Here is a 53663-nt window from a genome sequence, read left to right on the forward strand (position 1 = left end):
TACCAACTGAGCTAGTGCCGCTTTCTTTATCTTGGGGGCTATGCCCTCTCAACACGGACGCATTCTACAGAGATTATTAAACGCGTCAATATAAAAAATGCTAGTTTTGAACTGTTTGCTTATTTTTTATCTAAAACGGTGTGTAATTAAACGTTTAGGATCAATTTTTGGTCAATTCTGACCATGCCGCTATTAAATACTGCAACATAGAACTAAGCGTTAACAATGTTGCGACGTACAAAAGGCCATAACTTAAGTAGATCATCCATGTATCAAACTGCCAGATCAAACCAATAATGGCTAGCATTTGTGCCGCAGTTTTAAACTTACCCATGTTTGATACAGCTACGTTGTCACGTTTACCCTGCTCTGCCATCCATTCGCGTAAGGCAGAGATAACAATTTCACGGCTAATAATCACTAATGCCGGAATAGTCATATACAAGCTTTGGTAGTGGCTTGATAATGCAACCAGTGCTGCACATACCATTACTTTGTCGGCAACCGGATCTAAGAACGCACCAAAAGGCGTTGACTGATTTAAACGACGCGCTAGATAGCCATCAAGGATATCTGTGATTGACGCAAGCCAGAAAACAAATGCAGCTGCGAAAAACGCCCATGAGAAAGGCAAATAAAATATCACCAAAAAAATGGGGATAAGAAAAAGTCTAAAGGTTGTGAGTGTGTTTGGAATATTCCACATAACTACTTGGAGATGTCTTTTTTTACTATATTCGCACGAAGGCTAAGCCTTGTCATGCAAATGATTAAATATCTTTTCAGCCATTTCAGGGCTGATCCCAGGAACTTGTTTTAATTGGTCTATATTAGCAGCTTTTACCCCTTGCATGCCCCCTAAATATTTTAATAATGCTTGTCGGCGTTTTTGTCCTACGCCGGTAATTTCTTCTAACAATGATTGTGTGCGTTGTTTTTGTCGTTTATTACGATGCCCTGCAATAGCAAAACGGTGCGACTCATCACGAATATGCTGAATTAAATGCAGCGCTGGCGCATCTGAATCAAGTGGTATTGTTTTACGTCCGCCATCAATTAATAGCGTTTCTAAACCTGGTTTTCGACTAGTACCTTTTGCAACACCTACCAACAATGGCATTTTATTATGCGGCCAGTTTTCAAAATATTGCTCAGCACGAGATAATTGACCTTTACCACCATCGATAAAGATGACATCTGGAATTTTTTCTTCATCGACAACTTTGTTGTAGCGTTTATTAAGTGCAAATTCCATCGCAGCATAATCATCACCACCTGTGATGCCAGTAACATTAAATCGGCGATATTCTTTATTATTTGGCCCTTGCGAATCAAACACCACACAACTTGCTACCGTGTTTTCACCCATTGTATGGCTGATATCAAAACATTCCATGCGATTAATATCATCTAGACGTAATGTTTCTTTTAATTGTGCGTAACGTTTATTAATGGAGTCTTGGGTACTTTGCTTAACACTAATGCTATTAAGGGCATTTTTATTAGCAAGCTTTAAATACTGTGCCCGCTCACCGCGACTAGCAACTTTTAAACCCACTTTACGTTCAGAGATAGCCGTAAGCGCTTCACTTAATGGCTCACTTTCTTCAATACTGAACGGTAAGATAATTTCTTTGGCAATACGCCCCGTTGCACCGGGTGCTAAATAATATTGACCTAAAAACGAGGTTAGAATTTCTTCTTCACCGGAGTCTTTTGGTACTTTAGGGAAATAAGTTTTACTGCCTAGCACTTTGTGGTCGCGGATCATTAATAAGTGAACCGCATTTAAACCATTTAAATGCGCAAAACCCACTACATCCATTTCGGCATGATTACCTGAAATAGATTGTTGCTCCTGCATTTTTCGAAGCAACATGATTTGGTCACGCACTTTGGCCGCAAGCTCAAATTTAAGTTCTTTACTTGCTTGCTCCATTTTAGTGACTAAATCGGCAATGACTTCATGAGATTTACCCAGCAAAAACTTGCGAACAAAATCAACTTCTTGTTGATATTCTTCATCGGAGATTTTATTTACACACGGTGCTGAACAGCGTTTTAACTGATATTGTAAACAGGGACGGCTTCTCGCTCGATAATAGGCATCTTCACATTGGCGAACCGGAAAAATTTTTTGCATTAAACGCAAACTTTCAGAAACCGCTCCCGCACTTGGGAATGGACCAAAATATTCGCCTTTAATTTTTCTGCTACCACGATGAAAAGCAAGTCGCGGGTGCTTATGATCTGTTAACAGAATATATGGATATGACTTATCATCTCGCAGCAAAATATTATAACGAGGTTGATATTTTTTTATTAGATTGTTTTCGAGTAATAAGGCTTCGGTTTCGGTGTTAGTCAGGGTGACTTCAATACCGCAAATATTACTGACTAAGACACGCGTTTTACTATCAGTTACATTGCTACGGAAGTAACTACTGACACGCTTTTTTAGATTTTTTGCCTTACCGACATAGATAACTTGCCCTTCACTATCAAGCATTCGGTAGACACCGGGCTCACTTGATAGTGTTTTTAAAAAACGGGCTGGTTCGAAATCAGACATTGAGCAAATTAATGCGAGCTATCAATGTCGATCATTTTATGACGAATTGCTAAATGGGTAAGTTCAACATCCCCCCCTACATTTAGCTTTTCAAACATGCGATAGCGATAGCTATTCACCGTTTTTGAACTGAGGTTCAAACGCTCTGCGATGTCTTGCGCTTTCTCACCTTTAGTGATCATCAGCATGATTTGCAGCTCACGCTCGGACAAACTCTGGAAAGGGTTTTCATCTGTCCGCCCACTTACCTGGGCAAGCGCAATTTGCTGCGCAATTTCAGGCGCAATATAACGTTGTCCTGCATTCACTGCACGAATGGCGTTAACCATTTCATCAGAACCGGCACCTTTAGTCAGATAACCGTGTGCACCGATTTGCATTACTTTACTTGGGAATGGGTCTTCACAATGCACAGTAAGCACAATAATTTTTACATCTGGGCAATAACGACAGATTTTCTTTGTCGCTTCTAAACCGCCAATACCTGGCATATTCATGTCCATCAACACGATATCTGGTGAATGTTGACGGCAAAATTGCACCGCTTCTTCACCGGTTTTAGCTTCACCCACCACTTTAAAACCGCGAACATCATCAAGTATACGTCTGATCCCTGTCCGTACAAGTTCATGGTCATCAACTAAAAGTACATTAATCAATGGAACACCCTCAAATAACCAAATAGCTGCTTTCGCACAATTTAATGTGCCACATTAGCACAGAAAAAGTGAAACGATAAATCAAAATATCGTTTCACTAATTAAATTTAAGCTGATGCTTTCTCGCTGAAACGATCAACCCATAGGGCAATGATACCATCACCTGTTACATTACAGGCAGTACCAAAGCTATCTTGTGCTAAATAAAGTGCAATCATTAATGCAACTGCACCTTCATTAAAACCAAGCATACTTGTTAAAAGACCCAATGCCGACATAACTGCCCCACCTGGTGCGCCAGGAGCAGCAATCATTACAACGCCTAGCATCATAATAAATGGCAACATACCAAATAACGATGGTACATCCATATTCGGTGATAAGAACATGACAGCCATTGCACATGTCACAATCGTAATTGTTGAGCCCGATAAATGGATAGTTGCACATAAAGGTACTGTAAAGTTAGCAACATCTTCTTTTACGTTATTTGCTTTGCTTGAGCGAAGTGAAACTGGAATTGTTGCTGCACTCGACATTGTACCTAAAGCAGTAAAATAAGCGGGTAGCATATTTTTTACAAGCTCTAAAGGATTACGCTTTAGTAAAAGGCCTGTAGATACATATAAAACAGTAAGCCATAGCCAATGCATAATTAATGCAGCTAGCAAAACAATACCAAATGTTTGCAGCGTATCAACCACGGTGCCAGCAACTGTCATTTCCGCGAAAACACCTGCAATGTAGAAAGGTAACGCAGGAATAATTACTTTTGCTAACAAGCCATCAATCACATCACGGCCCTGATCAGATACTTTCTTTAACGTATCAAGCTGTAACTGGCTCATACCAATACCAAAAATGAATGCCGCAGCAAGTGCTGTCATTACACTCATAAGAGGTGGGATTTCTAAATCAATAAAGCTGCCCACTTCGGTAGCAACTTCTGCTTCAAACGTTAAACCGCCATCAAACAATGGGATCATAGCGCTGACAAGTAAAAAAGCTAAGGTTCCAGCAATAACGGTTGAACCATATGCAAAGCCAACTGTTTTTCCTAACAAGTGGCCTGACCCTTTTGGTAAACCAGCAATACCTGATGCGATAAAAAATAAAATAATTAACGGGATGGTAAAGGTGATCAACTGACCTATTATTTCTTTTACTGTGTAAAGGAGTTCAACACCTGTTAGTGGCACATATAAGCCCACTAAAATACCGGCAACAATACCAGCAATTAATTTTAGAATTAAATTCATAACGATCACTTCAATTTTTAGGTGGTAATCTTTTACCACGTTTTAGTTTACTTTTGTTATAAAACAGCCAAATTAACGTTTAACTGCGCAAATTACCACCACAGCTTGTTAGAATCTAATTTGAACGTAAATATATGCGCCCTGTCGCGTTGCATTTGTTAACAAAGTTGCAAATTAATAACATGCTCGCAGTTTTGAATACCCGTATAGTGCTTATGTATAAATCAATGTTAAGTGCCGCTCTATTGAGCGTGCCTTTTACTACCTTGGCCACCAGCCAACCTGTCACCCTCCCTTTTATTGCGGAGCAAGCAACAATCGACGGCCAGCTCAATGAGCCAAGTTGGCAACGTGCCAAAAAAATTACCATAGACAACGTTACTTGGCCTTACGAAAACAGTAAAAGCCCAGTTACCACCCACGCTTATGTTTATGAGGATGGCGAAACACTTTTTATTGGCTTTGAAGCGAATGATCCAAACCCAGAACTTATTCGTGCTTTTTACCGTGACCGTGACGCAGCCTGGGATGATGACCTAGTCGGGCTAAAAATAGATTCATACAATAACTCTCAATTAGCTTATCAATTTTTTATTAACCCACTTGGCGTACAACAAGATTCAATAGAAAATGAACTAACCAAGCAAGAAAGCTCATCATGGGACGGTATTTGGGATAGCGTCGGTGTTATTCATGATAAAGGCTACACAGTTGAAGTTGCCATTCCATTACGCGTATTGAATTTTGACGACAGCGTAGCAAGTAAGACTATGGCGATGGAGTTTTTACGCTTTTTACCGCGCAGTGAGCGGTTACGTATCTCAAATATGCAAATTGACCATGGTAACAACTGTTGGATTTGCCAAATGCCAAGTTACCAAGGCTTTGAACAAGCAAAGCAAGGCAATAACGTGGCGATTATTCCATCTGTGGTGCTTGGCAAAAATGAGACACGTGATATTGATGGCGCACAAGTGGCTGATTGGGAAACAGAAAACAATACTGAAGCCAGCCTCGATGTTAAATGGGGGATCACCCCAGATATCACCTTAAATGCGACGATTAATCCTGATTTTTCTCAGGTTGAAGCGGATGTAGCACAATTGAGTGTGAACAATAATTTCAGTTTATTCTTCCCAGAAAAGCGTGCCTTCTTTTTAGATAACGCTGACTACTTTGCCTCAACACTTAACCTTATTCATACCCGTAATATTGCCCAGCCAGATTACGGCACGAAAATCACCGGCAGTAAAAATGGCCATACATTTGCCGGCTTCATTGCCAATGATACACAAACCAATGTGTTGATCCCGGGCAATTTAGGCTCATCTCTTGTTGCCCTTGACGAGAAAAGTGAAAACGGTGCCCTGCGTTATCGCTACGATTTTGAATCAGGCTTATCACTTGGGTCAACGGCAACACACAGACAAAGTGATGACTATAAAAACACAGTATATAGTTTGGATAGTAAATACAAACCAACAGTAAACGATGTGTTCTTAGTGCAAGTATTAAAGTCACAAACGCAATACAGCCAAGATTTTATCGACGAATTATGTGATGGGGATAACTGCTCACAGCCAGAGCAAGTGAGTTGTGAATTAAATAGTGACTGCGACTACAACGAAGGTGTACTTCGTGTTTTAAGTAAAGAACAGCAATCAGGTACTGGTTACTACATTAAGTATCAACACGACGAGAAGTACTGGCGCGCATTTGCCGATTATAATTACCGCGATGCTGATTTGAGAGCTGACTTAGGCTTTATCTCACAAGTTGATTTTAAAAAGTTTACGACTGGTGGCGAATACCGCTGGTATGGCGATAAAGGCAATTGGTGGAATCGCGCTAACCTATATGCTGATTGGGATATTACTCACAACGAAAATAATGAACTTCTCGAAAAAGAAGCACAAACCAGCTTTTCAGTCAGCGGCCCGTTACAAAGCTTTTTTGAGGTCTCTGTTGAGCATCGTAATCGCACTGGCCTTCGCCACGACAAATCACGTTTAGATATCGACGGCAACACCGACTTGTTTAGCGAAAATGGCGTTGGCTTGTACAGTGACTTTAAACCCACCGCTGGGATATTTGCTTCTTTATATATGTACACAGGTAATGCCGTTGATTTAGCTAATAACCGCGTTGGTGATAAGTTCCATATACGCCCTGTGCTGAATATGAACCTTGGTAAGCATTTTGAAGTGCGTTTACGTCATACTTATGAGCAACTTGAAGCCGATGGCAGTGAAGTATTTACCGCCAATTTAAGTGATGTGCGTTTAACTTACCAATTCAACGTGAATAGCTTTTTACGCCTTGCAGTCATTTATACCGATTTAGAACGCAATCAGGCTAATTACATAGATGATGTTGATAGCCAATATAAAAAGTTAGCCACTCAGCTACTGTATTCTTACAAGCTGAACCCGCAAACTGTATTCTTTGCTGGTTACTCTGATAATGGCTATCAAGATGATGAGCTGTCATCAATGACTAAAGAGCAGCGTACGTTATTTGCCAAGTTTAGCTACGCTTGGCTGCTTTAAGACCCTATTAGCGCACCTTTTGGTGCGCCCTCCCCTTACTTTGCTTGCTTGTTCCTAAACTATATTAATTCCAACTGAAACTCGCACCTTGAGATGGTTTGGGTATCTAAGCCTATTCGCTATATGTTATAGCCAAACTTTACTTTCGTTTTTTATTCACCACAGTAAAGTGTGACTATTACAGATCAATAGCCTAAGCTCATTGATCACGATTGAATAAATTGCTTCCAAGGGAACAGTATGTCTAACATTTTTGAAGATAATTCATTAACGATTGGTAATACACCAATTGTAAAGCTTAACCGCGTAACATCAGGTAATGTTTTTGCTAAAGTAGAATCACGTAACCCAAGCTTCAGTGTTAAATGCCGTATTGGTGCTTCAATGATCTGGGAAGCAGAAAAGTCAGGTGTCTTAACTAAAGACAAAGAGTTAATCGAGCCGACTTCAGGCAACACAGGTATTGCACTAGCATTTGTAGCGGCTTCTCGTGGCTACAAACTAACTCTAACTATGCCTAACACAATGAGCCTTGAGCGTCGTAAATTATTAAAAGCGTTAGGTGCTAACCTAGTTTTAACTGATGGCGCTAAAGGCATGAATGGCGCAATTCAAAAAGCAAAAGAAATTCAAGCAAGTGAGCCTGAAAAGTACATTCTTTTACAACAGTTCGAAAACCCAGCTAACCCAAAAATTCACTTTGAAACAACAGGTCCTGAAATCTTTGAAGCAATGGACGGAAAAATCGACATTTTCGTAGCAGGTGTTGGTACTGGTGGTACTATTACAGGTGTTAGCCGTTACCTTAAACTAGAGAAAGGCTTAAATGTACAATCGGTTGCTGTTGAACCAACTAACTCGCCAGTTATTAGCCAAACTTTAGCTGGTGAAGAAATTAAACCGGGCCCTCATAAAATCCAAGGTATCGGTGCAGGCTTTATCCCAGGCAACCTTGATTTAGAAGTTGTAGATGCTGCAGAGCAAGTATCAAATGAAGATGCCATTGCCATGGCTCATGAACTGATGAAAAACGAAGGCATTTTAGTGGGTATTTCTTCAGGTGCCGCAGTAGTTGCTGCAAAGCGCCTTGCTGAAAAACCTGAAAACGCAGACAAAAACATTGTGGTAATTTTACCAAGTGCAACTGAGCGTTACTTATCAAGCCCATTATTTGCTGAAGAGTTCAGCGATAAAGAGCTTGTTCAGTAATCACCAAGAATCTCTTAGTTTTTAAAAAGGATGCAAACATGCATCCTTTTTTATTATCCAAAATAAATAAAACTATTAATTTTACCGAGTTAACTTTACATCATGCTCATTTAGTCACACACTTTATTTTAAGTTCACTCGAAAAACTACAACAATGAAAAATATACTTTTAATTTTTATCCTTTTAAGTAGCAGCATTCTTTCCGGTTGCGGCTCTGAAGATGCACCAAAAGGTGAAAAAAACACTCCTGGTAACGTAGCGACCCTCTATTTTGATGCTTTGTATAACCAAAACGATTTAAATAAAGCGATGGAATACGCCACGCCGAAAATGGCGCGAATTATGAAATCTTATGGTACCGCTGGGCAGTTCGCTCGCAACTTAGTCAATATGCAATACGATGAAGTGGTGATTGAAGTCGATATGACTAACATGAGCTTGCGCGAACAGTATGGCGATAAAGCCAACATCAATTTGATTTTTACGGGTTATTTTAATGGTAAGAAAATTGATGATATGCGCAGTGTGAAAATGATGCGTAAAAAAGGCAATTGGTACATAGAAAAAATAAATGCCGATCCGTTTGCGCGATAATTGATTACTAAAACTAAAAAGGGCCTGATGGCCCTTTTTTGTTTTAGAGTATTACTGCGAACTGATATTCGTATTACTCTTCGTCAAACTCTTGATGTTGACGCTGTGCAGGACGCGCTAAGATTTCAACATAAAACGATGTAAGCTCTTTTGCTTCAATATCGCTAATACATTTATTAATCTCTGCCACGTGAACGACATTGGCCTCATCCGCTGATTCACCAAACTTACAGTCAAACGCCCAATAGTCGGCACCTGCTGGGAGTGTTTTATTACGCTCACGTTTCAAGTATTTTTTTACTTCGTGCTTGGCTGCATCAACCATACGAGGGTATTTAATTTTCTCGTGGTTTAGCGTGAATGTTTTCTTCATTATAGTCCTAGTAACTTGGTTCAATGACAATGGCATTAAGCCATAGACTGCTATTATAACAAGCGCATCTTAATTTAGCTGTACTTTTTATTAAGTTTATTCATAGTCTATGACAATTCGATTAAGCCTCGAATGCTAAGCTGTCGCCAAATGCAGAGGTTGATGTATCGCCTCATTAGTAAGACTATCATAAAATGCGGCAGCGTCGATTTGTGGGCGCTCAACGGGTTTGTTTTTTTCATAAAAGCGTTTTCTAACTGCTGGCTCACAGTTATCAATCACTTCTAGCGGCACATGTTGCTTATCATCACGAACATTCAAAGGCTCTGGATTTAAGCAATGACGTAATTTTATATCTGATAAACCACCTTGCAATAGTCTAAATGCATTTTCTTGCCCAATTAGCATATCAAACTGTTCGGGAGCTAATGGTTGTGTAGGACCAGCACCTAATTCAGTACGCAGAGCAGACTCAGATACTTCAGGATTGCTTAATTCAGTTTTTGGTAGGTGGAACTGGCTAAAATCGAGCGCATCATGAGAAAGCATTGCGAGTAATAAAGCAAACTCTCCAGAGCGGTGCTCGTGAACACTTTTATTAAGACGATTATCGAGTTGACTCTCTGTGAGCAACAAACCATCAATTTGCATAGTCTTTAGCCAAATAGTTTCTTGATTAACCAGTTATCGGCATTTATGCATTTTTCTTTAGTTTTTTTCTTTACTTAAATAATCAGTTTGCTATTATCAGCGCCGTTGCATTGGAGGGGTTCCCGAGCGGCCAAAGGGATCAGACTGTAAATCTGACGGCTCAGCCTTCGCTGGTTCGAATCCAGCTCCCTCCACCACTTTTCTTCTCAGTGAAGTGGGGCCAAATGCAATAGTAAAAATTTGTGTGGAGGGGTTCCCGAGCGGCCAAAGGGATCAGACTGTAAATCTGACGGCTCAGCCTTCGCTGGTTCGAATCCAGCTCCCTCCACCACTCTTACTCTTTCTAGCTTTACTCTTTCTAGCTTTACTCTTTCTAGCTTTATTCTTTCTAGCTTTATTCTTTCTAGCTTTACTCTCGCTAACTTAATCTACCAACTCAAACTGCTCCCATTCGCTTTTAACCATTGCTCTGCTTTTTTATAGTCTGGATAAAACTGGCTCACACGTTGCCAAAACTTAGCGCTATGATTCATATGTAAAAGATGCGCAAGCTCATGGACAACTACATAATCAATCACCCAGGTTGGCGCACTTGCTAAATGTAAATTAAAAGTCAGCTCACGGCGTTTGTTACAACTGCCCCAGCGACGTTTATAATGTTGAATTTTAAGCTTTGTAGGCAACGTCTCAGACATTTGCAAGCAGTAATCATGCACTCGCATTTCGATATAGCTCTCAAGCTTTTCATGCATAAACTGCTCAAGCAAAGCGAGGTAGTTAGCCTCTTGATGTTTGACACGTGATGATATTAGTAAGGTAAGCTGAGGCCGCGCATCTTGTTGCCAAGTGTTTTTCGGGCCTTTGCCGAATACTATTGGGACGTTTTGCCCAAACAACTTAATAGTGGCGTTTACTAATGGCAATTGGCGACGCTCAGCTTGCATAGATTGCTTTGCTATTTGTTCAGCGACCCAATCTTGCTTAGTGTTTAGCCAGGCATCTATTTCAGTTTGTGGAACATAAAAAGGCGCATACACAGTGAGTTTCTGCTCAGCAACTTTAATTGCCACGGTTGTTCTGCGTTTACTGCGCTTTAGGGTGTAATCCAACAAAAGTAAGCCAATTCAATTAATAAAAAAATGAGAGATTCCATTTTACCCTGCTAAATAGCTGCTAATCTATAAAGATGACTCACAAATAAGTTTTCATCCTTATGCCTGACAAACCATGTTGTAGTTATACCTCACCAACAGGTAACAAGTGCCAAGAAACAGATATGGGCTCTGGATTTTGCTTTTGGCATGATAGTAAATTTGATAAATCAGGGCTAGATCTAACCCAAAAATTAGAACGCTATGCCAAAAAAGGAGGCTTACTAGAAGGGTTACAATTAAAGCGAGCAAATCTTTCTGGGCTTAACTTAATCAAACAGGATGATGAAGAGGGCTATAACCTTTCGTACTGCAACTTCTATCGAGCAAATTTAACGGGCGCTCATTTATTTAATAATAAGATTGCTAATGCCTCACTAATGAAAGCTAACCTTCACAGTGCTAGTTTGCATTACTGTGACTTAAGAAATACCAACTTATTAGGTATCAAACTCAACGACAGCAGAATTGATAATATCGAGCTAGGCGACCAATTACTGCAAGAAACGGCGGCCATTAAAGCCCGCAAGAATAAGCACAACTCAGAAGCACGAGACTTATTCGAACAATCTGAAGAAATATACCGTAATTTAAGAAAAGCTTCTGAAAATCAAGGACTATTTGAGCTTGCCGGTAACTTTACTTATAAAGAATTGCGCATGCGTCATGCGCAATACCCTAAAGGTTCAAGTAAACAAATAACTTCAAGCTTTATCGATATGTTATGCGGCTATGGCGAAAAGCCTGAGAATGTCATTCGTTTTAGTTTGTCGCTTATTATTTGTTGTGCACTCTGTTATTTTTTATTTGGTGTGAATTATCAAGATACGCTAATAAGATTAGATTTTTCTAACTCTATTGAAGACAATTTATTTGCATTTCTAAATAGCATTTATTTTAGTGTTGTTACCTTTACGACTCTAGGTTACGGTGACATAACACCTATTGGTTTCTCTCGATTTATTGCAGCAGTTGAAGCATTTTGTGGGAGCTTTTCACTCGCTTTATTCGTTGTTGTATTCGTCAAACGCATGACGCGTTAACAGTATCTAGTGATAAAAAGTGATGGATAAAAAACATGAATTTAAAACTAAGCATTTATAGCTAATATAAAATAATTAAATTCATTAATTTCACATCTTTTACTCTTAATAAATTTTAAATTGTATTAGACTGAAAGCACATGCAGCCTTTAACTTATTCTATGCTAGCAGAATTTTTTCTTACTGATCAAAGTTCAGATTTATTAATAAACGGTACCTACGACCCGACTCTAGTCCTTTTGTCGATTACCACGGCCGTCTTTGCCGCTTATTTTTCTTTACACCTTATTGATCTTGCAAATAAAACTAACTTTAATTCTTACCGTCAACTCGCCAATGGTACTGGCGCACTGGTTTTATCTGGTGGTATTTGGAGTATGCACTTCATTGGCATGCTGGCATTTTCACTATGCACAACAATTAACTACGATCCGACTTTAACATTCTTTTCGTTTGTACCGGCATTTTTCGCGTGTTTAACAGCATTTTCTTTTCTTCGGCGCAAGGGTAATACCCAGATCCCAAAAACGTTAAAGCTTCTAGTCAGTTCTGTATTATTAGGTGCAGGTATTGGCACCATGCATTATACAGGCATGGCTGCGATGCAAATGAGTCCATTGTTACGTTATGACCCTTGGTGGTTCGCTGCATCTATTGTTGTCGCTGTTGGCCTGTCATTCATAGGCTTATACACTCGCTTTCATTTGAGTGACCATTTTAAGCGTTTATCTAACTTTCAAAGTAGAATAATTTGCAGCATTATTCTCGGTTTTGCCGTTGCCGGTATGCATTACATGGGAATGGCTGCGACTCGCTTTGTTGCGACTTCGCCCCTCTTATCCGATAACGTTGATACATCACATATTGAACTTATTGCTATTTGCGTCGCGTTTGCCACCGTTTTATTAACTGCACTCGTAGGCATTATCAATGGAATGGTTCGCTATCGTATGCTGTTGGTGGAGAAATCTGCCGAAGAATCTCGTTTAGATGCTATTTTAAGTACAGCTATTGATGGCATTGTGACTATTAACATTAAAGGAAAAATTTTAAGCTTTAATAAATCTGCAGAAGCTATTTTTGGCTGGCAGCAACAGGAAGTTCTCGGACAAAACGTTAAAATTTTAATGAATGACGAAATTGCTGCACATCATGATGATTACTTATTAAATAGTGGCAATCATGAGCTTAAAAAAGTAATTGGCATCAACAGAGATGTTTGCGCAAAACATAAAGATGGCCATTTATTTCCTATTCGTCTTGGCCTTGGAGAAGTGAAACAACCAGGTGAAGAGACTCTATTTGTAGGGTTTATTACTGATTTAACTCAGCAACGCGCCCTGCAACAGAGTCTAGAAGAAAAAGAACTACAATATCGTACCTTGATGAATAATACACCCGGTGCTGTATTTCGTTGTTTACTTGATAAAAACTGGACGATGCTGTTTATTAGCCCACGAGTCTTTGAATTAACCGGTTACACAGCACAGGAGTTCACATCAAACGAAGTAGCATTTGCAGATATCATAAATTCCAAGGATGAGCAGCACATAGCAGATGCCCTAGACGACGCCATCTCAAATTCTAACCAATACGCTGTTGAATATAGAATTAAACACCGTAATGGCCAAACAGTTTGGGTACTAGATCAAGGCACAGTTAACCATAATCCAGATACCAACGACAAATGGATAGATGGCGTGCTAGTCGACATAACCTCACGTCATGAATATGAGGAGTCATTAAAGACAGCCAAGCAAGAAGCTGAAGCCGCTGCACAAGCCAAACAAGCATTTATGGCGAATATGAGTCATGAAATCCGCACACCAATGAACGCTATAATTGGCTTTAGTGATATTTTGATGGATAGCCCGCTTAGCAAAGAACAACAAAAGCATATAATTACTGTGAATAGTTCGGCCAGGTCATTATTGCATTTATTAAATGATGTACTCGACTCCGCAAAGCTAGAAAAAGGTAAATTAGATATCACGCTTGAACACTTTAATTTGCAGGCTCTACTAGATAATATCGTTTCAACCTTTTGGCTTGAAGCGAAACGAAAAAACTTACTTCTCGATTTAAAAATAGCCGAAAATGTTGCGCCAATATACATTGGAGATGATTCGCGTATTCGCCAAGTATTAAACAACCTAATTGGTAATGCGATTAAATTTACTGAAACAGGCTCTGTGACAATTAGTATCAGTAAAACGCAAAACAACCAGTTGTTTTTTGAAGTGCAAGATACAGGCATTGGTATCGCAAAACATAGACTAAAAGCAATTTTCCAGCCATTTGAGCAAGCTGATGGAACTATGACTCGCCGTTTTGGTGGCACAGGGTTAGGAACAACAATTAGTAAGCAACTGGTAGAGTTAATGGGTGGCAGCATTAGTGCTGTGAGCACAGAAAACAAAGGAAGTTGTTTCTTTTTCTCTTTACCTCTAAAAGAAGGTGATATTAATAAAGTTGATAAATTAAGTAATAATATCTTAAACCTGCCGCCTCTGAGAGTTCTAGTTGTTGACGATATAGAACAAAACCTCGAGTTACTGAATATTTTACTTTCTCAAGCTGGTCATGTTGTTACAAAAGCGAAGAATGGCTTAGAGGCTATCAGCGCCTTCGAAAAAAATAGCTTTGATGTAATTTTAATGGATATACACATGCCAGAGTGCGACGGGATTACAGCGTGTAAAGTGATTCGAGAAAAAGAGCAGCAACAACAACTCAAAAAAACCCCTATCATTGCCCTAACTGCCAGTGTTTTACAGCAAGACAAATTAACCGCAAAACAAGCCGGTATGAATGGCTTCGCTAATAAGCCCGTTGATATTCAGCAAGTTAACCATGAAATAGCAAAGGTTTTAGGGTTAGAAGTTAATACAATATCTCAACAACAGCCAGATAAATCTAAGCAGCATATCAACTATGCAAAAGGCCTGAAAATGTGGGGAAGTAGCGAAAAACTAAACTCAGAAATAGCAGCGTTTTTATCTGATCATTATGCCAATATGATTCGTTTAAAAGAGCTTAATACTGATAGTTCTGAGGTGAAAACAATTTTGCACACTTTAAAAGGCGTTGCCGGGAATTTAGCGCTAGGAAAACTGCTACATTTACTTTCTCAAGCAGAGAATGAACTAAGAGGGACTCGTTTTATTTCACTCATCCATGCATGTGAAGATGAATGGCATTTTTTACGCTCAAAAATAGCCGAAACAAAAACTCAAGAGGAACAAACATCAGTTACTATGATGCCTACGAGTGAGCTAAATAAAGCCTTAGACACACTGCTAGAGCACGCAAAACATGCCGAAATTGACGATGACTTTTTGGCTCAAGTGGCGTCGAACACCCAGCCTGCTTTTAAATCGCAAATAAATGAAATTTGTGAACATTTTGACAATTTTGATTTTAATGCTGCACAGGAAGCGATTGAAAAATTGCAACGTGAAATAACTGCAAGTGAGGAGAAATCATGAGCGAACTTATTGAGCGCGAAAGAATTCTTATCGTAGATGATGAACCCGCTAACCTTAAAGTAATGCGTGAAGTATTAGGCAATGACTACCGCTTATCATTTGCGAAATCAGGTGAACTTGCATTGCAACTTATTAAGAATGAGCCGCCAAGATTAATTCTATTAGATGTGATGATGCCAGATATGAATGGCTTTGAAGTCTGTGAAATACTGAAATCTACACCAGAAACCGCTCATATTCCGATTATTTTTGTAACAGCTTTATCACATGAACAAGACGAATCAGAAGGCTTTGCGCTAGGTGCGGTAGACTACATTACAAAACCCATCAGCCCTGCAATTGTCCGAGCACGAGTTAAAACTCATTTATCATTAGTGCAAGCACAGCAATTACAGCTCGCTCATATTGATTTGATAAACCGTTTAGGACGTGCAGCAGAATACAAAGACACAGATACTGGTGAACACATTGCGCGTATGAGCCGTTACAGTAAAGTACTTGCACTTGCCTACGGAATGACTGAATTTCAAGCTGAGCAACTAAGACAAGCAGCACCGATGCATGATGTTGGTAAAATCGGTATTCCTGACGCCGTGCTTCTGAAGCCTGGGCGCTTGGATGAAAATGAATTCGAGCATATGAAGCAACATGCAACAATAGGGGCGAAAATTTTAGAAAACTCTAGTTCGCCTTTATTACAGCTAGCACACAAGCTGGCACTTGAGCACCATGAAAAATGGGATGGAAGCGGCTACCCTTATGGACTAAAAGGTGAAGAGATTAGTATTGAAGGCCGGATAGTAAGTATTGCCGACGTGTTCGACGCACTAACCTCAACAAGGCCATATAAAAAAGCATGGTCTGTTGACCAAGCTGTCGAACTTCTCAAATCTGAATCTGGTAAGCACTTTGATCCGCAATTAGTCGACTTATTTATAGGTCAGCTGGATGCAATTATAGAAATAAAAAATACATTCACTCGATAAATAGAGCCTCCTATCTGGAGGCTCTTTTATTACTAAGGTAAAGACTTAAGATCTATTTTAGGAATGTCTGTAGGGGGTCTTTCAAACTCGCTGCCATAAGGAGTGGGAGCGGAAAAAAAGCCTGTATTTTTTAGGTAAAACCCTTTCTCTGTCGTACCGCCTTGATAGTCAAAACGCGCATTTTTTTTGGCTGTGGCATCGTAAGTAAATTTAGCTTGGGTCACTTCTTGCCATTCCCCTCGCTCAGGTTTAGCCCATTGGTTTGTATAAATTGCACGACGTTCAAATTGCCCTGCCCCAGGTATGAAGTTCTCTAAAAATGAATAGGTGCCTTGATGATATATACTCGTCTTTGGGCGCCTGAAACTTGCAATTAACTGCCATTTTTCAACCATAGGATCATAAAAGTATGCTGTGAAATCAGTACTTTCAGTTCCTTCAACTGGCCTAATGTGAGTTAGAAAACCATATCGCGTGTCAGCTTTCCAATCGTATCGCATATAGCTTTGTCCGCCAGAGCCTTCATTGCCAAATTTACCTACATGCACATTTTTACCATGCTTTAAAGTCTGTATTCGGTACTCAGGTGGAATTAATGAAGGATCATCTGTTGAAAATGGACTCCAAATAGAGAATAACACTCTGCGCTCACTATCAGAGTTTACTTGTATACCAAAATAGCCCCCATCAAAACCATTCGCCATGTAATACGAGCCTATTGCATCGGCTCCTTTTGGCACTTCTATTTCACTATAAAACCACGGGTAATTCATCGTTTGAGAAGGCAACGAGTATTGCAGGTGAACCGAAGGGCCTCGACGTCCCCAGTAAAAGTCATCTTTAACATAACTAACTTTACCTAAAGCTACTTCGCCGCCGATTTTAATCTCACTTATGGCTGGTAAAAGCGTTTCTGCTTGCTCTAATCCCGTGATGGTTAACTTTTGATAACCTAATTCATCAAGGTTAAATGTACCAACAGGTACGCTCATTGGTTGATTATTTTTTACTGTTACAATTTTGCTTTGCCCAGCTATCGAAACTTCAATTGTTGCAGGTTTGTCTTTCACAAAGGTTTGCAAAGAAACGGCTAACTCACCTGTTTTAGATGTGTAAAAATAAGTGCTTAAACTGCCTTGTTCAGCAAACCAATGGGTCACACCACTCTTGTCTATCAGCTTATCTGACAGCTCAACATTCTTATCAATCCAACTGTTTCCTGCCACTGGAATACTGATCGTTGTTTCTATCTTTTTATCTTCTAACTGTAACTGCTGATTTCCACATGCGACCAAGGAGGTCAAAAAAAGCGATAAAACAGCCGTTTTTATTCTGTGATTGTTCATTTTCTTTCCCACAAAAAAGCACTATTCGTTATAACGAATAGTGCTCCTCATAAAACAGTTTATGGATTTATACGAACAGAGAACTCTGCCGCAGATGCCCAAGCACCACCACCTTGCTCCTCAAGAGCAACAAATTTAACGTAACGCCCATTTGTCGCTGGAAGAATGGCTGATTTTACATCACCATTTGAAGCCCATTCACCTTGTGCAACAGGCTCACCAAATTCAGTTGCTGTTTCACTTACGTACACTTCATATTTAACTACAGTACCATTACCGCCACCTGGGCGAGGCGTGTAGTCAAATTGAGCAATCTCATAAGACTGCCCTAAATCAATAACAACGTCGTGTGGGTAAGTAACTGAACTGTCACTCCATGAGGTGTGCCAGTGCGTGTCAATATCACCATCGAATGCAAGCTCAAGTTCATTTCCAACCTCAGCTGCAGAGCTTGATGTTGCAGAAACGGAGCTCATGTCAATTGCTTGAGTTAAATTAACTCCCACATTTAATTCTCTTGCTGCCGCCCAAGGGTTACCACCGCGTTCTGCGAGTGCAACAAACTTAACAAAACGACCTGTTACATCATTAAACGTCACCGTTTTAACATCGCCATTATCAGCAAAGCTGCCACTTGATACAGGTTCGTCAGCAAAAGCCTGCTCATCTTCGCTTACATATAACTCATACTGCACCACTGTACCATTACCGCCACCATCTCGTGGCGCATAATCAAAGCGATTGACAGCATAATTCTCACCTAAGTCAATGACCACCTCATGTGGATAAACAACGGATGTATCATCCCAATTGGTATGCCAATGCGTTTCATCTTGGCCATCAAAAGCAAGCGCTAACTCATTGCCTGGTTGTGCTGGAGATGTTGATGAGTAGTTAAATGTCGTATTATCTAAAAGCGTACTATTTACTTCGACCGCTTCAGTAGCAGGCTCTTCAACAGGTTCATCTTCATCACCTGTACCTGAGCCATCAATAGGTTCATATACGTTGCCATCATCAATGCCTACTCGCAGCTCAGCAGCTGAAGCCCATGCACCACCACCACGCTCTTCTAAAGCGATAAATTTAACAAATCGACCTGTTACTGGGCCAAAGACTTCTAATTTCAAGTTAGTGTTATCAGCCCAGGTACCTGAATGAACCTTTTCACCATAATCAACTGACGACTCTGAAACATAAATTTCAAAGCTAACAATCGTTCCGTTGCGTCCGCCGTCTTGGCGTGGCGTGTATTCAAAGCGATTTACATCAACTGTTTCGCCTAAATCGATAACAACTTCATGAGGATACTCTTGCATATCATCACCCCAAGAGGTGTGCCACATGGTTGAATCATCGCCATCAAAGGCATATTTTAAGTCATTACCCGGTTGTGCAGGTGTGTTGCCCGTGACTACAAAATTAGCACTATTTAGCATGCCATTTTCTTCGCCATCATGTGTAGCAGTTAAACTCAAACCCTCAACATCAGAGCGTGCAACAACAAGGATTGTATAAGGCGTCTCTTTACGTACATTTACAGCAACGATGCAAGTTTCATTGCTCGTGCCACCATAGCCGATACATTCTGCATTATCAGGGTTAGCAGCTTCTTTTGCAGTGACATAAATATCTGCATCACCAGCATTACCACTTAGTTCTACGGTTAGTTTATTTGCAGAATCTATAGCCATGACCTCATACAGACGCGTTTCTCCTTTACTCATTGCGTCAATTGTCATAGCTTCACCACTAATTAAAGGCTCTGATTCAGTATCAAAAAGTACTGTATCATCATTATTGGTAAGTCCAGCCGCTACAGTGCCTGTATAACTAGTAACTTTGCCAAGAATGTTTTCAAGTTGTAACTCAACGACAGCATCTGTCGCAATCGCGCTGAAACTTGCTTCACGCGCTGATAAATCTTGCCCGCTACTAACTACCTCACCATTGACGATAACCGTGTATTTGTACATAGGCGTAGATGTTGCCTGAATTGACCAACGAATACTTTGAGTATCAATAGAGTCAATCGTTGCTGCCAAAGGGCTATTTTGCGGTGAGAAAGAAGAATAAGGACGAGATAAAACATCTGCTGCTTCAATTTCATCAGGAGAAATACTGCCGCCAGAGCTCATACGATAGTATTCACTTGTTGATGTCGCATCATAGCTTTCATTGTATGCTGCAGTTGCTTCCTCTTGAATGACATTAAAATCTGCTTTAGTAAACCCTGCCCAAGAACCATCCAACTGACGTTTATGACCAGCGGTAAATAATGCAGTGCGGGTTTGATCGCCCGTCCCCAGCCAATCCTCTACAAACGAGCCTGTATTGCTATTAAAGTAGACATTTTCAACTGGGTAATCCATGGTGACTATATGTGTCCAAATACCCGTTTCTTTATCCATTGACCAATAGCCAAATTGCGTATGGCCATCTTTTTGCCAAACTTTAGCCACCAGCGTATACCAATGATCAGGCTGCCATCCAAGTTCAAAATTCCATGATTTTAACCCTGTACCTTCGCCACCAAAGTTTTCTACTTTAGTACCTGCACCTTGATATGGTGCAGTGATAAGTTCACCATTTGAAGGGTCCCACAAAGAAAATATAAAATTACGGCCATCGGGATGATCTTGTATGCCAGCATAACCGCCCCCTTCCATACCTGCGTTCCAATTTAGAACCGAATAGTATGTATAAGGTGTTAAACCTTTTGCTGGAATATACACATCTTGCATGATGATGTCCCCAGCCGCATTATCATTAAAGCGCAACCATACTGAAGGGGCTCGATCAATCGATCCTGGGGTTGCAACAACTTGCTTTCCTGTAGATCCTACTGAGCCTTCAGGCTCTTCAGTCCCGCAACCGAACAGTGTTGCTGTTATTACCGCAATACTGAGCACAGATAATTTATTTGTTAAGCTCATAAATTTACTCACTTATATTTATTCTTTTTAAATTAGGCAATACAACTATTGCCGTGAATTTATCTACTGCTATTAAAACCTGACATTTACCCCAAAGGTAAATAGGCGCCCAGCACTATCAAGTTTATGAACCTGATCAGAGCGAGAGATATAATGCCAGCCACGTTCATTGGTTAAGTTATTACCTGAAACATTTAAATTGATTGATTCAGTAATATCGTAACTAGCACTGAAGTCTAACTGGCCATAGTCTGCAACCCACTGCGGGCCGCCCCATGCATCTGCATTTGCAACATATTCATCGCGCCAGTTATAGGCAAAGCGTAATTGAAAGTCATCCGTCTCGTAGTACACGACTGCGTTATAAGAATGCTCGGACATTCCTTGATAAGGAAGGCCAAGGCTTCTAAAGTCGTATTCAGGATGATCTTGAGGAACCTGATCATACCCTGAGTCAACATAGGTGTAGTTAAGTTGTACCCCTAAATTATTAAATGGCGCTGGAAGTAATTCCGTAAAGGCATGCTGATAGGCAATCTCATAACCTTCAATGGTACCTCCACCGTCACCATTGATAGATGACTGTACTTTGAAGGTTTCTCCATTGATATCTATTGATCCATTTTCACCATTTATGACAAATGACTCGATATCTTTATAAAAATAAACAGCAGTGAGTGCACCATTCTCAGAAAAATACCACTCAAGAGCTAAATCTGCTTGATTAGCACGAAGCGGTTCGAGTCCAGGATTTGAGGCGTGATATTCCATTTTATTGAAGTTGATGTAACTCCAAGCCTTGAGTGATTGGATACTTGGGCGAGTAATTGCTTTTGAAGCTGTTGTTCTAAGTAATAAAGTATCTGTTAAATTTAGTTTTAGATTTAAACTTGGTAATACATCCGTATACGTATCCTCAAATTCCACAATATCTTGATAATCTTCAACTTTACCTTCGTAGCTTGGATTACCTTGTTTATCAGGAACAAATACAACTTTGTCTAAATTAAGTGAATAACCTTGGCTACCTACAGTTGTTTCAATAGCCCGAACACCTAAATTTAAAGCATAAGGAAAGCCAAAAACTTTGTCTTCTATATTCACGGATGCGTAAATTGCATTGGTTTGCTCATTTACTTCATATGAGTCTTTAGGGCGCGGAAGCGCTTTAATTAACTGATTAGCAGCTTCCGGACTAATAGATTCATAAAATGCGAATAACTCATCGTAGTCAAAACGAGGCCACGGATTAGGGTGCTGACCGGGTTCACCTTTAAAGAAGTTCTCAAAGTCACCATCAATTAACACACTTTCAGGGAGTCTAAATAGGTCAAAGCCGTTAATATTTTCAACTGATGAGTAATCTACGCTGAAGTGATCATAACGTTCAGAATCAAGTTGCGCTCCAGCATTACTAAATGCACTGGCATTTTCTGACGAATTAACATTTGTGGTCTTCGTTTGATCGCCAATATTTAAACCAAAATCGATTGATTTGATCCAATCAACATTTGGCATCCACTGTGCGTCAATACGAAGTTCATTTACGACATCTTTAACACCTGTTCCACTGTTATAACTGTAGTGGGCGCCAAAAGGAGAGTTCGCAGTTAAGTTAGGAGAAATTGATACATCAGGTAAAAGGTTATTACCTGATTTATCTAGCATAATTTCATCAACAAAACCACGTGCTACAATGTATCTATTGTGACCATCATTTTTATTTTCTGAACTCGAGTGCGCAACATCGAATGCAACACTAAAGTTATCAGCAACAAACCATTTTGCATTCACGCCAACTTGATACGTTTCGGTAACTCGAGGCGACGATACATTAAGTATTTCAGCCATCGCTCCAGTACCAAATAAAGTCATTTTATTAACTAAACCCTCATCATTAAAACCAACATCTTTAACGCCAGGTATGCCTTCGGTCCAACTTTCATCATATGTAACAAACGAAATTTGCGACTCTGTTGCATCCGTTTTATATGATGAATAAATGCTATCAAAATTCATTTCAAAGTCAGAGTTCGGGATCCATTGTAATGCTAAACTTCCGCCAATACGCTCACGAGTATCTTCTTGGTTACCATAACGCATATAGCCCGGTATGATTGAGCCCCACTCGTTATCAACTAACGGATCAAATGCCCCATCACCATTCACATCTTGGCGAACCGTAATATCTGACTCCGTTGTTTCATTCCAAAAGCCTTCACCTTCATAACTGTCGATCCTTAAAGTTCGCTCAGAATAAACTGCAGTGAAAAGGGCACCAAATGTGTCGTCGAAAAACGTGTCGCTTAATAGAAATGAAGCTTGAGGTGTTACATCTTCGGTTCGATCTTCGTAAATACCTTTTATAGAACCTGATGCCGTGAAGCCATCAAAATCCATCGGTCTACGTGTTTTGATATTGATAACAGATCCAATTCCACCTTCTTGAGTGTGTGCAACGGGAGACTTATATACTTCAACGCCACCTAACAGCTCAGCTGCAATCAAGTCGTAATTAAAGTCACGGCTGCTATGCTCTGAAGCCATACGTCGGCCATTTATGGTTGTAATGTTATAGTCCCCACCTAAACCACGCACTGTGACATTTTGCCCTTCTCCGGCATTACGCGTAATCGTAATACCCGAAATGCGTTGTAATGCTTCGGCTACGTTTTGGTCAGGGAACTTACCGATATCTTCAGCAACAATTGCATCAACAACCTGTATTGAGTTTTGCTTAATAAATAAAGATTCTTTCAAACTGTTACGAATACCGCGAACTTCAATTACCTCAACAGCATCATCGTCAGTCTCTTTTAGTTGTGGGTCTTGCTCATTTGCCGCTAATGCGACTGCTGACGAGGTCGAAAGTATCGAACCTATGAGCAAGCTTAGGTATTTCTTATTGTAATTTACCATTGCACTTCTCCGAATTAGTTATTCCATGAAAGAACATCTGTAGATGTATAACAATTAATTTACACCTTTCGAAAGAAAAAAATCAATAGAAAACACAATAAAACTTTCATTTTCTTTTAATTTAATAGTCGCATTTTTATCGCTAGATAAAAAACTAGTTAAAAATCAACACTCAATCAATATGGAACTAAAGGGAAAATATTTGGACTTAAATCGAAAGTCTTCGAAAAAGGAACTACGTAAGTAAGGTACCTCACCAGAAGCAGGATAAGCATAAAGTAACAAAATTGAATCTATTATCAGCTGAAGCAGCCATTTTTGACTGACAAGAGTTGGACTTTCAACTTCAACATGATTCTTTTTAATTTTTACAAATAAAACAACAAAGTGAATTTGAAATACTTTGAAAGACTGATAATCTAATTTGAAATATTATGAAACAAAATTAAGGTAAATCAATTTATGATTAACTTAATAAATAACCGTGTTAGTTTAATCAAACGAATATTAATCGTCTGTCTTTGGTCTAACTGTGCCTTTGCAGCACTTAGCAATGATTGGGAAAATCCAAAAGTTGTCGGAATAAATAAATTACCCGCTAGGGCAAGCTTTTTTCCCTATACCGTTGCAAATTTACAAGCGCCAGATCAAGCGCAAAACTATTTGAATTTAAATGGTATCTGGCGTTTTCATTTATCTAAGAACCCCGCATCAAGATTGAAAGACTTTGAGAGCCCTACTTTTAATGATAGTGATTGGTCAACAATCAAAGTGCCAGGAAATTGGGAGTTGCAAGGTTATGATCGTGCTATATACGTTAACCACCCCTACGCTTTTGCGAAAAACCCGCCTTTTATTCAACAACACGACAACCCAATTGGCCATTACCGTAGAACATTTAATTTAGATGAACTGTGGACTGATAAGCGAGTAATTCTACATTTTGGCGCCGTTAAATCAGCGTTCTACCTTTGGGTAAATGGACATAAGATAGGCTATAGCCAAGGAAGTAAAACCGCTGCAGAATTTGATATTTCTGATTATGTAAAGTCAGGGTCAAATACACTGGCAGTTCAGGTGTTTCGCTGGAGCGATGGTAGTTATTTAGAGGCTCAAGATTTTTGGCGGATCTCCGGCATTCAGCGTGATGTATACCTGTACTATACACCTAAAGATTATATTGAAGATGTGTTTGTAAATGCCGGCTTAGTTAATAACTACAAAGATGGAAATCTAAACCTTGCTGTTGATTTAAGCCCATCAAATAAAGAGCAGACACTGCAAATTCAGCTCAAAAATCCTAACCATGAAATCATTTTCGAAACCCAGCAAACTTTAGCCAAAAAAGAGCTCAGCCAAACAGTTCAATTCAACAAACAATTTAAAAATATAAAAGCCTGGTCTGCTGAATCGCCCACTCTTTACGAATTAAGCATATCACTTTTTGATAATAAGAAGCTGTTAAGTCAATACGTTAAGAAAAAGATTGGCTTTAGAACCTCAGAAATTAAAAATGGCCAACTGCTTATTAACGGCCAAGCTATTTTGATCAAAGGGGTCAACCGGCATGAGCATGACCCTATTACAGGGCATGCCGTTTCCCGAGAAAGCATGGAATTGGATATAAAACTATTCAAGCAATTCAATATTAATGCCGTGAGACTCGCTCACTATCCTAACGATCCTTACTGGTACGAATTATGCGATAAATACGGCATTTATGTGGTTGATGAAGCCAATATTGAATCACATGGCATGTATTATAATTTGGCAAAGGGCCACACATTAGGAAATAACCCCGACTGGAAAAAAGCCCATCTTGCACGAATTTCAGCCATGGTCGAACGTTCAAAAAACCATCCTTCAGTAATTATTTGGTCACTTGGCAATGAAGCTGGTAATGGCTACAATTTTTATCATGGTTATGAATGGGTAAGATCTCGCGACCCATCTCGTCCTATCCAGTACGAACGCGCTGTTTTTGAATGGAATACCGATCTCTATGTACCCCAATACCCTACTCCGCAATATCTAAAAGAGTATGCAGAGTCAAACCCTGAGCGCAGTATGATCATGAGTGAGTATGCGCATGCTATGGGCAATAGTGTGGGTAACTTTGCTGACTTTTGGCATCAAATACGTAAGTACGACAAGTTACAAGGTGGCTTTATCTGGGACTGGGTTGATCAAGGTATACAAACCACCACCTCTGAAGGCAAAACTATCTATGCTTACGGTGGGGATTTTGGTGTTCCAGGCACTCCTTCAGATGGTAATTTTCTTTTAAATGGTATTGTTTTACCTGATCGCACACCGGAACCTGCTCTATATGAAATTAAAAAAGTTCATCAATCTGTTTTGTTTTCTTTCAATGACAAAGAGTTAACTGTATTTAATGAAAACTTTTTCAAAAACCTCAACCATTACCGTTTAAATTGGCAATTGATGAGCAATGGTAAGGTGTTTAAAGAAGGCCGAATCAATAAACTTGAAATACCACCACAGCAATCCGCTAACTTCACGCTTAACTATTCAATTCCAAAAGAAATCAATGATGAAGTATTTTTGAATGTAAGTGTAGTGACGCGGCTTGATGAGCCACTAATAGGAAAAAGTTTTGAAATCGCAAAAGAGCAATTTTTAGTACAAACAGCACGTGCGAAAGAACAACAAACTGATTTAAGAAAACTTAATGTTTATCGAACCGTTACCGATAGCGAGATTATTGGTAATAACTTTGTAGTAAGATTTAATCACGCGCGAGCAGAGTTAACAGGCTATCGCTTTAACGAGGTTGAATTAATTAAAACACCTGCCAGAGCCAACTTTTGGCGCGCTCCTACTGATAATGACTTCGGCGGAAATTGGCAAGATAAGTTAAGGGTTTGGAAATACGCCTCAGACCGTCAACAGCGTACAAAATTCACTTTAGTAGAAGCTGAAAACCAAGTTGTTGTTACCACTGAGTTTGATGTGCCAGATGTTTCTGGAAAATTAAATCTTATTTATATCATCACAGCTGATGGCAAAGTAAAGGTCGATTACAAGTTCAGTTCATCTATGCAAGATATGCCTATGATCCCTCGCGTCGGTATGAACTTGGAATTATTTGCCGAGCTTAACAATATTACCTACTTTGGCCGGGGACCACAGGAAAATTATCGTGATCGACATACCGCAGCACATGTTGGTTTATATCACTCTAAAGTGTCACAGCAATATCACCCTTACATCAGACCGCAAGAAAGTGGCTATAAAACGCAAGTACGCTGGCTTCACTTGACCAATCAACAAGGTGTAGGATTAAAAATTACTGGTGCACCTCATTTTGGTATGAGTGCTTTACACTACAGGATCAGTGATCTAGACCCCGGCATGCGACGAAGCCAAACACATTCCGGTGAACTTCAGCCTCGTCCACTCGTTTCACTGAATATTGATTATGGGCAAATGGGTGTTGGCGGCGTTAATAGTTGGCATACAACAGCACTGCCAGAATACACGCTGACAGCCTCAGAGTATGAATATAGCTTTACTCTGCAAGGAGTTAACATAAATTAAAATGTTGGATAAGGGCTCTTTTGAGCCCTTATCTCTTATATGGTATCAATTACTTATAAACAGCAATCTCTGCTGCACTTGCCCAAATGCGACCATTAATTTCACTTTGTGCGACTAAACGAATATACCGTGCAGTAACAGGTGCAAACTGTGTTTGCTTGATTTGCGTATTCGCAGCCCATGTACCAACAGCGATGGGTGAGCCAAAGTTGATACCATCGTCACTCACATACACCTCATAGTCTGCAATAGTGCCGTTTACGCCAATGGTTCTTGGTAGATAGGTAATTTTTGAAAAGCTTTGCGGGTTACCTAAGTCTATATCAACCGAGTGAGGGTACTCAGGCACTGTGCTGCCAGACCAATTCGTGTGCCAAATGGTGGCTGGATTATTATCAAAGGCGTAGATAATTTCTTCGCCAAGCTCTGCCTGCGAGTCGCTACTCACAACAAAGCTCGAACTATCAAGTTTTCCTGTGTGATATAGCTCAATCTCTGCCGCACTAGCCCATACATTCTCGTTTACTTCTGACAAGCCAACCAATTTTATAAAGCGCGTTTGCGTATTATTAAGTGCAACCACTTTGCCTTGTTTGCTGGCATCCCAAGTACCCGCAGCAACTAATTCATCATAGGTTACACCATCATGACTTACATACACTTCATAGTCTGCAATTGATCCATTTTCGCCCACAGCGCGTGGCGTATAATGAAGCTCTGACAACTCATAGTGTTTACCAAGATCAATGATGACATCGTGAGGGTAACTAGGCACTTGTGGAGTTGACCAACTGGTGTGCCACAGCGTGGTTTTGTCTCCATCAAATGCGTTTGCCAATTCATGATAAGGCTCTGATTGCGAGTTAGAACTTACCGTCAATGTGGCGCTGTCGATCAGGTAGTGTTGTGCTGACGTATTATCAATCGTGACAGTCGCTGAGTGCGAAACTGTTCGACCGAAAATATCTTCGAGGGTAATGATAACGTTGTCATTTTCACTCGCAATAATATCTACTTGGCGCTTTTCTGGTTGGCTTGCTGATGCAACGAGTACGTTGTTTATCATCACAGAATAGCTAAATTGAGGGGTGCTCGTTTGCGGCACTTGCCAACTTACGCTTCGCGTAGTGGCATCAGTGATGGTGAACTCAATATTAGGTTGATTGGGGGTATCCGCTACATTGTTTCTTGTTAACGGAAAAAGTGAATTTCTCCCGCAAAACGCTGTCAAGTTACCATATGCATCCGTACAGGTTTGATTGCTAATACTTAACGTAGGTGAGGTTGTCCCGCCAGTTGTCATAGTAAAATAACTTGGGTTTGCGCTTGCATCATAGTTATTGTCGTAATTACGTTTTGGTTGGTGTTGGACAACACTAAAATTTGCAGAATCAAAGCCAATCCAGCTACCATTTTCGAGCTTTTTATGGCCATTTTTGAGCCTCACAGTTCTCGCGTTTTCGCCGCTATACCACCAATCTTCAACAAATGACCCTGTTGTCGTTTCAAAACGTACATCAGCTACAGGGTAATCCATGGTCACCAAGTGCGACCATTCTCCAGCAGCCTGATCATGCACCCAATAGCCGAAATGAGTATGTGAACCTACCGGCCATGCCTTTGCCACTAAGGTATACCATTGGTTAGCTTGCCACCCTAAATCAAAGTTCCATGTTTTTAGCCCTGTACCCTCACCGCCAAAATTTTCAGATTCCGTACCATGACCAAGATAGCGGGCTACAATTGGCTTTGAAGAGCTGCGCGGATCCCATATGGAAAATATGTAATTGCGCCCATCAGGGTGATCTTGTATGCCAGCATAGCCCCCACCTTCCATGCCCGCATTCCAGTTAAGCACTGAATAGTAGGTGTACTTAGTAAGTCCATTGCTAGGCACATACACATCCTGCATGATCGTGTTACCGCGACCTACATCATTAAAGTTAAACCAAATCGACGCGGCCCTGTCTTCAACCGTATTAGCTTGGGCACTCCAACTACTCAACATACCGACTACTGCCAATTTTATTGTCATTTTTCTCATGCTAGCTCCTGTAAGTGATAAAACTTAATTTCTAGATTCTGTGGACTTATCCTTTAGTAGCAATAAAGAACCAAAAAATATAAACCACCGAGTAATTAAGGTTCAAAAACGAAAGAATCGCAAATAAAAAACATAAAATGAAAAACAACGAATCGAAATGAAACTAATTGAAAGTTAATAACAACGTAAAAATGAGTGAAAAAGCCGTATGAAGGATAGTGAAAAATGTATTGCTTGATTTTTATAAGGCGAAGTGGCATGAAGGTTAAAATACACTATGAAAAGTGCATTTATTAAAACCTTTAGGTAAGAGCTGATTTTATAGCTTCATAATCATGAGAGGTTATTTCATGGCTGTTACCAGCACAATCTTTAAAGTACATTGAGTAAGTAACACCATGATCGGCAACAACAGTTTTAATATCAAGCTGAGCTAGATGCTCAAGCCATGCTAAAAACTGTGTTGCATTTGCGCCAAAAGCAATACCTTTGCTTCTACCGTCAGCTTCAAACAGTGCCAAACGAATTGTTTTTGCTTGATCTTCTAAGGTTAAAGGGCCTTTTCCCTCATCCCAAAATGCAAGTTCCGGTATCACATTAAAACCAAGTACTTGTTGATACCATTTTACAGCAGCCGCTAAGTCATCAACATTTAAGTGGCAATGATCAACACCACACAAAGCTGGAATAGCCATGTTACTCACCTATTTCTGTTTTTAACTGCTCTAAAAAATCGAGCATGTAATCTGTACGTCGTTTGGCTTCATCTTTTGCCGATGGCGTGTTCATACTCTCACTAATGTGTAACAGCTTAATGAAAAAATGATCGAGGGTATATTTTGTATCGTCCGGTTCGCGGTTTAAGCAAAATGGATCGTCTTTATGGTACAGATAGCGACCAATTGAGCCCCCTACTTTCATGCAGCGGCTCACCCCGATTGCGCCTAATGCATCCATTCGGTCTGCATCTTGCACAATTTGCGCTTCGACACTTTGTATTTTTATATTGGCGCTAAAGCTATGTGCAGCAATAGCATGATGGATAGCACTAAAATACTGCTCAGGATAATTAATTGAGGCTAAAAAACTTAGCGCTTTGTCTGCGGCCATGGTCGATGCTTTTGCCCGATCAGGGTGGTTCTTTGCAACCGCAACACAATCATGTAACCAAGCTGCGGGTAACACCACGCCCATTTCTGCCTGCTCGGCAATACACAATTGTTTTGCAACCCTCACTACTCGTTCGATATGACTAATATCGTGTGCGACATCGGCATGGAGTAAAGACAAAATAAAGTCTCGACATTGAGTTTCTAACGCTGCAAAGTCTATTTTTGGCTGCATATACTGGCTATCACCATTTACTGATTGAAATTATGCTTACTTTAGCGTGGTTGCTAGATTTGTTCAAAACATTCATTGTATGTTTGCCAGTGCTTCATTAAACTATGCCCCCTTTTGTTTGACGCGAGAATCCCTATGTCATCTGCTATTTACCTGCAAGCTGGACGAGAAAAATCATTAAAAAGAAAACATCCATGGGTGTTCTCAAAAGCCATTAAAAAAGTAAAAGGTAAGCCAGGACTAGGTGATACTGTCACTATCTATGACAATGACGGCAAGTTTTTAGCCATTGCAGCTTACAGCCCGCAATCGCAAATTCGCGCTCGCGTATGGAGCTTCGATCAAAACGAAGTAATTGACCAAGCATTTTTTGAAAAACGTTTACGCCGTGCCTATGCTGCGCGTGAACAGGTGATCAGCGAAGGCGGTTTAACGGGTTTTCGTTTAAGCGCTGCTGAGTCTGACTACTTGCCAGGCATCACTATCGATAAATTTGATAATGTATTGGTGTGCCAACTACTTAGTGCCGGTGCAGAGCGCCATAAAGGTGAAATTGTTGCTGCATTAATGACTATTTTTCCGGGCTGCGATATTTATGAACGTTCAGACGTTGATGTACGCACTAAAGAAGGCCTTGAGCCAATCAAGGGAATACTTTGGGGCAAGGAACCAATTGAGCCAGTCATCATTGAAGAAAATGGCTTAAAACTCGAAGTAGACATTCTAGAAGGCCACAAAACTGGCTTTTACTTAGACCAACGTGATAGCCGTGCAGCCCTTGAGCGCTTTGTTAAAGACAAAACGGTATTAAACTGCTTTAGCTACACAGGTACATTCTCGCTATATGCTTTGCGTGGTGGTTGTAAGCACGTGACTAACGTTGATGTATCACAGCCAGCGCTCGATACAGCAAAGCGTAACGTTGAGCATAACAACCTTGATTTATCGAAAGTTGATTTCGTAAAACAAGATGTTTTTAAGTTGTTGCGCCAATACCGTGATGAAGGTGTGCAATTTGATACTATTGTTATGGATCCACCAAAATTTGCTGACAACAAAGCGCAGTTAACCGGTGCCTGCCGTGGTTATAAAGATATTAATATGATTGCGATGCAAATCTTAAAACCAGGTGGCACTTTACTTACCTTCTCGTGCTCTGGATTAATGGAACAAAATTTATTTCAAAAAGTGGTTGCGGATGCAGCCCTTGATGCAGGTAAAGACTTGTTGATCATGGAACGACTAAATCAAGCTGCCGACCACCCGATTGCTGGCAGCTACCCAGAAGGCTTTTATCTGAAAGGCCTGATCTGTAAGGTTTACTAATTAAAACTTACAATTTCTAACCCGGCACTCAAGGAGCCATCTTGCTCCTTGGTTGCCCGAATTACACGGGCTGTTGCATCAAATGAAGTAATCGCCGTGCTAGTCGAAGCAATTAGCACCCGATAAAGACTACCAATTTCTAAGACTTCATCAAGGTGTATTGCCAGCCCTGTTGCACTTAAATCAGTACACGTAACCTGAATTTCTTCGCCATTAACTGCATCTAATGGGATCAGTTTTGCAGGGGTATGAATTTGCATGCGGCGAAAATCGCGTTTCTCCTCATGAAACATATGGCCTCCTATACCAGTGTTTTTATTTTTTCTATTAATGTTTTAACAGAAAAAGGCTTCACTACATAGGCGTCGCAACCGGCATCAAACCCCGCTTTTTGTTCAAGCTCGGTTTCAAGACCAGACACCATGACAACAGGAATTTGCGCTGTTTCTGGGGTGTTTTTTAGTAAGCGGCACGTATCATAACCATCTAAGCCTGGCATACAAACATCGAGCAGTATAGCATCTGGTGGCTCCGCAATGGCAGACGTTAAACACGATGCGCCTGAATTTGCATAACTTAACGAAAACTCATTTCCAAGGCTTGCTTTGAGCATTTCAAAATTAAAATATTCATCATCGACGACCAAAATAGTTGGTCGCGGTCGATTTACCGCCCGTTCAGGAACTGAGATTGGTCTTTCCTTTTCAATGCCCACATAACCTCCTTTTAGCATCTGTGTTTTAGCGTCAAGCAAGGAGGTGACACCTCCATTGCTCATTCCTTAGTATTATAACTCAGATTCTTTAATTGCGTTTAAAACACGTTTAGCAGATACAGGATAAGGTGTCCCTAGTGTTTGTGCAAATAAAGAAACACGTAACTCCTGTTGCATCCAAAATATCGCACTGATCTCTTCAGGAATTGGCATTCCCTTAGGGATTTTGTTCGCTAGTTTTTGATATTGCTCGGCTACTTTTTCAAGCTCAAGTACACACAACCTATCGCGGTTAGGGTCAACAGGTAGCTTTTCTAAGCGGCGTTCAATGGCTTTTAAGTAACGAATTAAATCCGTCATCTTTGCTGCCCCATGCTGGCTAACAAAGCCTTTGAACACTAAGCTTTGTAACTGTGATTTAATATCACCGTGCGCTGTTATCATGGTTAGATCAACGCGTCCTTTCATCCGTTTATTTAAGCCATGTGCAATACTTAGCACTTGCTCTACTTGGGTGGCAATCTCAACCACCGTGTCACCAAGCTCACCACGAATTTGCTCTTTCGCTTTTACAAACGCATCTGCAGTGCGGATGTTGCCATATTTAGTTAGTAGGCTATCGACGGCTGCAGCGATACAGTCATCAATTAAGTCATTGACCTTACCAAACGGATTAAAGTACAAACCTAATTTAGATTTATTCGGTAAATTTTGCTGTAAATACTTAATCGGTGATGGCACATTTAATAACACTAAGCGACGTAAACCTTGTTGGTGCGCCTGCTGAGCTTTGTGTTCATTATCAAATAACTCAACCGCTGCTGAGTCTTTTTTATCCACCAGCGCTGGAAACGCTTTGATTTCGTATTGACCTTGCTTTTTCACGTAAGAACTTGGTAACTCACCAAAACTCCACTCGGTCAAATCAGCTTTCTCTATGCCCTTGTCGGCTACTTTCGATAAGGTATCCGTTACCTTACCTTGTAACTGAGCTTTTAGTTTAGATAAATTTAAACCGCGAGCGAGTAACTTATCGTGTTCATCGCGTACTTCAAACTGTAAGCGTAAATGCGGAGCAAGGGTTGATAAATCCCATGCATCTGGCTCAACACGCACACCTGTCATACGTAATAAGCGCGTGCTAATTGCATCAATTAAGTTGCCTTGCATCGGCTCGATTGCAGCAAGTACCGCATCGGCGTAGTTTGGCGCAGGCACAAAGTTGCGACGGATCGTTTTTGGTAGCGACTTGATAAGCGCACAAATTAATTCATGTCTAAATGCAGGAATATGCCAATCAAAGCCAGTTTCTTGCACTTGGTTTAACAGTGCTACCGGAATTTGTACCGCAACACCATCAACGGCTTGGCCTGGATCAAAATGATAAGCCAGTGGTAATAACAAGTTCTCTTGCTGCCATGTATCTGGGTAATCGAACTCGGTGACATGATCGGCACCATGCTGCATTAATTCTTCTCGAGACATGTGCAAAAAGCGCTTATCTTTTTGTTTTTGTCCCTTCCACCACTTATTAAACGCAGCACGATTATTTACATCTTGCGGAATTTTCTTGTCGTAGAATTCAAATAAGGTTTGTTCATCAACCAAGATATCACGGCGGCGAGATTTATTTTCAAGAACCTGAATATCTTCAATTAACTCTTGGTTATAGTGTAAAAACCCTTCATTTTGACCCAGCTCTTGCTCTACCAACGCCGAGCGAATAAACAACTCGCGACTTACTTTTGGATCAATATTGCTATAAACACAGCGGCGCTTATTAACAATTAATAGGCCATACAGGGTTTGCTGTTCAAACGCGATAACTGCACCCGGCTTTTTCTCCCAATGCGGTTCGCTGTAGCTGCGCTTTACTAAATGCTGTGCAAAGCCTTCAACCCATTTTAGGTCTATGCGTGCGTTGATCCGCGCATAAAGTTTGCTGGTTTCAACAAGCTCAGCCGACATAATCCATTTCGGGCTCTTTTTAAATAATCCTGAGCCTGGAAAAATATGAAACTGGCTGTTGCGTGCGCCTTTATAAATTTGTTTTTCATCTTTAAAACCAATATGACTTAGCATACCGCTCAATAAAGATTGATGGATTCGTTCGCTATCAGCAACATTGGTAGTGGCCTTCATGCCCATTTCATTACACACCGTTGATAGCTGATAAACAATATCTTGCCATTCGCGAATACGCATATAGGCTAAAAAGTCTTTTTGGCATAACTTTCTAAATTGGCTATTGCTCAATTCAGATTGCTGCTCTTCAAGGTAATTCCATAAATTTAAAAAGGCGATAAAGTCTGAATCTGGATCGTCAAAACGGCCGTGCTTTTCATCCGCTGCACCGCGTTTTTCTTGTGGTCGCTCTCTTGGATCTTGAATCGACAATGCCGCAACAATAATGATCACTTCACGCAGTGCACCTAAGCCATCGGCAGTCAGCACCATTTTCGCTAACCGAGGATCAACCGGTAAACGGCTTAAGCTTCTGCCTGATTTAGTAAGCTCAGTCTTTTTATGACGTTTAGCTGGCTTAATGGCTTCGAGTTCTTCAAGTAGCGTTAAACCATCGTTAATATTTCGGCTATCTGGCGCTTGCACGAACGGGAACTGTTGCATGTCGCCAAGCCCTAAACCAAGCATTTGCAAAATAACAGAGGCTAAGTTGGTGCGTAAAATTTCAGGATCAGTAAACTCTGGACGCGAATTAAAGTCTTCTTCGCTATATAAACGAATACAAATACCCGCTTCAATACGACCACAGCGGCCTTTTCGCTGATTGGCACTAGCTTGTGAAATTGGCTCAATCGGTAATCGTTGTACCTTGGTACGATAGCTATAACGGCTGATACGCGCGGTACCTGGGTCGATAACATAGCGAATACCCGGCACCGTTAGTGATGTTTCAGCCACGTTGGTGGCTAAAATAATATGACGGCGGCTATGCGGCGCAAAAATTCGGTTCTGTTCAGCGTTTGATAAACGCGAATATAGCGGTAAAACATCGGTGCCTTTGAGGTTTCGCTTTGATAACGCATCGGCGGTATCACGAATTTCTCGTTCACCGTTCATGAAAATTAGAATATCGCCGGGACCTTCATCACACAACTCATCAACGGCATCAAAAATACCCTGTAATTGGTCACCATCCGCTTCCATCTCGTCTTTATTGATTTCAGTGGTTGGTCTGTAACGAACCTCTACTGGGAAAGTACGACCTGATACTTCAATGATGGGTGCATCGTCAAAATGTTTAGAAAAGCGCTCAGGGTCAATTGTTGCTGAGGTAATAATAACTTTTAAGTCAGGACGTTTTGGCAGTAAATTTTTTAAATAGCCTAAGATGAAATCGATATTCAGACTACGTTCGTGGGCTTCATCGATGATGATGGTATCGTACTGGTTTAGGTATCTGTCTTGTTGAATTTCAGCCAACAGAATACCGTCTGTCATCAATTTAATGTAGCTATTGTCAGAAACTTGGTCACTAAAGCGAATTTTAAAGCCCACTTGTTGACCTAGCTCGCATTGCATTTCTTCTGCAATACGATTCGCGACACTTCGAGCCGCGAGTCGACGAGGCTGCGTGTGGCCAATGTATCCATCAACACCGCGGCCAAGCTCTAAACACATTTTTGGGATCTGCGTCGTTTTACCAGAACCTGTTTCACCGGCAATGATCACCACTTGGTTATTGGCAATCGCCTGTTTAATATCATCTTTCTTTTGGCTAACAGGAAGTTGCTCTGGGTAGGTCACTTTAGGTAAGGCAGTCAAACGTTGCTCGCGCAATTGCTGCGAACGGCTAATATCTTCAGCTATTTTTTGCGCTATGCTCGCTTGCTTAGTTTCATCGTTGATTTTTTTGATGCCATGAAGGCGTTTTTTGAAGATGAATTGATCTTTGCGTAAACACGTTTTTAATTCGCCAAACAGCGGACCTAGGTTAACCACCCGATACCCTTATATTTCTTAACCAATAGACTGATATTGTATCAAATAATCTATCAGGTGGTCATGGCTTTATTTAATCCGTTCGGTTGGAATTGGCATTGCACAAACATCGATGTGATCAGGGCTTTCAACAAACCACGCTTCTACTCGGTTTTTACGTGCTTCAATAAGGGCTTTAAATGCATTTGAGTCTGTTTTCATGACCCGAAATTCACTGTTATCAGTGTCTTTAATATCTGCTAATACTTGCATATCGGTGATGGGGTTAAATGCCTGACCTTCAGTGGCTGTACGCTGCAATAAATTAAAGTGTTCCATGCCTTCTAAAACACGACCAAACACGGTGATATTACGGTCTAAATAGCGCTGGCTATTGCCAATGGTTACATAAAATTCGGTACCACCCGAATTGATATCATTATCGCGGGCCATGGCAAAGACCCCTGGGCAATGTACTTGCCATGTTTCTGTTTGGCTTTGGTTTTGTGCCACAGCAAAGCCATTTAAAAAGCCCGTTTTAGTGGCATAGCCATCAGGCCCTTTAAGTTCTGTAATCGCTAAAGGCGTCTTTGTGCGTAGATAAAACTCAGCAGGTAACCCTTTTTTGGCATTTTTAACGGGTTTACTTTCGCTAGCATCCCCGCCCTGCGCGACAAACCCTTCAACAAATCGATACACACTTAGGCCTTGATAAAACCCTTCTTTGGCAAGCTGTCGCATGTTATTTGCGTGAATGGGCGCTAATTCATCGTTTAGTTCGATATAAGCCGCACCCGTAGGTAAGGTTAATTTAATGACGTTTTCGGCACTGACTTCTCGCCACTCACTGCTACTTGCGGTCATAATGATTTCGCCAGCAGAACGTTTTTGACTAGTTTCTTTTGCATCAACATCAATTGGTGCAGCTAAGAAGGCACCAAGGCATAAGGTTAATAGACTTAATTTCATTGTTATTATCTTTTAAGTAATTGACAATTCAGCCTATTAACTTAAACCTAAATAAGCAAGTAAAAGCGATGTTTGATCACAAGCGTAGGTATTAATCCCAATCAAACTTATAAAGAATATCAACATTTTGATTCAAGCCACTGGTCACCTCAATATACAGTTGCGACAGCAGTTGATAGCGAACCGCCACTTCACTTAATGAATCAAAAATACCGACACTGTATTTAACTTGAATACCTGGAGTAACATAGCCAGATATTTCAACTTTAGTGTCATCGCCACTACCACTTGAACTTAAACTGACATCTGACAAACCAAAGCTTTCGCCAATCTTAGAAACCATTCCTTCACTACGGTTAACACCTTGGGCAAGCAATAATTGAGTGAGCATCGCATCGGTCGAGCTATCTCCTTCATCAAGAGGTTGCCCATTTAATAAATAAGCCAATGCTTGTGCTTGATCCATCGCAGGCTCTGAGAATACTTTTAACGAAGGTTGTTCAACATTACCTGTTAAGGTAACACCTGCAATCACGCCATTCGAGGTGTTATCAGGGTTACGAATTGCCTTAATATTTAGGTAAGGCTTCTCAATTGAGCCGCTAAAACCAACTTGTCCAGTTCGGATTATCAAATCTTGGCCAAATGCGCGGTAGGTGCCTTGAACAAGGTTCAATTCACCCGTTGCTATCATCGGTGTAACTTGGTCCATGCTGATGTTGATGTCGCCTTCAACTTTCGACTGTAAGCCAAACGAGTCAACGCGCACATCATTTTCAACCAACACCTTTAAGTTAATAGCATAATCAAAAGGGACTTTTTCTGACTGTTGCTGCTCAATATCAACAATGACTTCATCATCACTGACTTGCACGGCACCTTCTGGCAGCTCTTCAATGGCGATACGCCCCCATGGCACGACGACTTGGCCATCAAGATTAAACGCATTATCTTTCAACGACATAGTTAAATCTGGAGACACCTTAAAGGTAACATCTTGCTGAGCACGAACAAAAAACTCTTTACCATTTAACTTCACATCAACGTCTGGTAGTTCTTGCTGCCAATCAATCCCACCTGACAAATCGAGCGCGCCTCCTTCAGCATCTTTGAGCTCCCCCTTGAGCGTTGCACTTTGGTTATTAAAGGCAATGTTCACATAAGAGTTTTGCAGCGATACAGGCAAGGTTGCCCCTTCTAGATTGATTTTTTCGACATCAAAGTCACCATTGAGTAATGGTTCTTTCAAGGTGCCTGCAATAGCTAATCGGCCTTTAATGTCGCCTGTTAATTGCTCAAGTGACGAAATAAAAGGCCGTAAGTTTGTTAACTCAATTTTCTCAATAACCAAGTCGCCCGCTAAGTTCTGCTGATTTTGAATATCATCAATGTTGAGCTCGGACGTCACTTTACCTAACACTGAGGAGTCAAGGGTAGCATTAAGTTTACCAACTTGCGCGTCACTCATTGCCGAGACCTCTAAAACCTCGACTGGTAATTTATAAACATTTGCCCCATCAATTAAAGATGCTTCTAGCTGCTGAGTTTTGATATTGGCACGGATGGTTTTTAATGCGCCATTATTCCAATTAGCAACAAACTCCCCGTTTGCATCGCCAGTTACTTTCAAGTTATCGGGTAAGAAGTGTTTAAATTCAGCAATAGATAACGCAGCAAGCTGTGCATTTAACTGACCTAATTGTTTAGTTTGCTGCAAGGTCTCAAAGCATAGTTTTGAGTTATCGCTTTGCCAGCAATGCGCGCCTACATTAAAGTCAAAGGTTTTGGTATTCACTTGAATATTAACTGGCTTATTAGTGCCAAAACGCACCTGATTATCAGTAATAAGAATTTGGCTCAGCGCACCTTGCCAAGTTTCTTTATTAAATTTACCGTCAACATCGAATGATGCCTTGCCTTGATCTGCATCGAGTAAAAAAGTTAAATGGTGATCTGTTTTATCGCCACTGGCATCTAACTCAATTTGATTAATTTTGTGCTCTGCGATCGATGCGGAATCAAGCACCAGTGATACATCCGTTTGCCAGTTTGCGGCGTAATCAAATTGCCCTTTTAATGTTAAACCGTCAACCTGAATATCTTGATAACTCAAGGTATTCAGGACTAAACTTAAATCAACAGTAGGCTCAAGACGCTCTCCACGCAAACTCAGATCAGCAAAGCCCTTGCCTTGCATAGGCAAAACATCTTGATCACTTGCATCTAAACGCAATTTACCGTCGACACGCCATACTTTATCCACCTGTCCCGATAGCGCAATTTCATTTTTACCGCTTTTTATTTCAAGTTTTTTAAAACTTGCATGCAAGCTACTATCAAGCTCAAAATCCGACAACAAAGTCACTGGAATTTGATTCACAGAGCCATTTAATTGCGTGTTATCTAACGCAAGCTGCCACTCACCTGCCTGTAAGTTAAATGAACCATTGAATTCACCAGATAAATCACTACTAAGAGCATCCGTTAAATATTGGGCTTTTAAGTGGCTTAAAGCCCCTTTAAATTCGCTTTTTACCCCATTCGACCAATCAACAGATGCGTTAATATCTGCTTTACTGTCATTAGCATTGAGGCTTAATTGCTCAAGTTTTGCATTTGTTAAACTACCCTGTAATTTTGATTTCACAGTCATCGCAGGTAATGCGTCTAGTTGCGTAACTAAACTCAAATCGACAGCATAAGCATCGGCATGGCCTTTGGCTTTTAAATCAAAGTCCGATAATTGCAGCTGCTGTGTGTCTGTGGCAATTTGCCACTTTGCTATCTGGCCTGTTAAATCAAATGGGTAATTTGTTTGTTTTAGATTCACAGCCCCTTTTAACTGTGCAGGGTATGTTCCTTGCGTTACTAAACTTAACTTTAAATCCGCAAGCGGACCTGAAAGCGACAGATTAGCTTGATGTTCAGTGCTTTTTACAGACACGGCCCCATCAATAGTGTTTTCACCAGAAAGCTCAGCCGTTAAATTAGTATGCAATTGCCATTGCTGATAGCTTGCAGCAAGCTTTTTAAGATTAATATCGCTCTCTTTGGCTGAGGCAACTAATTCAATATTTTCAATAAGCTGAGCCTGTTCTGCGCCATAAGGGGTAATGGCAACTTTACTTATTTGAAATTGCTTTAGCTCAACATCAATCGGGACCCTAATATCAATTGCGGGCAATGCTGGCAACTCAGTTAATGGGGCTGATTTAGGCTGCTCTTTTGTTTCGTGCAGCATTACAGCAACGTCAGCAATAGTCAGTGTATCCACTGTTAAATCCGTTGCTTCGCCGCGAGCACTTAAGTTTAGTTTGTTGACTGTTACATCGGCACTTGGGTGCGCTAGATTAAAGCGATTAATTGAAACACGCTTAACAACGACCTTCATAGGTAAACTAATTTGTGTGACTTGCTCAACATTAGGTTCTGTTTCAGTGCTCTGCTCAGTTGATGCAGCCTGATTTTTAATATTTAAATCAATCGATTGGGCGCTTAAATTATCAAGACAAACCCCATCACAACGCCACCAAAATAAATCAATTTTTAGCTGCTTTGCATCAAACTTGATGCTTTGATTTTCAAAGTGAACATCAAACGCATCGTTATATAAAAAACGACCAGATGGCAACTTGATTGATAAGCCATCAACTAACTTATTCGCCGTGAATGCAATAAAGTGATTACCAGGCGCGGTGAATAACAAACAAAACACAATAACTAGCAAACTTGCCAGCGTAATTAATAGAACCTTGGTTATCTTTTTTAACATCTTCATTAGATTTCAGGCCCTATGGTAATACTTAATCGGGTACTTTTACTTTCTTTTGTTAAACCCCAAGCATGGTCGATACGTACAGGACCAACCGGTGTTAAATACCGAAAACCAAAGCCAGCACCGACTTCGACGCGGTCGCTAAAATCATTTGTTGCGGTACCACTATCGACAAATAAAGCTGCTCGCCAATGCTCGGCAAATTGATAGTTATACTCAATTGTACCGCTTATTAAGTATTTACCACCAATTAAACGACCTTGTTCATCTTCAGGTGAAATAGATTCATAAGCAAAACCACGGACACTTTGATCCCCCCCCGCATAGAAACGAAGCGATAACGGTACGTCATTAATATCTTCAACCAGCATGGCACCTAAATTAGCTCTTAAGTACAGTAAATGACGATCGGCGAAGGTATTCAACCATGCGTTTTGCAGTTGTAAACGTAGGATATTAGTTGAAGACATCATGTCCTCTAACCCAAATTCAGCTGACAGCAGCCATTGGTACCCCTCGTAAGGAGTCGTTCCGCCCTCAGTGTCTTTTTTGGCGTAGCTGATACCCGGCATCAACATTTTTGCACTTTGTTCTTCTTCTCCAATTCGGTAGGTTTCATAATCACGGCGGATAAATGCGGTTCGAACCCAATCATCTTCGGTTAACCACTGGCGCTGTAATTGGCCAGTTAAAATTTTACTGTAAAGGTCATTTGTTACACCATCTTCGAGTTTATAGCCTAACGAAAAACGCCAAAGATCATCATTAGGGTCGTCTACTGGGACGGTATAACCTAGCGAAATATCTTGCTGCCTCTCTGACACATTTAAGTTGCTTTCAAGATAATGACCGTCTTCCGTTATCCATGGCTTAGTCCATTTAAAGCGAACTTTTGGGCCAAAATCAGTATTAAAACCGCCACCCACTTCATAGCTATTGGCTGGTTTATGTAATACATCAACATTAACAGGCACTTGGTTGTTTTTACGTTTTGCAATGTCTGCATACACACGGACACTGGCAAAATAAGGGGTGCTCGACAGTGCTAGGTTGTAATCAGAAATGTCAGTCGCTTTATATGGCTGACCTTGTTTAAATTCAGCCAGCGAGCGAATGTATTTTTCAGCCGGGGTCTCAGTACCAATAGTGATATCACCAAACTGATAACGAGGCCCAGTATCGACATTAAATATAATCTTTGCGCTATTATTTTTTAGCGATACCGCCAATTTATGCTCATGCCATTTTGCATCAAAATAACCTAAGTCTAATAGTTGGCTTTCGATGCGCTTTCTCGCGGCCTCATATTTGCCGTGATTTAAAAAGTCACCTTGTTTGATTTTGATGCTGTTGACGGCAGACATAAATTCGGCGTCATCTTTACCGGCACCTGTAATGGTTACATTGATATCTGCGATTCGAGTAACAGGACCACGCTCAACATCGACAATTAATAGCTGTTGTGCGTTATCAAAACTAATTTTGATAGTCGGCTTATAATAACCAAGCGCTTTTAAACTCATTTCTACTTGGCTTTTAGCATGACGCTTTAATGCCTTTGAGGTTTTTTCATCAATTAGTTGCTTAATGTAAAGCTCAACGTTTTTTTCGAGCTCACCACTGATCCCCTGAATTTTGTAATCTTTAATAACAGTTGAGGCACTAATCGCGTGCTGGCTGTATGAAAAGCAGAAAAACACAAAGACAAAAAAGAAATGCCGAGTATACAAAAAATATCCTTACTTTTTTGGAAGAGTCATAATCTAAAATGAGTACAAAAAGATACTAGCACAGTGCCATAGCCACTGACATAATTGAAATGTTAAAATTAGTACGCGTTAAACAATTATTTTCGCTACAATAGCGGATAATACCTAGATTTATAATGAACGAGCGACTAAATGCACTTCCCTGATGACGAAAACGGTCAATTATTAGCTGAAATTGCTGACGCTGGTGTTGATTTAACCAGTATGCAAACTATCGATTTCTATATTCTTTTTGAACAAAAGCCTGAAGCAGAGAAATTTGCTAAAGCGATAACAAGTGATGAGCTTGCCCCTTCAACAGAATTAACCAAGTGCCCAGATACAGGGGTGTGGGAAGTAATTACCCGTGTGAAGATGGTGCCAGAACACACCTTACTTAGCCAAACAGAACAATACTTAGAAAGCATCGCTAATGGCCATAATGGATATGGCGATGGCTGGGGTTTAATGGCCGAAGAAGAATAAGCCACTCCTACATCTCGTAAGGGGATCAACTTAGTTGATTCGCCTTACGAAAACTGCCCTGATAATCAAAAAGCTTTTCTGCCACTTTCCAACCGTATTTTTTATTTTTACGCGCAATCACAAAATCGGGTGCAACTAGTTGTTGTTGTAAATTAACAACCTGCTCCGCGCTTTGCCAATCTATTGGGGTAAAACCGGGTGCTGCTCGTTTTCCAAACTGCTTATTAAAAATAAATCGCCCGGTGTCATTTGCTAAGTTAAAAACCTCATCACAACTAGCTCCATCTTCATCATAGTAGCTAATTTTAAGTAAACCTTTTGCGAGCAACTGTGCCGACAAACCACTACACCTTAATACCAAAGCATCTTTTAAATTAAGCGCTTCCCGCAGTTTATCATCAGGGTCTGCCATAATGGCACCACAAGACTGACACTGCCTTGCTGCAATGTCATTTTGCTCACCACACTGCTCACACTCTTTAAAACGAAAACGATAATCACACTGTATTTGCTCTTCACCATCGTCCAGCAAGCCTTGGCAGCGCCTACCAAAATGCTCAATCACTTTGCCTTCGCCATCAGTTTTACCCCAAAAAATATTCGCAAATCCACAGCCAGGGCATAGCACTTGAACTGGCTCATTATCACTTTGCGCTTTTTTACTCCCTACCTCTGGGTAGAACAAATCAAAGCCATTACCAGCATAATCAATAACTAAGCAGTCTTTTTTTCCTTCGCTTAAACGAAGGCCTCGACCCACTATTTGTTGATATAAACTGACAGATTCGGTGGGCCGTAAAATCGCAATATAATCAACGTGAGGGGCATCAAAGCCCGTCGTGAGTACGGATACATTAACCAAATACTTTATTTTTTTGGATTTAAATTGATTAATAATTCGATCACGCTCGTTATTATCAGTATCACCGGTGATAAGTGCCGTACTATCCTCAGGTAAATAGCCAGTAATTTCTTTGGCATGCATCACGGTTGCAGCGAAGATCATCACACCATGACGCTGTTCACTGTACTCTATTACTTGCTTGATAATGGCTTTTGTTGCGCGCGTGCTGTCTTTTAATAACGCATTCATATTCTCAATGCTGTAACGACCAAATGAGTCACTCGGTAATGATGAAAAGTCATAATGGCTAATGGCTGCATCGACTTCATGGGGCGGCGTTAAATAGCCGTTCTTGATCATATAGCGCAGTGGTAACTCAAAAATACACTTTTTAAACGGTGCATCTTTATCACCTCTAACAAAACCATGATAGTGATGATGGTAAACCCAACCCATCCCCATACGAAATGGTGTTGCGGTTAAGCCAAGTACTTTAAGGTTGGGATTTTGTTTTTTTAGACTCGCTATCACCAGCCCGTACTGGCTTTGTTCATCACCGCTTACACGGTGGCATTCATCAATGATCAACAAAGAGTAAGCATCAGTGAGCTTTTCTGTATTGCGTGCCAGTGATTGCACACTTGCAAAGGTGACTTGCTCTGTTAAAGACTTTTGCTTTAACCCCGCAGAAAAAATACTCGCCTTAAAACCAAAGCTAATATATTTCTCGGCGTTTTGCTCTACTAATTCTTTAACATGCGCAAGCACCATAATTTTTTGTTTGGCAATGCGTGCAAGTTCAGCAATAACAAGGCTTTTTCCAGCCCCTGTTGGTAACACAATCAGTGCGGCGTCATCTGTTTGCCGAAAGTGAGCAACCGTGCGTGCTACGGCCTCTTGTTGGTAGGGTCTGAGTACGTACTTCATGTTATCGGACTATAATCGACATAAAAAAGGGAAGCATACGCTTCCCCTGGTATTCTTTAAAGCAAAAAATTAAGCGAGGTGTTTTGTTAAATCGACACCTTGGAATGCTTTAGGACGTTTGCCACGGCCTGTCCATTCAACAATTTCGCCATTAAATTCGATGCGGTACTTTGGTTTAACCTTAGTACGTTTATCTGTTGTTGCTACATCCTGTAGATCTTCTAATGTAAGTCCTTTTTCTTTTAGTAAATCGAGTACCTCTTTTTTAGCTTCTTGCTGTTGAGTATATTTCTCGATAGCTGTGTCGATTAGCTGTTTTGCTTTTTCTAATTCAGATAATGACGCAGATTTTACAAAAGATCGGATTTCTTTCATTGAGAGCTCTCTTTAATATTAAAGTTAAGTAAAATGTATAAACATGAGTTAGTATATGCCCTATTCATAAAATAATCTATTCGACTCTAATTCTTTATCCTAACTTTTTATTATACCCATGCTCTGATCTGAACAATGACGTCTTTTAACTCAGTAATTAAATCAATAACAATGGCAGTATCATGATTATCAATAAACGTCTTTTCCGTATCTACAATTAGTTTTGAGATAGGTGGATATTGAAGCATGACAAGCGCTCCTTTCAGTTTATGAATAGCAGCAGACACTTTATCCAACTCATCACTATTGAGGTGACCTTCTAACGTACTCAAATCATCCTGCAAACTATTTATAAATACCTCTGCCAACATTTTTGCATCACTTTCGTTACCAAAAACATTAAGCCAATGCTGTATATCTTTGATCCCTTGCAAACTTACATTCTTACTATCTGTAATAATGTTTTCATCGTCTTTATTAAGATCAATAAATTCTGCAAGCCGATTATACAATTCATTAAGTTTATACGGCTTAAACAAAACACTGTTCATGCCTGAGCTGAGAGCTTTATTTAAGCAGGTCTTAGAGTCATCTGCAGTAAAACCGATAATTGGCAAGTTCTGGAATTTTTCTATCGTCCTGATCTGTTCGGCTAACTTAAAACCATCTAAGTGAGGCATATGGCAATCTGTTAAGAGTAGATCAAAGTCCCCTTCTTCAAGCGCCCTTAAAGCAGCTAATCCATCCTCGACCATTACAGCTTTTATACCTAATTTTTGACATTGTTTTTCAAGTAATAATTGATTAGTTTTATTATCTTCAGCAATTAAAATCTGGCCATATAAATGCGCTTTATCTGGGCTAATTATATCTAAGGTGGTATGAATATTATTAAGTAGCTCTCGTAATGAATCGGGATAAAGTGGTTCGATAGGTAGTAAATGACAATTACAATCATTTACTTGTTGAGTATTTCGGCTTGATGGCACAATAGTATACTTAGCAGCAATGCCTGCTTTTTTAGCACGCCACTGCTCTCCTAGTAACTCAACCATGTATTGCTCATCAATAATTAAATTTTCAGTCTGACTAAGTTCAGATAACTCCAAGGGCCAATCAAGTATGGTATGTTTGACTGCCATGGTTCCAAGCAGCCGGACCAGCTCTTCACTTTTACTACAAACAATCCAATACCCAGATGATGTGCTTAATTGAGGCTTTTTAGTATGTTGCAATGGGATAGATAAATAAACATGCGTCCCCTTGCCGTATGTGCTAGACAAAGTGATACTGCCTTGCATCGCGTCAACCAGCTGTTTTACTAGCGCTAAGCCTAAGCCTGTTCCGCCAAATTGGCGTTGAAAAGAGTTATCGGCTTGCTCAAATGGTTTATAGATTTGAGCAAGCTCTTCAGTTGTCATCCCCTTACCGGTATCTGTAATTGTGATATTTAACAACTGTTTCTCAAACTTTACCTCGCAAGTTATTGAGCCCTGACTTGTGAATTTAACTGCATTACTTAGTAGGTGTGATAAAACATGCATTAAATGATTAATATCAACCGATGTCGATGTGTAAGCAGCAGTCAGCCAATTTAAATTGAAATGAAGTCCCTTCTGTTTAGCCTGATGTTCATGTGCTCGTAGAATGCGACACAAATGAGTTTCCAAATCAACATTCTCAACCACTACTTCGATGTTACCCGTACTAGTGTCTGCAAAATATAGAATATCATCAACTAAACCTTGTAGTTTAGTTACTGAAACCTCAATGTGTTCGATTAAAGTAGATTGCTCACTGTCTACTTGTGATGATTTTAAAAGCTCAATAAAACCATTTACCCCAGATAAAGGTGTCCTTAATTCATGACTCATCGTCGCAATAAAACGACTTTTAACTAAATCAGCTTGAAGCGCCTGTTGGTTGGCCTTATTTAATTCAACTTGATGATGTTTGAGTAAGCTAATATCTAATAAGATACCATTCCACCTAACCCCTTGTTGTATGTCATTGCCTTTTGTTTGTGCATTGGCAATATAACGGCACCAAACTTTTTGGCCAAGATTATTAATTCTAAACTCAATATCAATCATGCCTTTGCGCTTACTTGCTTGCTTAAAGGCTTTAGCTATTTGCACCCGGTCTTCATCAACAATACAAGGGGAAATACATCCGGTCATACCGCGGCTATTGAGTTGTCTTGATGTTACCCCCAATAAACTTTGCGCCCCTTTGCTAATATAGGTATAACACCCTTCACCATTATCATAATATTCATACTGAAATACCCCGCCAGGGATAGTATCAGTAATCGTTTGTAATAATTGTTGAACCGCTTGGTTTTCCCTTTGAAGGTTATGATGTTCAGTCAAATCAGTGATGACGGTCATAATCCCTGCCAACTGACCATCAACTCCAAGATATGGCTTTTTAGTGTAGAGAAGCTCAAGCTTCTTTCCTACTTTATTGGTAAAGTTCATCTGACGATTAAAAACTTTTCCAGAGTGCAAGCTTTGCTTATTCTGCGTCAATAACTGGCTAACTTGTGCTAACTCGTCACGTAAATACCGTTTTTTTTCGTCCCATAAATGAGCAAAATTATCCTTATAGGCTTTGTTCCACATTATCCTTTTTTGCTCAGAATCTTGTATCACTACCATTGTAGGTAAATCGTCGATGAGCTTTTGAGTGAAGTTCAATTTACTTAACGCAACTTGCTCAGCCTCTTTTCGTTTTGAAATCTCACGGTTTATGGTAATCCGCCAGCTAACAAAATAAATAATCGAAATACAGATAAGAATTAAGGTTAAAATTGCAGTTGTATTAACGGTGGTTTTGTCATATCCACGCTCGATATTAAAAATACCATGGCGATTGACAATATGATTGAAGTCATTGCTCGTTAGTGTTTTGAAAAGGCTTTCAAGTAAACTGACTAATTCAGTAAAGTTTTTATTCACAAGGAAATAGATCGGCTGATTATATCGGTATTTAGGGTTGATATAAAATTCGCCTATGTAAAACTGATTCAATTGATATGCCGCAATGCTTTGCGGTAAGATAACACTATCAATCGTGTCGTTCCTCAAAGCATAAAAAAGTGTCACAATTGAGCTAAATGACACCGTTTCTAAATTCTCAGCACTTGGCAGCTTCTTTTTTGGATCTGCAAACAGATCTATATAACCAATACGCTGAGTTTTACTCGAACGTTTAGAAATTAAAACCATTTCTACGCTTACGTGCGGCGGTAAAGCAATCAAAACACCTTCATTAATTCTTGTTGGTGTCATCGTCGGAATGAGATCGATCTTATTCGCTAAAAATAATCTTTCTAATTCTTTGGAATTTGCAGCAGGGATATATTTAAACTGGAACCCACTTCGTTCAGATAGTAACTCAAGGGTATCATTTAAATAGCCTGTAGCTTCGCCAATTTGATTTGTGTCATTAATTGGAAACAAACCATCAATAAACGAGAACGTAAGTAAATAATTATTGTTGCCTTTCACACTTACTTTATTGAATTCACGTTTGAATTGACTATAGGCTTTTGCGGCCAAATATTCTTCACTTGCCGAACTTTCCCATAATTGTTTCGTGGTTGGAGAGATAGATGCTAAAAAAGAATTAACTTGATTACGTAAAGCCGTCTTCTGTTGGTTGAACATGACATGAAATGTTTCACTAGAAAGCCAGATAGGACTTACAACTTTAAGACCGTCTTTACCACGATTTTTTAACTGATGAGACAAAACTGAATAATCACCTAAAAAAGCATCAAATGAGCCATCCGCCACTTTTTTAAACGCATCATCTGGTTTTATAAACCGATTTATGTAAAGCGCCCCATTTTCTGCTAGATATTCGCAATGCGAACTCCCAGTGATACAAACCCATCGTAAACTAGCAAAGTTCTTTAAGGCACTATTCGCAATAGATTGATTTACAACTATTCCTCGAGGACCTTCCATAAAGGGTGTTGAAAATAAATAATGTTTTTTGCGCTGCGTAGTTTTATTCAATCCAACCGCAAAGTCTATTTCACCAGCTTTAAGTCCGTCCAGAAGCTCGTCAAGACTGTCGTAAACTCGGTACTCTAAATCGGCACCAGCTAAACGCGCTATTTCGTTACTGTAACCAACAATTACACCAGTATATTGACCATTTGCGTCTTGGGTGTGATAAGGAAAAAAATTATAACTTACGATACCCGCTTTGAGTTGCGTCGCAGAAGCAATACAAGAGAATAAAAGCGTAATAGCATAGAGGTAAAAGAGAAATCGTCGTTTCAGAACTAAACCAAGCAAAAGTAAATAACTAGCTACATTCTAGCAGTGAAATTTAAATACTCAATTTTTGTTTAAAACAAAAGTTTTTGCAATGAAGTTTATGTAATAAAAACTGTATAACCTGACTTATCATGTTTAGAGTGGAAAAATCTTCCCAAGCAATAGACCCTGTAACAGATTCTGTGTAACTGCCATTTTCATGTGATGCTTAATTATGTACAGTTAGAAAACAAGCTAACAACTCCCCACTTTTATCTTCTCTGATATAGCCGATTTCAAAGTTGAACTCGTTTTGATTTAATATTTCTATTATAGATTCTAAGTTATTTGCCGCATGAATTAGTTCCTCTAACCTTAATATCAAAAGTTCAATTTCTTTCTTAAATGACTCATATGCTTCAACAAATTTAATTTTCTTACCTTGATTCCTTTTAAGAAAATCTATGAAAGCCAACAAATTTGTCCCCAATAAGCCATTTATTTTATTTGATTTATCTTTTATAAAGGCTTCGATAACCGAAAAATTCTCCTTAATCAATTCTTCATTAGATGCTAAAGCCATTACCAGAGCATCCATATGTACAAATAACCCATTTTTAATTGCTATAGACATTTCAAGAATTTCTTCATTAGATTTAATTATACTTGATTCTGGGTGGTGACAAACAAATACAAAATTATGTTTAGATTTAAGCACTCTGTATACTTCTTTGAGGCTTTTTTCAATGTCAGTGTACTCTATTGCAAATTGAGATATTACATAGTCAAAGTGGCTATTTTCAAAAGGCAGCTCCTCGGCTGAGATACCTGATAAAAGCACTCCACGACTAGACTCTATATAGCCCTTATGGATTACAGCATTATCGATACCTACACAATTAAAATTATGATTAACTTGCAATAACTCAATTAATGCCCCATTACCTGTTCCTATATCTAATATGGTTGAATGCTTTTCTATTTTACTAGCAAACTTATTCCAAAAGCTCTTAAGTTCCCCCACGTAATTTGCTTTAAAGCCTCCACCAAATGATGTAAGGTGCCCTTGTTGCCAGTAATTTGTCCAATGTTCGCTCATCAATACTCCAAAAATAAAAGTTCCTCCTACTAAAGAAGGTAAATTCGATCACTGCAGCGTTAGCTGCACCTTAATAGTACATTTTTTCTTTAATTGATGCCTAATATGCTTTTTAGAGTTCAATCATTTTTACCTAAAAAATCTGGTCTTCCAAATCAGGTGTATTAAAACTTTCTTCCAATATGGTTAATTTCATAAAATGTTAATACTATTCAACCTATTAAGTGACTCTTAAATCTGATTATGCTTGCTTCAATGATATTTCCAAAGAAGAAATAAGTACGCTTAAAACGTTAAATATACTCTTCTTTATTTAAGATGTACTTCGTAGGCTGTTGCTATGATATTAACACCACCAATATTCTTAAATTTACTTATTTATTTCATAAGTTAGGAAATATAGAGGTATTAAATTTAAGTATTTAACTAAAAAAATAAAACAAGTATAGCTAAGCAGTTGAATCCGAATAAAAAAAAGGCTGATTTAACTCAGCCTTTTTTAAATTACATAGAAGGTTATTTAGAAGCTAATAGAATAACTTACACGATAGTCACGACCAAAGTTATTATATAGATCTTGATCATCCCAAGTTCCATTTGATGATAATACAGGGTCTTCATCTGTTAAGTTATTAACCGTGAAAGTAAGTGCACCATAAGCACCTGCATTATAAGTGTAGGTTAAGTTGTGTACTAACCAGCTATCAAGTCTACCTGATACATCATATTTAGCACCTGGGATTGGGTTATCATCAGCATCAAGAGGTGCTCTTTCGAACTCACTAGTGCTATCAGTAAATGTTGCATTCCATGCTAAAGAGTGATCTTCATAAGACCAAGCAACTGTAGCAACAGACTTAAGTTCAGGTTGACCAGACCAGCCAGATGTATCTTGAACTCGTCCGCCTACTTCTTCCTCATAAGAAAGTACAAAACTATTCACGTTTTGGAAACGGAAATCACCAAAACCTGTCTCAAGGTTTGCAGCAATTGTAAAATCGATACCTTCAACTTCAAAACCTGCACCGTTAAAGTAAGACGTACCTGCTTCAATAAGTGTTCCAGATGCTGCACGTTTCAAATAGAAAGTTTCGTTTGAAGTATCTGTGTCTACTGATACTGCAGAAATTAGACCTGCAGCTTCATCTGATAGTAGTGACTGTAATGTCTTTTGTTGAATTACATTATCGATTTGTAACTGGAAGTAATCAAGTTTGAACGTAAGGTTATCGTTTACATCCCAGGCGATACCTAGGTTAGTGTAATCAGATTCTTCCGCATCTAGCTCAGAGTTTTGCGTGTAATAAGTATCATACTGGCGTTCTGTAGTAGATCCATTCGCATAATCGATTGCGTCTTCTGCTGAGAATGAACGGGCTGCATTCAAACGGTCTAAACCTGGTGCACGGAAAGACTCAGAGTAAGAACCTCGGATAACGATGTTATCAGCTACTTGCCAACGAGCAGAAATTGCAGGTGCAATATTATCGCCGAAATCAGAGTAGTCATCGTAACGAGCTTTTAAATTCAATTCTACTGTTTCAGTCACTGGAAGCACTGATTCGAAGAAGAATGCCGTCACGTCACGCTTACCTTCAGAAGAGTTACCTGCAGAGCCACCGATTCGACCTGCTTCTGATTGGCCATCATAAATGTCAGCAAAAGTTTGCTCAAAGTACTCCATACCTACATAGTGAGCAACTGAACCGCCAGGTAGTTCGAATAAATCAAAGCCTAAACCAGCAAAGTATTGATCAAATGTAGACGAAGATTGTTGAAGAGTTGTTGCTTTCATATTAGCAATACCTTCTTCAGAATCTAAAGAGATATCATTCTGTTGGTTATACGCTAGGCCAGCATAAGAAAGGTAGTATTCACCAACAGCCTTATTGTCTGCTTTGTTACGGTGGTAGTAAACTTCCCATGACGCATTGTTCCAGTCCAAATCACCACGAAGACCAGTAGTTAAATCGATATTATAATCATCTACGTTACCATCACGAGTACCGATACCAACCCAACGAAATAGACCATACGCATCATCTACGCCATATGGATTATGCGGATTATCCGCCGACATACTTTCCCACGCAGCAGCAGGTGGAGCATAACGACCAAATGATGAGTTTTGAACGAACATTGTTTGGCCAAACCACTCTACGTTATCAGCAATTTCATAGTTAGAGCTGATGTAAAGTGTGTTACGATCAATAGATGCTGTGTTGTAAGATACATTACCAAAAGCATACATACAGTATTCAGAGCCTGGGCCCCAATCTTCGTTAGCATCTACTCGACGGAATGTATCTTCACCGTATTCTGCAATTAGATCATCACACAACAGAGAAGCTTTTGCTTCTGAAAAGTCTGGAGATAAAACAGTTGCACCGTAGTAAGACCAACCCACAGTATCTGCAGTGTATGCTTCAATATCACCGTCACCATCTAAATCGCCAATTTTAGCTTTAGTGTAATCACGTGCAGCATCGCTGATACCTTCC

33 protein-coding genes and 2 tRNA genes are annotated in these 53663 nt (G+C 39.9%); 11 read left to right on the plus strand and 24 right to left on the minus strand.

From position 1 onward, the window contains the following. Positions 1-160: 160 nt before the first annotated feature. The 4 genes from pgsA to CWC02_RS12860 form a co-directional block, all read right to left on the minus strand. Entirely contained in the window at positions 161-706 is a 546-nt protein-coding gene (gene pgsA, locus CWC02_RS12845; protein ID WP_054553645.1) for a CDP-diacylglycerol--glycerol-3-phosphate 3-phosphatidyltransferase, read from the minus strand. Positions 707-748: 42 nt separating this feature from the next. Next, a complete protein-coding gene (gene uvrC / locus CWC02_RS12850; protein WP_138618597.1) occupies positions 749-2572 on the minus strand; it encodes an excinuclease ABC subunit UvrC in 1824 nt (607 codons plus the stop codon). A gap of 8 nt (positions 2573-2580) precedes the next feature. Next, a complete protein-coding gene (uvrY, locus tag CWC02_RS12855; RefSeq protein WP_054553647.1) occupies positions 2581-3231 on the minus strand; it encodes a UvrY/SirA/GacA family response regulator transcription factor in 651 nt (216 codons plus the stop codon). 107 nt (positions 3232-3338) lie between these two features. Further along, the gene (locus CWC02_RS12860) at positions 3339-4490 is read right to left on the minus strand and encodes a dicarboxylate/amino acid:cation symporter (protein WP_054553767.1); all 1152 of its coding nucleotides are present in this window, start codon (positions 4488-4490) and stop codon (positions 3339-3341) included. Positions 4491-4705: 215 nt separating this feature from the next. Between CWC02_RS12860 and CWC02_RS12865 the strand changes: the two genes are divergently transcribed. From CWC02_RS12865 to CWC02_RS12875, 3 genes are all read left to right on the plus strand, one after another. Then, complete coding sequence (locus CWC02_RS12865; protein WP_138618599.1) at positions 4706-7039, plus strand: carbohydrate binding family 9 domain-containing protein; 2334 nt, start codon at positions 4706-4708, stop codon at positions 7037-7039. Between the two features lie 240 nt (positions 7040-7279). After that, positions 7280-8248 carry a cysteine synthase A gene (gene cysK / locus CWC02_RS12870; protein ID WP_054553648.1) on the plus strand — a complete coding sequence of 323 codons (969 nt, stop codon included), beginning with the start codon at positions 7280-7282 and terminating at the stop codon, positions 8246-8248. 154 nt (positions 8249-8402) lie between these two features. Beyond that, complete coding sequence (locus tag CWC02_RS12875; protein WP_138618601.1) at positions 8403-8843, plus strand: hypothetical protein; 441 nt, start codon at positions 8403-8405, stop codon at positions 8841-8843. Positions 8844-8916: 73 nt separating this feature from the next. On the opposite strand, the gene CWC02_RS12880 is transcribed toward CWC02_RS12875, so the two are convergent. Together CWC02_RS12880 and CWC02_RS12885 are read right to left on the minus strand one after the other, a co-directional pair. After that, a complete protein-coding gene (locus CWC02_RS12880; protein ID WP_054553650.1) occupies positions 8917-9216 on the minus strand; it encodes a DUF6172 family protein in 300 nt (99 codons plus the stop codon). A gap of 135 nt (positions 9217-9351) precedes the next feature. Then, entirely contained in the window at positions 9352-9867 is a 516-nt protein-coding gene (locus CWC02_RS12885) for a VC2046/SO_2500 family protein (protein WP_054553651.1), read from the minus strand. 112 nt (positions 9868-9979) lie between these two features. Between CWC02_RS12885 and CWC02_RS12890 the strand changes: the two genes are divergently transcribed. Together CWC02_RS12890 and CWC02_RS12895 are read left to right on the plus strand one after the other, a co-directional pair. After that, positions 9980-10064: transfer RNA gene (locus tag CWC02_RS12890), tRNA-Tyr, on the plus strand. Between the two features lie 49 nt (positions 10065-10113). Next, positions 10114-10198, plus strand: a tRNA-Tyr gene (locus CWC02_RS12895). A gap of 97 nt (positions 10199-10295) precedes the next feature. On the opposite strand, the gene CWC02_RS12900 is transcribed toward CWC02_RS12895, so the two are convergent. Continuing rightward, positions 10296-10976, minus strand: coding sequence for a M48 family metallopeptidase (locus tag CWC02_RS12900; RefSeq protein ID WP_054553652.1), 681 nt, complete (start codon positions 10974-10976; stop codon positions 10296-10298). Between the two features lie 104 nt (positions 10977-11080). Between CWC02_RS12900 and CWC02_RS12905 the strand changes: the two genes are divergently transcribed. The 3 genes from CWC02_RS12905 to CWC02_RS12915 all read left to right on the plus strand — a co-directional run bounded on the left by CWC02_RS12905 (position 11081) and on the right by CWC02_RS12915 (position 16535). Further along, a complete protein-coding gene (locus tag CWC02_RS12905) occupies positions 11081-12061 on the plus strand; it encodes an ion channel (protein WP_054553653.1) in 981 nt (326 codons plus the stop codon). 161 nt (positions 12062-12222) lie between these two features. After that, complete coding sequence (locus CWC02_RS12910; RefSeq protein WP_138618631.1) at positions 12223-15549, plus strand: MHYT domain-containing protein; 3327 nt, start codon at positions 12223-12225, stop codon at positions 15547-15549. Further along, a complete protein-coding gene (locus CWC02_RS12915) occupies positions 15546-16535 on the plus strand; it encodes a response regulator (protein WP_054553654.1) in 990 nt (329 codons plus the stop codon). Before CWC02_RS12910 ends, CWC02_RS12915 begins: the two co-directional genes overlap by 4 nt. 32 nt (positions 16536-16567) lie before the next feature. On the opposite strand, the gene CWC02_RS12920 is transcribed toward CWC02_RS12915, so the two are convergent. The 3 genes from CWC02_RS12920 to CWC02_RS12930 form a co-directional block, all read right to left on the minus strand. Then, positions 16568-17881, minus strand: coding sequence for a DUF3472 domain-containing protein (locus CWC02_RS12920; RefSeq protein WP_138618603.1), 1314 nt, complete (start codon positions 17879-17881; stop codon positions 16568-16570). A 59-nt stretch (positions 17882-17940) separates the two neighbouring features. Continuing rightward, positions 17941-20817, minus strand: coding sequence for a discoidin domain-containing protein (locus tag CWC02_RS12925; RefSeq protein WP_138618605.1), 2877 nt, complete (start codon positions 20815-20817; stop codon positions 17941-17943). 72 nt (positions 20818-20889) lie between these two features. Next, positions 20890-23736 (minus strand): TonB-dependent receptor, encoded by a 2847-nt coding sequence (locus CWC02_RS12930; protein WP_138602118.1) that lies wholly within the window; start codon positions 23734-23736, stop codon positions 20890-20892. A 462-nt stretch (positions 23737-24198) separates the two neighbouring features. On the opposite strand from CWC02_RS12930, the gene lacZ reads away from it, so the two are divergent. Beyond that, entirely contained in the window at positions 24199-27297 is a 3099-nt protein-coding gene (gene lacZ / locus CWC02_RS12935; protein ID WP_138618607.1) for a beta-galactosidase, LacZ type, read from the plus strand. A 49-nt stretch (positions 27298-27346) separates the two neighbouring features. Here lacZ and CWC02_RS12940 read toward each other — a convergent pair whose 3' ends face one another. The 3 genes from CWC02_RS12940 to CWC02_RS12950 form a co-directional block, all read right to left on the minus strand. Continuing rightward, entirely contained in the window at positions 27347-29341 is a 1995-nt protein-coding gene (locus CWC02_RS12940) for a DUF3472 domain-containing protein (protein ID WP_138618609.1), read from the minus strand. Positions 29342-29643: 302 nt separating this feature from the next. Next, positions 29644-30036, minus strand: a complete 393-nt coding sequence (locus CWC02_RS12945; protein WP_138618611.1) for a VOC family protein — start codon at positions 30034-30036, stop codon at positions 29644-29646. 1 nt (position 30037) lies between these two features. Then, the gene (locus tag CWC02_RS12950) at positions 30038-30685 is read right to left on the minus strand and encodes an HD domain-containing protein (protein ID WP_138618613.1); all 648 of its coding nucleotides are present in this window, start codon (positions 30683-30685) and stop codon (positions 30038-30040) included. Between the two features lie 135 nt (positions 30686-30820). On the opposite strand from CWC02_RS12950, the gene CWC02_RS12955 reads away from it, so the two are divergent. Then, positions 30821-32011 carry a class I SAM-dependent methyltransferase gene (locus CWC02_RS12955; protein ID WP_138618615.1) on the plus strand — a complete coding sequence of 397 codons (1191 nt, stop codon included), beginning with the start codon at positions 30821-30823 and terminating at the stop codon, positions 32009-32011. On the opposite strand, the gene CWC02_RS12960 is transcribed toward CWC02_RS12955, so the two are convergent. From CWC02_RS12960 to CWC02_RS12985, 6 genes are all read right to left on the minus strand, one after another. Continuing rightward, positions 32008-32304 carry a PilZ domain-containing protein gene (locus tag CWC02_RS12960; protein ID WP_054553663.1) on the minus strand — a complete coding sequence of 99 codons (297 nt, stop codon included), beginning with the start codon at positions 32302-32304 and terminating at the stop codon, positions 32008-32010. The two genes, CWC02_RS12955 and CWC02_RS12960, sit on opposite strands and share 4 nt — an antisense overlap. Positions 32305-32312: 8 nt before the next feature. Beyond that, positions 32313-32720: a response regulator gene (locus tag CWC02_RS12965; protein ID WP_268795048.1), complete on the minus strand. Its 408-nt coding sequence runs from the start codon at positions 32718-32720 to the stop codon at positions 32313-32315. A 78-nt stretch (positions 32721-32798) separates the two neighbouring features. After that, complete coding sequence (gene hrpA, locus CWC02_RS12970) at positions 32799-36689, minus strand: ATP-dependent RNA helicase HrpA (protein ID WP_138618617.1); 3891 nt, start codon at positions 36687-36689, stop codon at positions 32799-32801. A 69-nt stretch (positions 36690-36758) separates the two neighbouring features. Continuing rightward, positions 36759-37637, minus strand: a complete 879-nt coding sequence (locus CWC02_RS12975) for a peptidylprolyl isomerase (protein WP_138618619.1) — start codon at positions 37635-37637, stop codon at positions 36759-36761. Between the two features lie 91 nt (positions 37638-37728). Next, on the minus strand, positions 37729-41415 hold the full coding sequence (tamB, locus tag CWC02_RS12980; protein WP_138618621.1) for an autotransporter assembly complex protein TamB: 3687 nt from the start codon (positions 41413-41415) through the stop codon (positions 37729-37731). Then, a complete protein-coding gene (locus tag CWC02_RS12985) occupies positions 41415-43142 on the minus strand; it encodes an autotransporter assembly complex protein TamA (RefSeq protein ID WP_054553667.1) in 1728 nt (575 codons plus the stop codon). The genes tamB and CWC02_RS12985 overlap by 1 nt, the downstream gene beginning before the upstream one ends. Before the next feature lie 171 nt (positions 43143-43313). Here CWC02_RS12985 and CWC02_RS12990 point away from each other — a divergent pair, with 171 nt between their 5' ends. Continuing rightward, positions 43314-43646, plus strand: coding sequence for a ribonuclease E inhibitor RraB (locus CWC02_RS12990; protein ID WP_054553668.1), 333 nt, complete (start codon positions 43314-43316; stop codon positions 43644-43646). 25 nt (positions 43647-43671) lie between these two features. Here the strand turns inward: CWC02_RS12990 and radD are convergent, their stop codons facing one another. The 5 genes from radD to CWC02_RS13015 all read right to left on the minus strand — a co-directional run. Continuing rightward, positions 43672-45417: a DNA repair helicase RadD gene (gene radD, locus CWC02_RS12995; RefSeq protein ID WP_138618623.1), complete on the minus strand. Its 1746-nt coding sequence runs from the start codon at positions 45415-45417 to the stop codon at positions 43672-43674. 69 nt (positions 45418-45486) lie between these two features. Beyond that, positions 45487-45792, minus strand: a complete 306-nt coding sequence (locus CWC02_RS13000) for an H-NS histone family protein (protein WP_063707100.1) — start codon at positions 45790-45792, stop codon at positions 45487-45489. 110 nt (positions 45793-45902) lie between these two features. After that, positions 45903-50102: an ATP-binding protein gene (locus CWC02_RS13005; RefSeq protein ID WP_138618625.1), complete on the minus strand. Its 4200-nt coding sequence runs from the start codon at positions 50100-50102 to the stop codon at positions 45903-45905. Between the two features lie 190 nt (positions 50103-50292). Next, positions 50293-51162 carry a class I SAM-dependent methyltransferase gene (locus tag CWC02_RS13010; RefSeq protein ID WP_138618627.1) on the minus strand — a complete coding sequence of 290 codons (870 nt, stop codon included), beginning with the start codon at positions 51160-51162 and terminating at the stop codon, positions 50293-50295. A gap of 520 nt (positions 51163-51682) precedes the next feature. Next, positions 51683-53663: TonB-dependent receptor domain-containing protein (locus tag CWC02_RS13015; RefSeq protein ID WP_138618629.1), on the minus strand; the 1981-nt coding region annotated here is incomplete at its 5' end.

The sequence above is a fragment of the Pseudoalteromonas sp. S2721 genome (assembly GCF_005887425.1).
Taxonomy (GTDB): Bacteria; Pseudomonadota; Gammaproteobacteria; order Enterobacterales; family Alteromonadaceae; genus Pseudoalteromonas; species Pseudoalteromonas simplex.

What these genes read in the sequence shown, in the direction of transcription:
- pgsA (WP_054553645.1), bottom strand. Translation starts at nt 706, where the DNA reads ATGTGGAATATTCCAAACACACTCACAACCTTTAGACTTTTTCTTATC.
- uvrC (WP_138618597.1), bottom strand. Translation starts at nt 2,572, where the DNA reads ATGTCTGATTTCGAACCAGCCCGTTTTTTAAAAACACTATCAAGTGAG.
- CWC02_RS12860 (WP_054553767.1), bottom strand. Translation starts at nt 4,490, where the DNA reads ATGAATTTAATTCTAAAATTAATTGCTGGTATTGTTGCCGGTATTTTA.
- CWC02_RS12865 (WP_138618599.1), top strand. Translation starts at nt 4,706, where the DNA reads ATGTATAAATCAATGTTAAGTGCCGCTCTATTGAGCGTGCCTTTTACT.
- cysK (WP_054553648.1), top strand. Translation starts at nt 7,280, where the DNA reads ATGTCTAACATTTTTGAAGATAATTCATTAACGATTGGTAATACACCA.
- CWC02_RS12875 (WP_138618601.1), top strand. Translation starts at nt 8,403, where the DNA reads ATGAAAAATATACTTTTAATTTTTATCCTTTTAAGTAGCAGCATTCTT.
- CWC02_RS12880 (WP_054553650.1), bottom strand. Translation starts at nt 9,216, where the DNA reads ATGAAGAAAACATTCACGCTAAACCACGAGAAAATTAAATACCCTCGT.
- CWC02_RS12885 (WP_054553651.1), bottom strand. Translation starts at nt 9,867, where the DNA reads ATGCAAATTGATGGTTTGTTGCTCACAGAGAGTCAACTCGATAATCGT.
- CWC02_RS12905 (WP_054553653.1), top strand. Translation starts at nt 11,081, where the DNA reads ATGCCTGACAAACCATGTTGTAGTTATACCTCACCAACAGGTAACAAG.
- CWC02_RS12910 (WP_138618631.1), top strand. Translation starts at nt 12,223, where the DNA reads ATGCTAGCAGAATTTTTTCTTACTGATCAAAGTTCAGATTTATTAATA.
- CWC02_RS12915 (WP_054553654.1), top strand. Translation starts at nt 15,546, where the DNA reads ATGAGCGAACTTATTGAGCGCGAAAGAATTCTTATCGTAGATGATGAA.
- CWC02_RS12920 (WP_138618603.1), bottom strand. Translation starts at nt 17,881, where the DNA reads ATGAACAATCACAGAATAAAAACGGCTGTTTTATCGCTTTTTTTGACC.
- CWC02_RS12925 (WP_138618605.1), bottom strand. Translation starts at nt 20,817, where the DNA reads ATGAGCTTAACAAATAAATTATCTGTGCTCAGTATTGCGGTAATAACA.
- CWC02_RS12930 (WP_138602118.1), bottom strand. Translation starts at nt 23,736, where the DNA reads ATGGTAAATTACAATAAGAAATACCTAAGCTTGCTCATAGGTTCGATA.
- lacZ (WP_138618607.1), top strand. Translation starts at nt 24,199, where the DNA reads ATGATTAACTTAATAAATAACCGTGTTAGTTTAATCAAACGAATATTA.
- CWC02_RS12940 (WP_138618609.1), bottom strand. Translation starts at nt 29,341, where the DNA reads ATGAGAAAAATGACAATAAAATTGGCAGTAGTCGGTATGTTGAGTAGT.
- CWC02_RS12945 (WP_138618611.1), bottom strand. Translation starts at nt 30,036, where the DNA reads ATGGCTATTCCAGCTTTGTGTGGTGTTGATCATTGCCACTTAAATGTT.
- CWC02_RS12950 (WP_138618613.1), bottom strand. Translation starts at nt 30,685, where the DNA reads ATGCAGCCAAAAATAGACTTTGCAGCGTTAGAAACTCAATGTCGAGAC.
- CWC02_RS12955 (WP_138618615.1), top strand. Translation starts at nt 30,821, where the DNA reads ATGTCATCTGCTATTTACCTGCAAGCTGGACGAGAAAAATCATTAAAA.
- CWC02_RS12960 (WP_054553663.1), bottom strand. Translation starts at nt 32,304, where the DNA reads ATGTTTCATGAGGAGAAACGCGATTTTCGCCGCATGCAAATTCATACC.
- CWC02_RS12975 (WP_138618619.1), bottom strand. Translation starts at nt 37,637, where the DNA reads ATGAAATTAAGTCTATTAACCTTATGCCTTGGTGCCTTCTTAGCTGCA.
- tamB (WP_138618621.1), bottom strand. Translation starts at nt 41,415, where the DNA reads ATGAAGATGTTAAAAAAGATAACCAAGGTTCTATTAATTACGCTGGCA.
- CWC02_RS12990 (WP_054553668.1), top strand. Translation starts at nt 43,314, where the DNA reads ATGCACTTCCCTGATGACGAAAACGGTCAATTATTAGCTGAAATTGCT.
- radD (WP_138618623.1), bottom strand. Translation starts at nt 45,417, where the DNA reads ATGAAGTACGTACTCAGACCCTACCAACAAGAGGCCGTAGCACGCACG.
- CWC02_RS13000 (WP_063707100.1), bottom strand. Translation starts at nt 45,792, where the DNA reads ATGAAAGAAATCCGATCTTTTGTAAAATCTGCGTCATTATCTGAATTA.
- CWC02_RS13010 (WP_138618627.1), bottom strand. Translation starts at nt 51,162, where the DNA reads ATGAGCGAACATTGGACAAATTACTGGCAACAAGGGCACCTTACATCA.